Origin of the sequence: Martelella sp. HB161492 (genome assembly GCF_013184775.1) — a bacterium.
Taxonomy (GTDB): domain Bacteria; phylum Pseudomonadota; class Alphaproteobacteria; order Rhizobiales; family Rhizobiaceae; genus Martelella.
In genome coordinates this window covers 548,320-596,685 of record NZ_JAATVV010000002.1, presented here as the reverse complement: position 1 = coordinate 596,685, position 48,366 = coordinate 548,320, and the positions used below count along the sequence as shown (strand labels likewise).

Genomic DNA, 48,366 nt, shown 5'->3' with positions numbered 1-48,366 from the left:
TTCCGATCGCGATGGAAGAAAAGCTGCGCTTCGCTATCCGCGAAGGTGGCCGCACCGTCGGCGCCGGCATCGTCGCCTCGATCATCAAGTAATACGGCAGACCGTAAGGCGCCGTTTGAGAATGGTAGGGACATGGAATTCTCATGTCCCTACAGATTTTTGAAAATCGGCAGAGCCGGGTCGGAATAATAATCGAAGCGCCTTGTCCAGGAATGACAGGGCGCGAAAACAAACAAGGACGAGTCGCATGAAGGGCCAGAACATCCGCATCCGCCTTAAGGCGTTTGATCACCGGATCCTCGATGCCTCTACGCGTGAGATTGTATCGACGGCGAAGCGTACGGGCGCGAATGTTCGCGGACCGGTTCCGCTTCCTACCCGGATCGAGAAATTCACCGTGAACCGCGGTCCGCATATCGACAAGAAGAGCCGCGAGCAGTTTGAAATGCGCACCCACAAGCGCCTGCTTGACATTGTCGATCCGACCCCGCAGACGGTCGATGCGCTGATGAAGCTGGATCTTGCAGCCGGCGTTGATGTCGAAATCAGGCTCTGATTGATCGGGGCTTAAGCAATTCACGGGACCAATCTTCAGGCGCAGCAAGGCGGCGCGGATGATGTCCCAAAGAGAGGCAGGCGAGGGTTCACATCCCCGCCGAAACTCCAAAAGGAATGAACCGATGCGTTCAGGTGTTATAGCACGGAAGAAGGGGATGTCCCGCATCTACAATGATGCCGGAGACCATATCCCTGTTACAGTTTTGCTGATCGAAGACTGCCAGGTCGTTTCGACGCGGACCGAGGAAAAGGATGGCTACATCGCCGTTCAGCTCGGCGCCGGTCACGCCAAGCCGAAGAATACCTCCAAGGCTCTGCGCGGCCACTTCGCCAAGGCGTCGGTCGAGCCCAAGTCCGAGGTTCAGGAATTTCGCGTTTCTGAAGAGTTCCTGCTTGAGGTTGGTGCCGAGCTGACGGCCGATCACTTTGTTGTCGGTCAGCTGGTTGACGTCAGTGGCGTCACGGTCGGTAAGGGTTTTGCCGGTGCAATGAAGCGGCACAACTTCGGCGGCCTTCGTGCGACCCACGGCGTATCGGTTTCGCACCGCTCGCACGGTTCGACGGGTTCGAACCAGGATCCGGGCAAGGTGTTCAAGAACAAGAAGATGGCTGGTCACATGGGCCAGACGCGCGTCACCACGCAGAACCTTGAGGTTGTCCGTGTGGATGCAGAGCGCGGCATCATCATGGTCAAGGGTGCAGTTCCCGGTTCGAAGGGTTCCTGGATCCGCGTCCGCGACGCCGTCAAGTCCAGCATTCCGGAGAACGCACCGCGTCCGGCCGGCCTGCGCGTCGCTGAAACGAATGGAGCCGAATAATGGATCTCACTATCAAGACACTTGAAGGCAAGGACGCCGGTACGGTCAGCCTGAAGGACGAGATCTTCGGCCTGGAAGTGCGCGAAGACATTCTTGCCCGCATGGTTCGCTACCAGCTGGCCGCCAAGCGCCAGGGTACCCACCAGGCCAAGGGCCGCGCCGATATCGCCCGCACCGGTGCAAAGATGTACCGCCAGAAGGGCACGGGTAATGCACGTCACCATTCGGCACGTGCGCCGCAGTTCCGTGGCGGTGGTGCCGCGCATGGTCCGGTTTCGCGTGATCATTCCCATGATCTGCCGAAGAAGATCCGCGCTCTCGCCCTGAAGCACGCTTTGTCGTCCAAGGTAAAGTCGGAAAGCCTGATCGTCGTTGATGATCTGGTTGCGGCCGAAGCCAAGACCAAGCTGCTGTCCGGCAAGTTCGCCGCTCTCGGCCTCGACAACGCCCTGATCATCGGCGGCGCCGAACTCGATGGCAACTTCGCCCTCGCAGCGCGCAACATCCCGAATGTCGATGTGCTGCCGGTCCAGGGCATCAATGTTTACGACATCCTGCGCCGTGGCAAGCTCGTGCTTTCCAAGGCTGCGGTAGAAGCTCTGGAGGAGCGGTTCAAATGAGCGACATCCGCCATTACGACGTGATCGTTTCGCCGGTCATTACCGAGAAGTCGACCCTGGTTTCGGATAATAACCAGGTTGTCTTCAACGTCGCAAAGACGGCCAGCAAGCCGGAAATCAAAGCCGCTGTCGAAGCGCTCTTTGGTGTCAAGGTCAAGGCTGTGAACACTTTGCTGCGCAAAGGCAAGATCAAGCGCTTCCGGGGTTTCACCGGCAAGCAGAAGGACGTCAAGAAGGCGATCGTCACCCTGGCTGAAGGCCAGAGCATCGACGTATCGACCGGCGTTTGAACCAGGCCCGGTAGGGTAGAAACCCAATAGGGAATGAAAAGATGGCATTGAAACATTTCAATCCGACAACGCCGAGCCAGCGCCAGCTGGTCATTGTCGAGCGTTCGGAGCTTTACAAGGGCAAGCCGGTCAAGGCCCTGACGCATGGTCTGTCGTCCAAGGGTGGCCGTAACAACTACGGCCGCGTGACTGCCCGCTTCCAGGGCGGTGGTCACAAGCGGACCTATCGCATCATCGACTTCAAGCGTCGCAAGTTCGAAGTTGAAGGCACCGTAGAGCGTCTGGAATATGATCCGAATCGCTCGGCCTTCATCGCACTTGTCAGCTATGGCGACGGTGAGCTTTCCTACATTCTGGCGCCGCAGCGCCTCGCCGCCGGCGACAAGGTCATCGCGTCTGAAAGCGCTGTTGACGTCAAGCCGGGCAACGCGATGCCGCTGCAGTTCATCCCGGTCGGCTCGATCGTCCACAACGTGGAAATGAAGCCGGGCAAGGGTGGCCAGATCGCTCGTTCCGCAGGCACCTATGCCCAGCTGGTCGGTCGCGACCAGGGCATGGCGATCCTGCGCCTGAACTCGGGCGAACAGCGCCTGGTGCCGGGCTCTTGCCTTGCATCGATCGGTGCTGTATCGAACCCCGACCACTCGAACACGAATGACGGCAAGGCCGGCCGTTCGCGCTGGCGCGGCAAGCGCCCGCATGTTCGCGGCGTTGTCATGAACCCGATCGACCACCCGCACGGTGGTGGTGAAGGTCGTACTTCCGGTGGTCGCCATCCGGTTTCGCCGTGGGGCAAGCCAACCAAGGGCAAGCGGACCCGTTCGAACAAGTCTACCGACAAGTTCATCATGCGTTCGCGCCACCAGAAGAAGAAGTAAGAGAGGTAGTCTGAAATGGCTCGTTCAGTGTGGAAAGGACCGTTTGTCGACGGCTATCTTCTCAAGAAGGCTGAGAAGGTTCGCGAAGGCGGTCGCCATGAGGTCATCAAGATCTGGAGCCGTCGCTCCACGATCATGCCGCAGTTCGTCGGCCTGACCTTTGGTGTCTATAATGGCAGCAAGCATATTCCGGTATCCGTATCGGAAGAGATGGTCGGTCATAAGTTCGGCGAATTCGCGCCGACCCGGACCTATTACGGTCACGGCGCCGACAAAAAGGCGAAGAGGAAGTAATAATGGGCAAGGCAAAAGCCGAACGCCGGCTCAAGGAAAATGAAGCTCAGGCTGTTGCGCGCTCGATCCGCATCAGCCCCCAGAAGCTCAACCTCGTCGCCGCTTTGATTCGCGGTAAGAAGGTTGATCGGGCCCTGGCCGATCTGGAATTCTCGCGCAAGCGCATCGCAGAGACCGTCAAGAAGACTCTTGAGTCGGCCATTGCGAACGCTGAAAACAACCACGATCTCGACGTTGACCAGCTGGTCGTTGCCGAAGCCTATGTCGGCAAGTCGATGGTGATGAAGCGCTTCCACGCTCGCGGCCGCGGCCGTGCATCGCGTGTTGAGAAGCCTTTCTCGCATCTGACGATCGTTGTTCGTGAAGTCGAAGAGGAGGCCGCCTGATGGGTCAGAAGATTAATCCGATCGGTTTCCGTCTCGGCATCAACCGTACCTGGGACAGCCGTTGGTTCGCCGACAACCATGAATATGGCAAGCTGCTGCATGAGGACCTGAAGATCCGGGCATATCTGCTCAAGGAACTGAAGCAGGCCGGCATCGCCAAGGTGGTCATCGAGCGCCCGCACAAGAAGTGCCGCGTGACGATCCATTCGGCCCGTCCGGGTCTCATCATCGGCAAGAAGGGCGCAGATATCGAAAAGCTGCGTCGCAAGCTGTCGACGATGACGGATTCGGAAATGCACCTCAACATCGTTGAAGTGCGCAAGCCCGAAACTGACGCGACCCTGGTTGCTCAGTCGATCGCCCAGCAGCTGGAACGCCGTGTTGCTTTCCGCCGCGCCATGAAGCGCGCTGTGCAGTCGGCGATCCGTCTTGGCGCCGAAGGCATCAAGATCACCTGTGGCGGCCGTCTTGGCGGTGCAGAAATTGCCCGCACGGAGTGGTACCGCGAAGGTCGCGTTCCGCTTCACACGCTGCGCGCCGACATCGACTACGGTACGGCTGAAGCCGAAACCGCTTACGGTGTCTGCGGCATTAAGGTCTGGATCTTCAAGGGCGAAATCCTTGAGCATGATCCCATGGCCTCCGAGCGTCGCGCGCTGGAAGGCGACAACAAGGGTAACAGCGGCAACCAGCATCGCCGCCGCGAGAACGCCTGATTCATTTCAGGCGTCCGCCAAGTTCGGAGATAGATAAAAATGTTGCAGCCAAAGCGTACAAAGTTCCGCAAACAGTTCAAGGGACGCATCAAGGGCGTCGCCAAGGGCGGTGCGGAGCTGGCTTTCGGTGAGTATGGGCTGAAGGCGCAGGAACCGAATCGCGTCAATGCACGTGAGATTGAAGCGGCCCGCCGCGCGATCACGCGTCACATGAAGCGTGCCGGTCGTGTTTGGATCCGCATTTTCCCCGACGTTCCGGTCACCAAGAAGCCGACCGAAGTTCGTATGGGTAAAGGTAAGGGCGGCATCGAATACTGGGCCTGCAAGGTCAAGCCCGGCCGGATGATGTTCGAAATCGACGGCGTCAGCGAAGAAATCGCGCGTGAAGCTCTGCGTCTCGGCGCAGCCAAGCTTTCGGTAAAGACGCGTTTCGTTCAGCGCATCGCCGAATAAGGAGTGAATGAGATGAAGACCTCTGACGTTCACGCGATGACTGAAGACCAGCTCAAGGATGAGCTCGTAAAGCTGAAGAAAGAGCAGTTCAACCTGCGCTTCCAGAAGGCTACGGGTCAGCTGGAAAAGACGGCGCGCATCAAGGAAGTGCGTCGTGACATCGCGCGTGTGAAGACCATTGCCCGCCAGAAGGCGGGATCAGCCAAGGCCTAAAGGACCGACAAGAAAATGCCGAAACGCATTCTGCAAGGCGTTGTCGTTAGCGACAAGAACGATAAAACGGTTGTAGTCCGGGTTGAGCGTCGTTTTGCCCATCCGCTTCTCCAGAAGACGGTTCGCCGTTCGAAGAAGTACAAGGCCCACGACGCCGAGAACCAGTACAAGATTGGGGACACGGTATTCATCGAAGAATGCGCACCGATCTCCAAGGACAAGCGCTGGACGGTGGTTTCCGCCCAGGCTTAAGGCAAATTATGCGGGTATTTCGCCACGCGCTCTTGCGTTGTTGCGAAATATCTGTATGTAGCACGGACTAAAGTGCAAAGGGCGTCCAGCAATGGGCGGCCTTTTCCTTTGAGACATGTCCATAAGCTGGGCAAGGGGGCGTGAGGTGCCCAACCGGTCCGGTAACAACAAGAAGGCGACCTGATATGATTCAGATGCAAACAAACCTCGACGTCGCGGATAATTCCGGCGCACGTCGTGTCATGTGCATCAAGGTTCTGGGCGGCTCCAAGCGTAAGTATGCCTCGATCGGCGATATTATCGTCGTTTCGGTCAAGGAGGCTATTCCGCGCGGTCGCGTCAAGAAGGGCGATGTGATGAAGGCCGTAGTCGTGCGCACCGCGAAGGATATTCGCCGCGCTGACGGTTCCGTCATCCGTTTTGACAGCAATGCAGCTGTCCTGATCAACAATAACAAAGAGCCGATCGGTACGCGTATCTTCGGGCCAGTTCCGCGCGAGCTCCGCGCGAAGAGCCATATGAAGATCATCTCGCTCGCTCCTGAAGTTCTGTAAGGGAGCGCGGAACAATGCAGAAGATCAAGAAGGGCGACAAGGTCGTCGTTATCGCTGGCAAGGACAAGGGCCGTTCAGGTGAAGTTCTGTCGGTTTTCCCGAAGGAAGACCGCGCCGTCGTTTCTGGCATCAACATGGTGCGCCGTCATCAGCGTCAGACGCAGACCACTGAAGCCGGCATCATCACCAAGGAAGCTGCGATCCATCTTTCCAACCTCGCTGTTGCCGATCCCAAGGATGGCAAGCCGACCCGCGTCGGTATCAAGCTTGAGGGTGATAAGAAGGTTCGTTACGCAAAGCGCTCGGGAGATGTGATCGATGGCTGAGGTTAATTACGTACCGCGTTTCAAGGCGCTGTACCTCGAAAGCATCCGCAAGGAAATGCAGGAGGCGTTCAGCTACGCCAACGAGATGCAGATCCCGAAGATCGACAAGGTCGTCATCAACATGGGTGTCGGTGAAGCTACGGCTGACTCGAAGAAGCCCGCGACGGCTGCCGCTGATCTGAGTGCGATTGCCGGCCAGAAGGCCATCATCACGCATGCCCGCAACTCGATTGCTGGTTTCAAGGTGCGTGAGCACATGCCGATTGGCGCCAAGGTAACCCTGCGCGGCGTTCGCATGTATGAATTCCTTGATCGCCTGGTCACGATCGCGCTGCCGCGCGTCCGCGACTTCCGTGGTCTCAATCCGAAGAGCTTTGACGGCCGTGGCAACTTCGCCATGGGCATCAAGGAACACATCGTGTTCCCTGAAATCGACTACGACAAGGTCGATCAGATGTGGGGCATGGATATCATCGTTTGCACGACGGCTAAGACGGATGACGAAGCCCGGACGCTTCTGAAGGCGTTCAACTTCCCGTTCCGCCAGTAACCGTAACGACGAGCGTAGAAAAGGAAAACCGACATGGCGAAAGTAAGCGCAGTCGAAAAGAACAAGCGCCGCCGCAAGACGGTCGCCCGCGACGCCGACAAGCGCGCCGCGCTGAAGGCGATCATCATGAACCAGGAGCTCCCCATCGAGGACCGCTTCCGGGCTTCTCTGAAGCTTGCAAGCCTTTCCCGCGATGGTTCGAAGACCCGCATCCGCAATCGTTGCGAAGTATCTGGCCGTCCGCGCGGTTATTACCGCAAGCTGGGCATGTCCCGTATTGCGCTTCGTGATCTGGGCAACACCGGCAAGGTGCCGGGCGTCGTCAAGTCGAGCTGGTAAGGAGCTTCCCCATGGCAATGTCTGATCCCCTGGGTGATATGCTCACCCGTATCCGCAACGGTGCAGCGCGCCGCAAGAACTCCGTATCGACGCCGGCTTCCAAGCTGCGCGGCCGTGTTCTGGACGTTCTTCAGGCCGAAGGCTACATCCGCGGTTATACCCAGACCGAATTTGAAAACGGCAAGTCCGAGTTCGAAATCGAGCTGAAGTACTACGAAAACGCTTCGGTGATCCGCGAGATCGCCCGCGTTTCCAAGCCGGGCCGCCGGGTCTATGCCTCGGTCAAGTCCATTCCGCAGGTCGCAAACGGCCTTGGCATCACCATCCTTTCGACCCCGAAGGGCGTTATGGCTGATCACCAGGCTCGCGAACAGAATGTTGGTGGCGAGGTTCTCTGCTCGGTCTTCTAAGACTGATGCAGGTCCTCCCTAGCGAAACAGACAGGTAAAAAAAATGTCTCGTATCGGTAAAAAGCCCGTTCCGGTTCCGGCTGGTGTTACTGCGGCCGTAGATGGCCAGAAGGTTACCGCCAAGGGCCCGAAGGGTGAACTGAGCTTCGTTGCAAATGACGAAGTCAGCGTAGCACTGGAAGACAACGCCATCGTTGTTACTCCGGTTAACCAGACCAAGGACGCGCGCTCCAAGTGGGGCATGTCGCGCACCATGGTTGAGAACATCCTGAAGGGCGTCAAGGACGGTTACGAGCGCAAGCTCGAGATCAACGGCGTCGGCTATCGTGCGGCGATGCAGGGCAAGAACCTGCAGCTGTCGCTCGGCTTCAGCCACGAAGTGATCTACACCCCGCCGGAAGGCGTCTCGCTTGCTTGCCCGAAGCCGACGGAAATCGTCGTCTCCGGTATCGACAAGCAGGTTGTCGGTCAGGCCGCTGCAAACATTCGCGAATATCGCGGTCCCGAGCCCTACAAGGGCAAGGGCGTGAAATACGCGGAAGAACGCATCGTCCGCAAGGAAGGCAAGAAGAAGTAAGGAGTACGCGATATGGCTAGCAGGAAAGAAGCCCTTGGGCGCCGCGCCGCACGCGTGCGCCGTCAGCTCAAGAAGGTAGCGAATGGTCGCCCGCGTCTGTCGGTCCACCGTTCCTCGAAGAACATCTACGCTCAGGTTATCGATGATGCAGCCGGCCGCACGCTGGCCGCCGCTTCGACGCTCGACACCGGTCTGCGCACGTCTCTGAAGACTGGCGCCGACAAGGACGCAGCTGCCGCTGTTGGCAAGCTGATCGCTGAGCGCGCCGTCAAGGCTGGCGTCAATGAGGTCGTGTTCGACCGTGGCGCCTTCATCTTCCACGGTCGCATCAAGGCGCTTGCCGATGGTGCCCGTGAAGGCGGTCTGTCCTTCTGAGTTCAGTTTAGCCGGCGCTCTTTGCGGAGCGCCGGCTACAATGTCGGACTGAGGTCCGTTACATCGGCCGCTCAATCACGCAGAGATGCTGAGCGGCTTTTCGATATGCCGATTGCACCCGGAAAAGAAAAAGGAACAGGACAATGGCACAGGAAAGACGGGGATCGCGCGACGATCGCCAGAATAACAGGGAAGAGCGCGACAGCGAATTCGTTGACAAGCTCGTCGCTATCAACCGCGTCGCGAAGGTGGTCAAGGGCGGCCGTCGTTTCGGTTTTGCAGCGCTCGTCGTTGTTGGTGACCAGAAGGGCCGCGTAGGCTTTGGTCACGGCAAGGCGCGCGAAGTGCCGGAAGCGATCCGCAAGGCAACCGAAAGCGCCAAGCGCGACATGATTTTCGTACCGCTGCGCGATGGCCGTACGCTGCACCACGACGTCAATGGCCGTCACGGCGCCGGCAAGGTTCTCCTTCGCTCCGCCAAGGCCGGTACCGGTATCATCGCCGGTGGCCCGATGCGTGCTGTGTTCGAAACGCTCGGCGTTGCTGACGTTGTTTGTAAGTCGACCGGTTCGTCGAACCCTTACAACATGGTTCGCGCCACGTTTGACGCCCTGAAGCACCAGGTTCACCCCAAGGACATCGCTGCCCAGCGCGGTCTGAAATATGCAACGCTTCAGGCTCGCCGTCAGGCTGCCGGCGTCAGCGTAGACGATTGATGGGAGAGGCAAAGATGGCCAAGACCACTGAAAAGAAGACGGTCACCGTCGAGCAGATCGGCAGCCCGATCCGTCGCCCTGCCGTTCAGCGTCAGACGCTGATCGGCCTCGGTCTCAACAAGATGCATCGCGTTCGCACGCTGGAAGATACGCCAGCTGTGCGCGGCATGATCAACAAGGTATCCCATCTCGTACGCGTCGTCGACGAGAAGTGAGAGGGGAAAGAACGATGAAACTCAACGAAATCAAGGACCGCGAAGGCGCCACTTCGGCTCGCAAGCGCGTTGGCCGTGGCATCGGTTCGGGCCTCGGCAAGACCGGTGGCCGTGGTGTCAAGGGTCAGAAGTCGCGTTCGGGCGTTGCCATCAACGGCTTCGAAGGCGGTCAGATGCCGATCTATCGTCGTCTGCCGAAGCGCGGCTTCGTCAACATCTTCGCCAAGGAGTTTGCCGAGGTTTCGCTCGCCAAGCTGCAGACGGCTGTTGATGCGGGCAAGCTCGACGCCAAGACGACCGTCACCGCAGAAGTCCTCAAGGAAGCCGGCGTGATTCGCCGCGTCAAGGATGGCGTCCGCGTTCTCTCCGACGGCGAGCTGAAGGCGAAGCTTTCGCTCGAGGTTGCTGGTGCTTCCAAGGCTGCAATCGAGAAGATTGAGAAGGCCGGTGGCTCCATCAAGCTTCTGAACGCTGCCGAAAGCGCAGAATAAGTTCGAAATTGAACGAAATGATCGCCCGGAGTGCTTCACACCGGGCGATTTTTCGCCCATATGTTTGCCTCGAATGCCGTCAGGTCCAATCGAGGCCTTCCGGACGGCAATCGTCGGAACTGATCCACGTTTCTTGTGATGCGGCGTGTCAGCTGGCGGTATGGCAATTCAATGCACCGGCCGCTGTCGACCGCGACCGGACGGTGATGCGGAGATCAGCATGGCATCTGCAGCGGAACAACTCGCTTCCAATCTGAATTTTTCGACTTTCGCCAAGGCGACCGACCTCAAGAAGCGACTCTGGTTTACGCTTCTGGCGTTGATCGTGTATCGCCTCGGCACCCATATCCCGCTACCGGGCATCAATCTCGATGCCTATGCCCAGGTTTTCCAGGGCCAGGCAGGCGGCATCCTTGGCATGTTCAACATGTTTTCGGGCGGCGCCGTGCAGCGCATGGCAATCTTTGCGCTCGGCATCATGCCTTACATCTCCGCTTCGATCATTGTTCAGCTTCTGACCGCTGTGGTGCCTTCGCTTGAAGCACTCAAGAAGGAAGGTGAGCAGGGCCGCAAGATCATGAACCAGTATACGCGCTACGGCACGGTGGTTCTGGCAACGGCTCAGGCCTATGGCATTGCCATCGGACTTGAGGCTGGCAGCAATCTTGTTGCGGATCCGGGCTGGTTCTTCCGCATCTCGACCGTGATAACGCTTGTCGGCGGCACGATGTTCCTGATGTGGCTCGGCGAGCAGATCACCTCGCGCGGTATCGGCAACGGTATTTCACTGATCATCTTCTCCGGTATCGTCGCAGGTCTGCCGAATGCGATCGGCAACATGCTCGAGCTCGGCCGGACGGGTGCGCTTTCGGGCGGTCTCGTCGTCGCCGTACTGTTTGTGGCCATCGGTGTCATCGCGCTCATCGTCTTCGTTGAACGGGCGCAGCGGCGGCTTCTGATCCAGTATCCGAAGCGACAGGTCGGCAACCGCATGTTCCAGGGCGACACGTCGCATCTGCCGCTGAAGCTCAACACATCGGGTGTCATTCCGGCGATTTTCGCGTCATCGCTGCTGCTGCTGCCGGCAACGCTGGCCGGCTTCACCTCGAAGGACCTTCCTGGCTGGGCGACGGCGATCATTGCATCACTCGGACATGGCCAGCTGCTCTATATGGTCTTCTATGCCGGTCTGATCGCCTTCTTCGCATTCTTCTATACGGCGATCGTGTTCAATCCCAAGGAAACTGCGGATAATCTGAAGCGCCATGGTGGCTTCATTCCCGGTATCCGCCCTGGCGAGCGAACAGCCGAATATATCGATTACGTTCTGACCCGTATTACGGTCGTCGGCGCAATCTACCTGGTCTTCGTCTGCATTCTACCTGAGATCCTCGTATCGCGCACGGGCATTCCATTGTCCCTTGGTGGTACTTCGCTTTTGATTATCGTCAGCGTAACACTGGATACCGTATCGCAGGTTCAGGGGCACCTGATCGCCCAGCAATACGAAGGGCTGATGAAGAAATCGAAATTGAGGGGTGGAAAGAGGGGACGATGAGACTCATTCTTTTGGGACCGCCGGGCGCCGGCAAGGGTACGCAGGCGCAGCGGATTGTTGCCAAGCATGGAATTCCGCAGCTGTCCACCGGTGACATGCTTCGGGCAGCGGTTGCCGCAAAGACCGAAGTTGGCGTCAAGGCCAAGGCCGTGATGGATGCTGGTGGACTGGTTTCTGACGATATCGTTATCGCGATTGTGTCGGAACGTATCGATCAGGACGATTGTAATAACGGCTTCATCCTTGATGGCTTCCCGCGCACGCTGGTTCAGGCCGATGCGACCGAGAAGATGCTTTCGGCCAAGGGTATCGAGCTGGATACCGTCATCGAGATCAAGGTCGACGACAGTGTTCTGGCTGACCGGATCGCCGGGCGCTACACCTGCGCCAAGTGTGGCTCCGGTTACCACGATACGTTCCATAAGCCGAAGGTCGACGGTGTCTGTGACACATGCGGTTCTACGGCGTTCAAGCGTCGTCCCGATGACAATCGCGAGACGGTGGTGACCCGGCTGCAGGCTTACTACAAGGAGACAGCGCCGCTGCTCGGCTATTACTATGCCAAGGGCAAGCTGCAGTCTGTGGACGGTATGGCCGATATGGATACGGTGACGGCTTCGATCGAAGCGATCCTGGAAAAGATCTGATCTGTTGGCGTCCGGCTCCGCAATGAAGCCGGAAAGCTTGCAGGGCAGGGGCTTCTGCAAATGGCCCGCTGCCATTAATATTTCGGAAACGGTTGCATTTGCTGGCCGTTTCCGGTAAAGAGCGCTCCAACTCGTGGCATGGGGCTGATCGGTGCGATTCCTCTTCTCAAAGCGGAAGCGGAAGCGGAATGGTTGCGGTCGGTCCTTGTTGTCGCAGAAGGGCAATCGGCGTGGTGACGCGCTGGACGAAATCGGCAGTTTCTCTCTGAGATAAGACTGCCCAACCGATAATGCTAAGGAGAAACGGCGTGGCTCGTATTGCTGGCGTCAACATCCCGACTGCAAAGCGCGTCGTAATTGCGCTTCAGTATATTCACGGGATCGGACCGAAATTCGCTCAGGAAATCTGCGAGAAGGTTTCCATTCCGGCTGAACGCCGTGTTCACGAACTGACGGACGCTGAAGTCCTGCAGATCCGTGAAACCATCGACCGTGATTACGTCGTAGAAGGCGACCTGCGTCGCGAAAACTCGATGAACATCAAGCGTCTGATGGACCTCGGCTGCTACCGTGGCCTGCGTCATCGTCGTGGCCTTCCGGTCCGCGGCCAGCGCACGCACACCAATGCCCGCACCCGCAAGGGTCCGGCCAAGGCAATTGCCGGTAAGAAGAAGTAATTCCGGTTCCATCCGTGAACCGATCAAGCCGGCGGCGTCCGCCGGCTTTCTGCGTGATTGACTGGGCCAAGGCCCCGTCGGTGGAGCCGCTGGTATTACGGCGGTGAAGAGATCAACGAAAGGAATACCCATGGCCAAGGAAGCCACGCGCGTTCGCCGTCGCGAACGTAAAAACATTTCGTCGGGCGTTGCCCACGTCAACTCCACGTTCAACAACACGATGATCACCATCACGGATGCACAGGGCAATGCTATTGCCTGGTCGTCTGCCGGTGCCAAGGGCTTCAAGGGTTCGCGTAAGTCGACCCCGTTTGCTGCCCAGATCGCTGCCGAAGACTGCGCCAAGAAGGCTCAGGAACACGGCATGAAGTCGCTTGAAGTCGAAGTCTGCGGCCCCGGTTCGGGTCGTGAGTCGGCCCTGCGTGCCCTGCAGGCTGCCGGCTTCGTCATCACTTCGATTCGCGACGTGACGCCGATCCCGCACAATGGCTGCCGCCCGCGCAAGAAGCGCCGCGTCTGATCATCGCTGTCAATCGCTCCGGCGTTGTTCTCATTGAGCGCGCGCCGGTTCTACGAAATTCGGCCGTCACGATTGGATGGTGCGGCGAACGGAAGGTAGAAACATGATTCAGAAAAACTGGCAGGAACTGATCAAGCCCAGCAAGGTGGAGTTCACCTCCTCGAGCGCGAAGAAGGCGACCCTGGTCGCTGAACCGCTGGAGCGTGGCTTTGGTCTGACGCTTGGCAATGCGCTTCGTCGCATTCTGCTGTCGTCGCTTCGTGGTGCAGCTGTCACGGCTGTGCAGATCGACGGCGTGCTGCACGAATTCTCCTCGATCCCGGGTGTTCGCGAAGATGTTACCGACATCATCCTGAACATCAAGGAAATCGCCATCAAGATGGAAGGCGATGAGGCAAAGCGTATGGTCGTGCGCAAGCAGGGCCCGGGCGTTGTCACCGCTGGTGATATTCAGACGGTTGGCGATATCGAGATCCTCAATCCGGGTCTCGTACTCTGCACGCTGGATGAAGGCGCTGAAATCCGCATGGAATTCACCGTCAACAACGGCAAGGGCTATGTTCCGGCTGAACGGAACCGTTCGGAAGATGCTCCGATCGGTCTCATCCCGGTCGACAGCCTTTATTCGCCGATCCGCAAGGTGTCCTACAAGGTCGAAAACACCCGTGAGGGCCAGGTTCTCGACTATGACAAGCTGACCATGACCATCGAGACCGATGGTTCTGTCGGTGGTGAAGATGCAGTTGCTTTTGCAGCCCGCATTCTTCAGGACCAGCTTTCGGTTTTCGTCAACTTCGAGGAGCCGCAGAAGGAATCCGAAGAAGAAGATGTCACCGAGCTGGCTTTCAATCCGGCACTCTTGAAGAAGGTCGACGAACTGGAGCTTTCCGTCCGTTCGGCCAACTGCCTGAAGAACGACAATATCGTCTATATCGGCGATCTCATCCAGAAGACCGAAGCCGAAATGCTGCGTACGCCGAATTTTGGTCGCAAGTCGCTGAACGAGATCAAGGAAGTACTTGCTTCCATGGGCCTGCACCTGGGCATGGAAGTCCCGGCCTGGCCGCCGGAAAATATCGAGGACCTCGCAAAGCGTTACGAGGATCAGTACTAACGTCATACTGCGGGCGGCTCGCCTGCAAGTGAAGGAGAGAAGCAATGCGCCATCAGAAAGCAGGCCGCAAGCTCAACAGAACCGCAAGCCATCGCAAGGCAATGTTCGCAAACATGGCAGCCTCGCTCATCACCCATGAGCAGATTGTCACGACGCTGCCGAAGGCAAAGGAAATCCGCCCGATTGTCGAGAAGCTCATCACGCTCGGCAAGCGCGGCGACCTGCACGCCCGTCGTCAGGCCATCGCACAGATCAAGGACCTCGATGCTGTCCGCAAGCTGTTCGATGTCATTGGCCCGCGCTATGCAGAACGCCAGGGCGGCTATTGCCGCATCATGAAGGCCGGTTTCCGCTACGGCGACAATGCCGACCTCGCAGTCATCGAATTCGTTGATCGCGACGTCAACGCCAAGGGTGCAGCCGACAAGGCTCGCGTTGAGGCTGAAGCTGAGATGGAAGCTGCCTGAGGCAGCTTAGACATCGTCAGATCTTAAAAAGGACCGGGTGCTGTTTCAGCGCCCGGTCCTTTTCATTTGGCGATATGGATCGTTGCGCGGATATGTTTCAGCGAGGCGACGATGGTGAAGGTCATGATGACCATCAGTGTCCAGGAACTCCATTTTCCGAGATGGACGATCGACCAGATGCCAATCTGGTTGGGATAGCGCCAGACAGAGAAGAAGGTCGAGATATTCTCCGCCAGCCAGACGAAAAAACCGATCAGGATGAAGGAAAGGATGAACGGCATTTTCCGATCGCGGTCATAGGCACGAAACAGCACGGTGGCGCGTGCATAAAGGCCGATGGCAACGGCGGCGATATACCAGCGATAGTCGCCGATATAGTGGTGGGTGAAGAAGTTTGCATAGATGGCCAGTGCCAGCAGCGCCGCCATCCAGTAGGGTGGGTGGTGCTGGATGCGAATGTCCAGCAGGCGCCAGGCCTGGATGATATAGCTGCCGATCGCAGCATACATGAAGCCGGCAAACAGCGGCACGCCCATCAGCTTCGTCCAGGCAAAGTCCGGATAGGCCCAGGACTGGATGGATGCGGAGGTCTTGAACACTTCCAGGGCAAAACCGACGATGTGGAACAGGCAGATCGCCTTGAACTCGGTGACGGTTTCCAGCCGAAGCCCGATCATCGCCATCTGGATCGCCAGTGCGATGACCAGCAGCAGATCGTAACGCGGAATTCCCATCACCCCTGTTCTGGGCGTGATGAAGATCGCCAGAAAGAACAGGCCTGCAAACAGGCAGGCACGCGCCTGCTTCAGTCCGAAGAACAGAAATTCGACGAGGAAGCGGGGCACGCCGTGCAGATCCGCCTGCGGCGCTATATCGAGAAGCCAGCCGTCGAGCCGGGATAGATGTCGTGATGTCGTGGTCATGCTTTTGCCGGTCGTGAGGGTATTGTCGTCAGACTTCACGTCAAAGGCGTCAAAAACAAGGTCCGACGCACCGGCGCCGGCAGCAGTGAATTTGATCGATATCAGGTGGATGAGCAGGCGTGGCGGTGAAGCGTTGGGCGGAAGACGGCCGGTTTCATGGATAAGTCAAGCGTCAAAAGTTGAACAGACTGTTCATGTTATGCATATTCTATTCTTGATCTTGATCACATGTGATTGTGGATAGCAGCGTAACTTCGGGCCATCGAATTCCTTTTGGTTCCGGAGAAAAACAATGACCGACGACGTCTTTAAGAACGATCCACAAAGACTGTATCTGCCCTTCCTGGGCGGCTTTTATGATCGCATCGCTCAGCCCATGGCATGGGTGATCTTCCGTATTGCCATTGGCGGCTTTCTTGCTCTCGAAGGCTGGCCCAAGATTACCCATCCTTTCGCGCAGGTGGGATTTGTTGAAAGTCTGCACTTCTACCCCGGTGTATTCTGGTCGCCTCTGCTGGCTGCCTTGCAGTTCTTCGGTGGCATTCTGATCATGCTGGGTCTGTTCACGCGGGCTGCAGCGCTCGCCAATGGCATCATGCTGGCGATCACGCTTTATTTCCACTACACCCATCCCTATGGGGCCGCCTTTCTGACGCCGGCGGGTATTGAAGCGCTGAAGACCAATGCGGAGCTGTTCACGGCTGCAGCCCAGTACCGTCTGGCCGATGGCGGCGCGAATTTCCTGACCCAGGTGCAGGACAAGGCCGAACTGGCCTCGTGGTTCTGGACCGGTGGTACCTTCCTTTATGCCGCATTTGGTGGCGGTTACTGCTCGGTGGATCGCCTGCTGAAGAAGGTCTTCTGATCACAAGCCCAAAGATTTCCGTGCCAAACAGGCCGAGGCGCTAAACGCCCCGGCCTTTTTGCTGGTTACGGCTGGCGCGCTTTTGCTGCCGCCGGCGCTCCATCAGCCAGGGGCGGATGACACGGTAGCCGAGGAGCAGGACGGCAAGGGCGATATAGAGCATGATCTCCGGGCCGATGACCTTGCGCGCCATGGCAAAATGCAAGGTTCCAAGCGCGAGGATAAGATAGGAGAGCCGATGCAGCCAGGTCCATTTCCGGCCAAGCTTCCGGATCGACCAGTTGTTGGAGGTCAGTGCCAGCGGCACCAGCAGCGCCAGGGCGATCATGCCGAAGGTGATGAAGGGGCGCTTGATCACGTCATCGATCACGGTGTGCACGTCCATTTGCTGGTCGAGCACGAGATAGACGAGGAAGTGCATCAGCACGTAGTAGAAGCCCAGCAGACCGAGCGCCCGGCGGTAGCGCAGCAGGTTGATATTGGCGAGATCGCGGAGCGGGGTGACCGCGAGGGTCGCCAGGATGAACCGCAGCGCCCATATGCCAAGCAAGTGCTCGAAGGTCTTGATCGGGTAGACGCCGAGCTGGTTGGTGGCGCCAAGCCAGAAATAGATGGCGGCTGGCGTCAGGCCGAGCGCATAGAGCGCCCAGACCGAGGCCGAGCGCCAGCGGCCGGTGCGGCTGCGGGAAGGGGGCGTCACCGTTTTCATCGTTGCATCGGTCAATAGTTTGCCTTCAGGTCCATGCCGGCATAAAGGCTTGCAACCTCATCGCCGTAGCCGTTGAACATTTCTGTCGGAATGCGTTTGGCGCCGCCGAACAATCCGCCGCCTTCGCCGATGCGCTGTTCGGTCGCCTGGCTCCAGCGCGGGTGCGGCACATCCGGGTTCACATTGGCGTAGAAACCATATTCATGCGGGGCCAACAGGTTCCAGCTGTTTTGCGGCTGTTCTTCGGTCAGGGTGATCTTGGTGATCGATTTGATGCCCTTGAAACCATATTTCCACGGCACGACAAGGCGCATCGGCGCGCCAGACTGGTTCAGCAGTGTCTTGCCGTAAAGGCCCACGGCGATGATCGTCAGCGGGTGACGGGCTTCATCGATGCGCAGACCTTCAAGATAGGGCCATGGCATCGGCTGGGCAAAACCGCGCTGGCCTGGCATTTCCTTGGGCCGCACCACACCTTCAAAGGCCACATATTTGGCCGAGCCCTGCGGATCGGCGAGATCGATGATCGATGACAGCGGGATGCCGACCCAGGGGATGACCATGGACCAGGCCTCTACGCAGCGCATCCGGTAGATCCGGTCCTCCAGCGGGAATTTTGTCAGCAGGGTGTCGATGTCGACGGTCTGCGGCTTGTTGACCAGTCCGCCGATCTCAAAGGTCCAAGGGTAGGGCTTGAAGTCCTCGGAATATTTGAACGGGTCGCTCTTGCCCGTGCCAAATTCATAAAAATTATTGTAGTGCGTCACATCCTCGAAGCTGGTTTCCTTGTCGGACGGCGCCGGGATGGGGCCGGGGACTGTTTTCAGTTCCATGCCCTCGCTCAGGCCCGGCGCCGCCGCCTCAGCTTTCGGCAAGGCGGCAAAGGTCGCGCCGGCGGCAAGCCCTGCCATCAATGTGCGGCGCTTGAGCCAGGTCGTTTCCGGCGTGATCTCGGATGCAGGAATATGCGGTGGTTTGTAGGCGCTCATGAAAGGGCCTCCCTTTGCTCTCTGTTTCCATGCCGTCGGTCATGGTGGCATCCCATGGAATTTTTCCGCCCGTCGGGATACACTCCTTTACGCAGGAGGATTGCCGATAGATTGCGTTTCGACAAGAAACGTTTGAACCACGATTTCGTGTTTCTGGCGTGAGAAGGGTCAGGGGCGGTCCCGGCAAGGGGCGTACCGGAGAGTACCGTTTTGCCGCCAAGCGATAGTGACAGGTTCCGTGATTTGCGTTACCACCTGTCGCAAAAGGCGTTTTGGCCCTGTGGCCAACGGAATGCATCGGGCAGACCGAGCGGGTCTGCCGGCAAGAAAGGAAACACCAATGCCAGCCTATCGTTCCAGAACGACCACCCATGGACGCAACATGGCCGGCGCGCGCGGATTGTGGCGTGCAACCGGCATGAAAGAAGGCGATTTCGGCAAGCCCATCATTGCCGTGGTCAATTCCTTCACCCAGTTCGTGCCGGGCCATGTGCATCTGAAGGATCTCGGCCAGCTGGTCGCACGGGAAATTGAAGCCGCCGGCGGTGTTGCCAAGGAGTTCAACACCATCGCTGTTGATGACGGCATCGCCATGGGCCATGACGGCATGCTCTATTCGCTGCCCTCGCGCGAGGTCATTGCTGACAGCGTTGAATATATGGTCAATGCCCATTGTGCCGATGCCATGGTCTGCATTTCCAACTGCGACAAGATCACCCCCGGCATGCTGATGGCGGCGCTTCGCCTCAATATTCCGGCTATCTTCGTCTCCGGCGGTCCGATGGAAGCCGGCAAGGTGGTGCTGAACGGCAAGGAGCAGGCGCTTGATCTGGTTGATGCCATGGTCGCCGCCGCCGATGACAAGTACACTGATGCCGAGGTGGCAAGCATCGAGCGCTCAGCCTGCCCCACCTGTGGTTCCTGCTCGGGCATGTTTACCGCCAATTCGATGAACTGTCTGACGGAGGGGCTCGGCCTGTCGCTGCCGGGTAATGGCTCGACGCTCGCCACCCACGCCGATCGTCGCCGCCTGTTTGTCGAGGCCGGACATCAGATCGTCGATCTTGCCCGCCGCTATTACGAACAGGATGACGAGACAGCACTGCCGCGCACGATCGCCAGCAAGGCTGCCTTTGAGAACGCCATGTCGCTTGATATCGCCATGGGCGGTTCCACCAATACGGTGCTGCATATTCTGGCGGCCGCCTATGAGGCCGAGCTCGACTTCACCATGGAAGATATTGACCGGCTGTCGCGCAAGGTGCCGTGCCTGTGCAAGGTGGCGCCGGCCAAGAATGATGTGCATATGGAAGATGTTCACCGGGCTGGCGGCATCATGGCCATTCTCGGCGAGCTTGACCGCGCGGGTCTGATCCGTCGCGAAAGCCCGACCGTTCATGCCGCAACGCTGGGCGATGCGATTGACCAGTGGGATATCGTTCGCACCAATTCAGAGACGGTGCGCAATTTCTTCATGGCCGCACCCGGAGGCGTGCCGTCGCAGACTGCTTTCTCGCAGGAGCGCCGCTGGGCCGAGCTCGATACCGACCGTGTGTCCGGTGTTATCCGCTCTGCCGAACATCCTTTCTCCAAGGATGGCGGTCTGGCCGTCTTGAGGGGCAATATCGCGCTTGATGGCTGCATCGTGAAGACGGCAGGCGTCGATGAGAGCATCCTCAAATTCTCCGGCCCGGCAGTCGTGTTCGAGAGCCAGGACGCGGCGGTGAAGGGCATCCTGTCCAATGAGGTCAAGGCGGGCGACGTCGTTGTCATTCGCTATGAAGGCCCGAAGGGCGGTCCCGGCATGCAGGAGATGCTTTACCCGACCAGCTATCTGAAGTCGAAGGGGCTCGGAAAGGCCTGCGCGCTGATCACCGATGGACGTTTCTCCGGTGGCACATCGGGGCTTTCCATCGGCCATGTTTCGCCGGAAGCCGCCAAGGGTGGCGCCATCGGACTGGTCGAGAACGGTGATATGATCGATATCGACATTCCCGGCCGTACCATTTCGCTGCGGATCTCTCCGTCTGAACTGGAAGCGCGCCGCAAGGCTCAGGAGGAAAAAGGCTGGGCGCCGTCGTCTCCGCGCCGCCGTCAGGTCACCCGCGCGCTGAAGGCCTATGCCGCCTTCGCCTCCAGCGCCGACAAGGGCGCTGTGCGGATCCTGCCGGACGAAGAATAAGCCGTCCGGACATTCATCTGAAAAGGGCGCGGGAGATGATCCCGCGCCCTCAGTTTGTTGACAAACCTCACCCCCTTCACTGACGTCATGCCTGTGCTTGTCACAGGTATACAGCCGGTGCGCTTCTGCGCGGCGAAAGGCTCTGTCTATTCAATGCCTTATGTATCTGGATCCCCGTGACAAGCACGGGGATGACGACGGAGGGTGAGGCTATTCCACCTCAAACATGCAATATGAATGGCTTTGGCGGCAGTCTGAGCGCGGGATCATCTCCCGCGACCTTTCTGATAGGAGGAATGCGGCCGCTCAGATCGGCTTGTCGATGCCGTCATAGAGTTTCTGCAGGGCGTCGATACGCTCCTGATAGGCATCAGAGATGCAGGAGACATCGGTCCCGCAGGCTTCACGCTTGGCGAGCCAGGCCTTTTGTTCATCTGCCATGTCACCCGAAACGCCCATTGCAAAAAGGCCTTTCAGCATGGTGTACATGGTTGCCATCTTCACATCATCATCATTGAGCTGAAGATTGTCGCAGATGGTCTTTTCGTTGGCGCTGAGGCCGCTGGCATGGCAATCGAAGCTTGCTGCAGCAGCGGGCGTGGCCGAAAGCGTGAGCGGAGCGAAGCTTGCAAGCAGGGTCGCTGCTGAAAATGCGATGCCAGCTGTGGTCCGGGCGAGGCGGTTGCGATCATGGAATGGTTGCATTGTGGACTCCTTCTCTTTTCAATCACCGATATATGAAATGACTGAAGAGTTTGTGACCATTTTCGGGTATTTGCCACCGTCGTCCCGCCGTGAAGCCGGCGTGATGAGCGATGGTCTCCGCTCCGGCCGCGTGCCGGAAGCTTTAACTTGCGAGTATCAAGATGGGCTTGCAATATAAAGTTGAATATTGCGATAGTTTAATATCTGAACGACCACGTTTAACGCGTTGTTTCGCTGCTTTAACTTGTGAAACATTGTTCCGCCCATTTCTCTACCTAGATCTTGGGCGAGGGGTTAATTCGAATCCGTTGAAGAGACAGGGAACTGATGACCGCACCTTTCATCCGCCTTTCCGCCGCCGCTATGATATCCGGCCTCGTTTTAACGCTGCAGCCAGCCTTTGCCGATGATGCCCGCGCCGTGCCGTCCGGGCAGGGGCAGGTGATGCTGTCCTACGCACCGCTGGTCAAGCAGACCGCACCGGCTGTCGTCAATGTCTATGCTGAGCGTATGGTCGAGAAGCGCATGTCGCCGCTGTTCTCCGATCCTTTTTTCGGCCAGTTCTTTGGCCAGCAGATGCCGGGGCGCAGCGAGAAGCAGACGTCGCTTGGATCCGGCGTGATTGTCGGCTCTGATGGAACGATCATCACCAACAACCATGTGATTGCCGGTGCTGATCAGATCAAGGTGGCGCTGTCGGACGGGCGTGAGTTCCCCTGCACGGTTTTGCTGAAGGATGATCGCTACGATCTCGCCGTGCTGAAGATTGACGTCAAGGAAGCGCTGCCGACGATCGATATCGGCAATTCCGATGATGTCGAGGTTGGCGATATCGCGCTTGCCATTGGCGATCCCTTCGCCGTCGGTCAGACGGTGACCAGCGGCATCATTTCCGGTCTTGCGCGCAATTCCGTCAATGATGGCGAATTCGGCTTCTTCCTGCAGACCGATGCGGCGATCAATCCGGGCAATTCCGGTGGCGCGCTGTTGAACATGAAGGGGCAGCTGATCGGCATCAATACGGCGATCTTCTCCAAGGGCGGCGGATCGAATGGTATCGGCTTTGCCATCCCTGCCAATATGGTCAAGGTATTTCTGGCGGCGGCGGAAAGCGGCGAGAAAAGCTTTGAGCGCCCCTATGTCGGTGCAAGCTTCGGCCCGGTTTCCTCCGATATCGCCGAGGCTGTTGGCCTGACTACGCCGCGCGGCGCCATTGTCTCAAGCGTCGTGCCGGACGGCCCGGCGGACAAGGCCGGTCTCAAATCCGGCTCGGTCGTCATCGCTGTGGACGATGTGCCGGTGCAGCATCCCGATGCGCTGCTCTATCGCCTCACCGTGCTCGGGCTTGGCAAGACGGCTGATCTCAGTGTCGAGCGGGACGGCAAGGTCGAACATGTGGCGCTGCCGCTGGCCGTCGCCCCTGAGACACCGGCCAGAGACAGCCGGACCATTGATGGCGACAGCCCGTTTGCCGGACTGACAGTGGAAAATGTGTCGCCGCGCGTATCGGAGGAGTTGCGTCTGCCGCAAGACTCTGCTGGTGTCGTTGTGGCCGATATTGCTGACGGATCGACCGCGAACCAGCTTGGCTTTGCCAAGGGAGACATTATCGTTTCCGTCAACGATACCGATATCAAGACGACCAAGGCGCTGGAAAAGGCAGCAGCCGACAAGCCCCGCTACTGGAAGCTGACGGTGAACCGTGGCGGTAGGATGATAACGCAAATGTTTCGATGAGTGATCTGTTCGCCCCCAAGATACCCGAAGAACTTGAGAAGCGCCGGCCGCTGGCCGATCGTCTGCGCCCGCAGCACCTGAATGAGGTCACCGGTCAGGATCATCTGACCGGTCCTGACGGTGCGCTGACCCGGATGATCGCGTCCGGCTCGCTTGGCTCGATGATCTTCTGGGGGCCGCCGGGGACGGGCAAGACAACGGTCGCCCGGCTTCTGTCGGGCGAGGCCGATCTCGCCTTCGAGCAGATTTCGGCGATCTTTTCCGGCGTGGCCGACCTGAAGAAGGTGTTCGAGGCTGCCCGCGCCCGGCGGATGAACGGGCGCCAGACACTGCTTTTCGTCGACGAGATCCATCGCTTCAACCGGGCGCAGCAGGACAGTTTCCTGCCTGTGATGGAAGATGGCACCATTGTGCTGGTGGGCGCGACCACGGAAAACCCATCCTTCGAGCTCAATGCCGCGCTTTTGTCGCGCGCCCGGGTTCTGACCTTCCGCGCCCATGATCATGACAGTCTTTCGGAACTTCTGACCCGTGCCGAAGCCGCTGAGGGCAGGGCGCTGCCGCTTGACGAGGATGCCCGCGAAACGCTGATCGGCATGGCCGATGGTGACGGGCGGGCGATCCTGACCCTGTCGGAGGAGATCTGGCGCGCCGCCCGGGAGGGCGAGGTGCTTGACCCGAAGGGGCTCGCCGGCGTTGTCCAGCGCCGCGCGCCGATCTATGACAAGGGGCAGGACGGGCATTACAATCTGATCTCGGCGCTGCACAAATCCGTACGCGGTTCCGATCCCGATGCCGCGCTTTACTATCTCGCGCGGATGATCGATGCGGGGGAGGACCCGCTTTATATCGGCCGCCGGCTGGTGCGCATGGCAACCGAGGATATCGGCCTTGCCGATCCGCAGGCCGTGCTGATCGCCACCGCCGCCAAGGATGCCTATGATTTTCTCGGTTCTCCCGAGGGCGAGCTGGCGCTGGCTGAGGCCTGTATCTATCTGGCGACCGCGCCCAAATCCAATTCCGTCGAGGTCGCCTGGCATGCCGCCCTTGCCGCCGCAAAGCGGCATGGCTCGCTGATGCCGCCGAAACATATCCTCAATGCCCCGACCAGGCTGATGAAGGAAGAGGGCTATAATCAGGGCTATCGTTATGATCACGATGAGCCTGATGCGTTTTCGGGCCAGAATTATTTCCCGACGGAAATGGGCCGGCAGAAATTCTACCAGCCGCCCGAGCGCGGATTTGAGCGCGAGATCAACAAGCGGCTTGCCTGGTGGGACAAGCTCAGGCGCGAGCGCAACAGCTGATTTCAATAAATTGCGGAACAACGCGTCTCATCGGGCGTTAACCATGCACGAACCCGATGGAGGACGATATGCAGGAAGTTCCCCCTTATGCACGCGTGATCGCGCTGATGATCGAAGGCGCGGGTTTTCTCCTCGCGGCCACGGTGATCACCGCTTTTCCGGTGCTGGATGACGCCAAGGTGTTTCTGCTGCCGGCGATGTTGCTCGTGGCATGGGTGGCCCTTCCCATGCTGACCCGCCTGTTTACCCCCGGCATCAAACCACTCCCCCGCCGGCGCTAGCTCCCCCTCGGCAGCGCTGAAGAAAGCCGCCCGGTCTTCTTGATGGGAAGACCGGGCGGTTTTGCATGAAGGGACGCTAGAGGAGCCAGTGTGAGATATCTGCCCATTCCGGATTTGTGGCTTCGATGAGATTTATTTTCCAGGCTCGGCGCCATTTCTTGATCGTCTTTTCTCGGACGATGGCACGCGAGATTTCCTCAAATTGCTCAAACCAGACGAGTGTCTTGACCCCATACCTGCTGGTGAAACTCTGGTGGATTTCCAGCTGATGCTCCTGAAGTCGGCGCGCGAGATCGCTGGTCACCCCGACATAGAGTGTACCGTTTTTGCGGGAAGCGAGAATATAGACATAGCCGCCACGCACACATTGCCCCGAAAACTGCTTGTTGCCCTTGGCGCAATCTAGCATGGCCCGACTGAAGGTGCCATTTCCTGCTCCACCGCAATGCTCTCCGCGTCATGCCTGTGCTTGTCACAGGCATCCAGCTGGAGCGAAACGCAAGAGCCGGGACCCGCGGCTGAGAACGTTGGATCCCCGCGACAGGCGCGGGGATGACGACGGAGAGGGCGGAATGAAGGAGAAGCTTAGCAGGCTGCGCAGAGAGACCTACTTCTCTTTTCCTGCATCTTTGAACGGTTTTCCGTCCTGCTTCCCCCTCAGCTGCAGCCGCTTGTCGCGCCGCAGGTGTCGCATTTCTCGCAGGTACCGTTTCTCACCATGGTGAAGTTCTGGCATTCGGAGCACATATTGCCGGTATAGCCCTGAACGATCGCGCGGGCGCGGCGTTCATGTTCCAGCTTCTTGGCCTCGGCCTTGGCGGTCGCGGCATCGGCGGCGGCTTTGTCGGAGAAGAGTTCGGTGGCCTCAGAATCGGCTTCCTCGGCGATTTCTTCTGCCAGTTCCTCGGCACGCTCCTCGTAATCGCGGCGGAAGGAGACGATCTCAGAGGGCTCGACCTTCTTCAGCGCCGAGCCGACAGCGGCAATCGGCGTCGGCCGGCCGGCTTCGCCCGCCATGCCCTTGGCATCGGATGCCTTGAACCGGGCGGTTGCCAGTTCCTTGCCATGGCCGCGGGTCCAGCCGGTGGACAGAAGGTTGGTCTTGCCTTCGCTGATGCCCTTGCCGAGCGCGGTGTTGGAAAAGTCCGACGTGTCGACATGGGCGAGATCGTTGCGGCCGAGATAGGAGACGGCCAGTTCGCGGAACACATAATCGAGGATCGAGGTTGCGTTCTTGATTGCGTCATTGCCCTGCACCATGCCGGCGGGTTCGAATTTGGTGAAGGTGAAGGCCTCGACATATTCTTCCAGCGGCACGCCATATTGCAGGCCGAGTGAAATCGCGATGGCGAAATTGTTCATCATCGCCCGGAAGGCGGCACCTTCCTTGTGCATGTCGATGAAGATTTCGCCGAGGCGGCCGTCACCATATTCGCCGGTCCTGAGATAGACCTTGTGACCGCCGATCGCCGCCTTCTGGGTATAGCCCTGACGCCGGTTCGGCAGCTTCTCGCGCTCGCGGACGATCTTTTCGACCACGCGCTCGATGATCTTCTCGGTCACCTTCACCGCCTGCGTCGTTGCCGGTGCGAGCACCAGCTCCTCGACCTGATCCTCCTCGTCGTCCTCATCTTCAATGAGGGCGGAGTTGAGCGGCTGGGAGAGTTTCGAACCGTCGCGATAAAGCGCATTGGCCTTCAGTCCGAGTTTCCACGACAGCATATAGGCGTTCTTGCAATCCTCGACCGTCGCATCATTCGGCATGTTGATGGTCTTGGAGATCGCACCGGAAATGAAGGGCTGGGCAGCAGCCATCATGCGGATATGGCTTTCAGCGGAGAGATAGCGTTTGCCGAGCCGGCCGCAGGGATTGGCGCAGTCGAACACCGGCAGGTGTTCGGCCTTCAGATGCGGTGCACCTTCCAGCGTCATGGCACCGCAGATATGGGTGTTGGCGGCCTCGATCTCCTTCCTGCTGAAGCCCATATGCTCCAGCAGGCTGAAGCTCATATCATTGAGATCGGCGTCGGAGACCTGCAGCACGTCCTTGAGGAAGTCGGCGCCGAGCGTCCACTGGTTGAAGGCGAACTTGATGTCGAAGGCGCTTTTGAGCGCCGCGTTGACGGCCTCGACCTTCTCATCGGTGAAGCCCTTGGCCTTCAGCCGCGACGGGTTGATCGCCGGCGCCTGGTTGAGATTGCCATGGCCGACAGCATAGGCCTCGATCTCGGCAATCTGGCTTTCGCTGTAGCCGAGCGTTCTGAGCGCCTCGGGCACGGCGCGGTTGATGATCTTGAAATAGCCGCCACCGGCGAGCTTCTTGAACTTCACCAGCGCGAAATCAGGCTCGATGCCGGTCGTGTCACAATCCATGACGAGGCCGATCGTGCCGGTCGGCGCGATGACCGAGACCTGAGCATTGCGATAGCCATGGGCCTCGCCCAGTTCCAGCGCCTTGTCCCAGGCGGACGTGGCATGCGCCACAAGATCGTCATCCGGGCAATCGCCATGGATCAGCGCCACCGGTGGCGTCGTCAGGCCTTCATAGCCTGTGGCCTCGCCATGGGCGGCCCGGCGGTGATTGCGGATCACCCGCAGCATGTTGTCGGCATTGTCATCATAGCCGGCAAAGGCACCGAGTTCTGCGGCCATCTCTGCCGATGTGGCATAGGAAATACCGGTCATGATCGCCGTCAGACTGCCGGCAAGCGCGCGGGCGGCGTCTGAATCGTAAGGGATGCCCGACGACATCAGCAGCCCGCCAATATTGGCGTAGCCGAGGCCGAGTGTGCGGTATTTGTAGGAGCGTTCGGCGATGCGCTCGGATGGGAACTGCGCCATCATCACCGAGATTTCCAGAACCACGGTCCACAGCCGAACGGCGTGTTCGTAAGCCTTGATGTCGATGCGACCGGTTTTCGGATCCTTGAACTGCATCAGGTTCAGCGAAGCCAGATTGCAGGCGGTGTCATCGAGAAACATATATTCCGAGCACGGATTGGAGCCGGTGATGCGGCCTTCAGCCGGGCAGGTGTGCCAGGCATTCATCGTGGTGTTGAAATGCAGGCCCGGATCGGCAGATGCCCATGCGGCATGCGAAATCTGTTCCCACAGATCCGCAGCCTTCAGTGTTTTCATCACCCGGCCATCAATGCGTGCCGTCAGGTTCCAGTCGGCATCCTCTTCCACGGCCTTGAAGAAATCATCGGTGATCGACACCGAATTATTGGAATTCTGGCCGGAAACGGTGAGATAGGCTTCCGAATCCCAGTCGGTGTCATAGGTGGTGAAGGTGATGTCCTTGTAGCCCTGGCGCGCGAACTGGATCACCCGCTTGATGTAGTTCTCCGGAACCTGATCCTTCTTGGCGGCGCGGATCTCGCGCTTCAGGGCCGGGTTTTCATGCGGGTCGAAGCAGGCGTCATTATCGGCCGTGCAGTTGACGCAGGCCTTCATGATGGCGGTCAGATGCCTGGCAACGATCTTCGAACCGGTAACGAGGGCGGCAACCTTCTGCTCTTCCTTGACCTTCCAGTTGATATAGGCCTCGATATCCGGGTGGTCGATGTCGACGACGACCATCTTGGCGGCACGGCGCGTGGTGCCGCCGGATTTGATCGCGCCGGCTGCCCGGTCGCCGATCTTGAGAAAGCTCATCAGGCCGGAAGACTTGCCGCCGCCCGACAGCCGCTCGCCTTCGGCACGGACATTCGAGAAATTGGAGCCGGTGCCGGAGCCATATTTGAACAGGCGCGCTTCACGCACCCACAAATCCATGATGCCGCCTTCATTGACGAGATCATCGCCAACCGACTGGATGAAGCAGGCATGCGGCTGCGGGTGCTCATAGGCCGATTTCGAGCGCGTCAGCTTGCCGGTGAAGGGATCGACATAGAAATGCCCCTGGCCGGGGCCATCAATGCCATAGGCCCAGTTGAGGCCGGTATTGAACCATTGCGGCGAGTTCGGTGCGGCGCGCTGGGTGGCCAGCATATAGGCAAGCTCGTCACGGAAGGCAGATGCATCGTCTTCCGAGGAGAAATAGCCGCCCTTCCAGCCCCAGTAGGTCCAGGCACCGGCGAGCCGGTCGAAGACCTGACGGGCATCGGTTTCCGACCCGAACCGCTCGTCTTCGGAAAGTTTGGCGAGCGCTTTTTCATCCGGCACGGAACGCCACAGGAAGGAGGGGACGCTGGTTTCCTCAACCTTCTTCAGTCTGGCCGGAACGCCGGCCTTGCGGAAATATTTCTGCGCCAGAATATCGGCTGCGACCTGGCTGAACTGTTCGGGCACATCAATGTTGTCGAGCAGGAATACGATCGAGCCATCGGGGTTGCGGATCTCACTCTTGGCCTTGCGAAAAGCAACCTCGGCATAAGCCGACTGTCCAGCCGTGGTGAAATGACGTTCGATGCGCATCTTGTCGTCCTCGTTAAAAAATGTGCGCCCGTATTCAGGCATTGATCTTGTTCGGTGATCAGCGTCTTCCGCCTGACCGCCGCCGGCCGGTTCATGTGCCGTTTCGGAACATCTTGTGCGTAACATATTCAGAGCCACTAAATATAGTGTTAATGACGCTGTAATTCAATTCCGCATCGGTGTCGCGCCCGCCGTTTCGAGACGCACGAAAATCTGCTTCGGCAATGTCCGTCAGGACACCGCCAAAGTGGGATTGCACATCAAAACAGTGGGGGCGGGCGCGTTACAAAACCGCTCCGGTCACGGCTGCGACCGCCGTCGAATATCGGTCGAATCGACCCTCGCGGTCAAGCGACCCGTGCCGCATCAAGGCGGCAACAGGCCTCTTGACGATCGTCATGCGTGTTATGAGAGGGCCTTGCAGATCAGTGACTTGTGACAAAAAGCTGACATCGTGTCGGACATCCGACGACCGTCATCTAGCGTTTCGGTAGTCTGAAAAATGCAGTGTTATTAAGGCGCTATAATTTTCTACGAGAATCGGTGGCAGTGCGGGACTGAATTGTGGAAAAGTCCGGGCCGGCAAATGGGTGCAACTGCAAAAGAAAACCCCGCCGGATGGGGCGGGGCTGGCAAGGCAGGTCGGTTTTGGCTTCAGGCCTTCGGGGCCTTGGCGATCGGCTCCTGATAGGCAAAACCCATATCCCACGGGAAGTAGATCCAGGTATCCTGCGACACTTCGGTGACGAAGGTATCGACGCAAGGGACGCCCTGCGGCTTGGCGTAAACACAGGCCAGATGCGCCTTGGGCAGCATGTCGCGGACCTCGCGGGCAGTGTTGCCGGTGTCGGTGAGATCGTCGACGATCAGCACGCCTTCGCCGCCATCCTTGAGCAGATCGGCGGTTATGCCCTTCAGCAGCGAGGTTTCGCCCTGGGTCGTGTAGTCATGATAGGAGGCGATGCAGACGGTTTCGATCAGGCGGATATTCAGTTCGCGCGAGATGATGGCGGTCGGAACAAGGCCGCCGCGGGTGACGCAGACAATGGCATGGAAGCTCTTGTCGAGGCCGGCAAGGCGCCAGGCAAGTGCACGGGCATCGCGGTGGAACTGATCCCAGGAAACGGGAAAGGCTTTTTCGGGTAAGGTAGACATGGGACGGGCTCCGAAGGCAGTGGTCAACATTCTGGTCATTCGCGCCGTGAGCTGATCTCAGCGGCATCGACGCGCAACCTTCGGGATCGGCCAAAGGGCCAATCAAAATTCCGTCGCAAGCAACTTGCGGCGAAAAATCTCTCTGCCCCCGACAGGTGGTGTCGTTGGCCATCGCTATTAGCCGCATTCACGCGAATATGGCAAGTCCCGCCGGACGAATGAGCCGGTACCGGCAGGTTTTTCTCAGGTTTTCTTCAGTACTTCGTCAGCAGACAGTGGCTAGCGGGCCATCAGCGTTGCCGCCGTCATCGATTCCAGCAATGTCCGGGTGACGCCACCGAACAGCAGCTGCCACAGGCGGGAATGGGTGTAGGCGCCCATGACCAGCAGATCGACGGAACTGTCCGACATGCGGTTTTCGATCAGGGTAGCCGCCCGTGCCTTGTCGGCATGGGCATTCACCGCCGTGACATTGATGCCGTGGCGAGCAAGCGTCGTGGCGATCTCGCCGCCCGTCATCTCGCTGGAAACCGTCGTCGTGTCCGGCGGGTTGACGGAGAAGATCTCGACCTCTTCGGCGCGCTTCAGGAAGGGCAGGGCATCAAAGGTGGCGCGCGCCGCCTCGCGTGAACCGTTCCAGGCAACGAGCACCTTCTTGAACGGCATCGCCGATTTCGCCGTATGCGGGATCAACAGAACCGGTCGGCCGCTCTCAAACAGGAAGCTTTCGAAATCCGCCTTGGCATCGGCGGAGACATCGGGGCTCGCCTGCGGGGCGATGATCAGATCGGAGCAGCGCGCGCTATCGATCACCGAAGCGCCGGCATAGCCGACCGAGGTGATGATCTTGCGCCATTCATAGGAAATCGCTTCCTTGCGCGCGCGTTCCTCAAACAGGGCGCCAAGGGCTTCGCTGCGTTTCTCGGCGGCATCCTGCAGGGCCTGGATCGACACCGGGTCCGGGATTTCCATTGGCGCGACAATCGGCGTCGCGGTGACCGATTCGGCATGGAGACCAATGACATGGGCTTCGAAAAGATGAGCCAGATGCATTGTATGATCCAGGAAGCCGGCCGACTGGCTGGTGGTCTCCATGACGGACAGGATTGTTTTATAGCTCATTTTATTCTCCTCTCGCGCAGATTTCATTGCCAGCGCAGGGCGTGAGGCATCCGTTCGCATGTCTTGGCGCCACAGGCACCATCGCATTTTTGTCCCAAATGGCAGCCATGGCAAGGTCGCCTTTCGCCCTACTAGACATGGGGTTAAGCCTTCGCCGCCGCAAGGGCGTCCAGCATGGCGGTAATGTCGGCGGCGGCCTTTTCGACCTCGCTCTCACGGCGCCCGCGCACCACCAGCTGGGTGGAAAAACCGGAGCCGGCAAAGTGCGGATAGGAGCCGATCGAGGTGTCGGGATGGGCTTTTTGTATGTCTGCGAGCGGTGTCGCGATATCGCCTTCACCGAAGCTGCATTCGATCGCACGGGAGATCACCGGCGTTCCGCCTTCAAGCGTCGGCAGAACATTGCCGACCATGGCCTCGAACACCTTTGGCACGCCAGCCATGACATAGACATTCTCGACGATGAAGCCCGGTGCCGTCGAAACCGGATTGTCGATCAGGGCGGCGCCCTCCGGCATGCGGGCCATGCGCTGGCGTGCCGCGGTAAATTCGATGCCGCGGCGCTCGTACATGGCGGCAAGCCGTGCCATGGCCTCATCATTGTGGATGCATGTGCGTCCGAATGCTTTGGAGATCGCGTCGGCAGTGATGTCGTCATGAGTCGGGCCAATACCGCCCGAGGTGAAGACATGGGTGTAGCGCGCGCGCAGAGCATTGAGCGCCGTCACGATTTCCTCTTCCTCGTCCGGCACGATGCGGACTTCTTTCAGGTCAATGCCGGCCAGGGTGAGGTTTTCGGCCAGAAAGCCGATATTCTTGTCCTTGGTACGCCCGGATAAGAGTTCGTCGCCAATGGCGAGCATGGCGGCGGTGACAGTCTTGGTCTCGGTCATGATGAGTCGCCTTCAATGTTGCCGGGCTAAACTAGTGCGCTTCAGGCCGGACGGTAAACCGAATTTGACCTTTGGCACCTTTTGCCGGCTAATCCCGCGAAGTGATGCAGGCTGATGCCGGCAAACCATTGGCCTGCGTGCCGGGACATGCGACATTTTGACATTCATATGAACGCATTAACGATGAGTGTTCAGAAATAGTGAACGCTGCGTCGCGATCTATCGGTCTGGACGTGCTCTCAAAATCGCCGATATTGGGTCCCAACAAATTACATCTCAAACCCCGGAGATCCCGAAATGGCAAAAGTACTCGTTCTCTACTATTCGTCCTACGGACACATCGAAACCATGGCTAAGGCTGTTGCCGAAGGCGCCAAGTCTGCCGGTGCAGACGTGACCATCAAGCGCGTGCCTGAACTGGTTCCCGAAGATGTGGCCAAGGCATCCTATTTCAAGATGGATCAGGAAGCCCCGATCGCGACCCCGGCCGAGCTGGAAGAATATGATGCCATCATCGTCGGCGCCGGCACCCGTTTCGGCACCATGGCGTCGCAGATGCGCAATTTCTGGGATCAGACCGGCGGTCTGTGGGCCCAGGGCAAGCTGGTTGGCAAGGTTGGCTCGGCCTTCACCTCTTCGGCGACCCAGCATGGCGGCCAGGAATCGACCATTCTCGGCTTCATCCCGACCCTGCTGCATCACGGCATGGCCGTTGTCGGTCTGCCCTATGCCTTTGCCGGCCAGATGGGCGTTGACGCTGTCAAGGGCGGCTCGCCCTACGGCGCTTCCACGATCACCGAAGGTGACGGCTCGCGTCAGCCGTCCGAGGTCGAGCTCGAAGGTGCACGCTTCCAGGGCGCACATGTTGCCAAGATCGCGGCCAAGCTGACCGCCTGATCTGCAGACCATTCTGGTTACGATGAACGCCGGTGGTGCATTCCACCGGCGTTTTTTCATCCCCGCTGATCCCCGTCACATCACTTCGGAATAGGATTAAATTCCTTATTTCAGCTGAAGGAGTGATCAAGATGGAGATCAGCAACCATAAAATGCCGGCGATCTGGTATCGCCAGAGCAGCAATATCGGTGCCGTGCGGGAGAAGCTGCCGGTTGTCATCGTGCTGCATTACACCACGGGCTGGAACGGCAAGGCCAGCCGCGACTGGCTGATGGGCACCGCGGGCGGCAGCGAGAACCGCAGTTCCAGTGCCCATGTGGTGATTGATCGTGACGGCACGGCCTGGCAGATCGCGGCGTTCAATCGCACGGCCTGGCATGCGGGCCCATCACGCTACGGCGAGATCGAGGGGCTGAACCATGTCTCGATCGGGATTGAATTCGTCAATCCTGGCTGGCTCAGGCCGAACGGACTGGGTGATTTTATCGATCCCTACGGACGCCGGATGACCGAAAAGGCGCTGGAGGCGGCGGGCGGCTATATGCTCAGCCCGCATCCGCGTGTTGGCGGCGAGACCTATGCCTGGCCGCTGTTTCCCGAAGCGCAGATCGACATGGGGCTTTCGATTGTCCAGTCGCTGGTTGCCGCCTATCCGGTCAGGGCCATCGTATCCCATGAAGAAATCGACACGCGCGGCTGGAAGACCGATCCGGGGCCTGCCTTTCCCTTTGACCGCTTCCGGGCAATGCTGGGGGAGGTGAACGACCGGGAGGAGAGCCAGGTGGTGACGGCCGGGCGGCTCAATCTGCGCGGCGGACCGGGCACCGCTTACGAGAAGATCGTGCCGCCCGGCACGCTGCTGAAGGGAACCCGGGTGAAGATCCTGAAGCGCGACAGCGGTTGGGCCTATGTGGCGCCGGAAGACGGCAACGGCCGGGAAGGGGATTTGCGCGGCTGGGTGAACGGGGCCTATATCGCCCCGGCAGTAACGGCCTGATCATGCAATGCGGCGCGTCCGGTCCGGGCAAGGGGAAAACGTGCGGCAAGTACAACGCCCGGGGTCGCGCGATGGCTGTTCCGGTTCGGGCCGCAGGCTCAGCTTTTTTTCCGGTCCCTGTCGCCCGCCGGCCGGAATGTATAGCCGGTTTCCACGGCCGATGTGCCGAACTTTGCCCTGAGGCTGTCAATCGCGCTTTCGGCAGCGGCCCTTCGTGTCGCTGCCGGATCGATGAGGTCCGGCGGATCGGCCGTTGCCGGGTCGCAGAGATCGGAAATGCCGATGCCGATCAGCCGGTATTTGCTACCGTCAATCTCCCGTTCCAGCAGCGACAGGCCGGTGCGAAAGATCCGATCGGCAAGCTGAGTCGGATCTTCTAGCCGCCGGTTTCGCGTCTTGATCCTGAAATCGGCAGTTTTCAGCTTCAGCACGACGGTCTGGCCGGCAAGCCCTGCCTTCTTTGCCCGCGCCGCCGTCTTCTCGCTCAGGCGGCGCAAATGCGCACTCAACGTCTCCAGATCGGAAAAGTCCGCCATGAAGGTTGTCTCGTTGGAAATGCTCTTGGCTTCACCGGACGGTGAAACCTTCCGGTTATCCTCGCCGCGGGCCAGATGAAAGAGCCGCTGACCGATCACGCCGTATCGCCGCATCAGTTCGGCCTGTTCCATGGTCTGAAGCTGGCCGATCGTGGTGATGCCGTCGCGGGCAAGCGTCGCCTCGAAGGCCTTGCCCACACCCCAGATCATGCCGACCCGTTTGTCGGCCAGGAAACGTGTCGCCTCCGCTTGCCCGATCACCGAAAAGCCTTTGGGCTTGTTCAGATCAGAGGCGATCTTGGCGAGGAACTTGCAATAGGACAGGCCCACGGAAACGGTGATGCCGACCTCCTGTTGCACCTGCCGGGCGAAACTGGCGAGAATGCGGGCGGGCGCTGCCTTGTGCAGCCGTTCGGTGCCGGAAAGATCAAGAAAGGCCTCGTCGATCGAGAGTGGTTCGACGAGCGGTGTGAGCGCCAGCATCATTTCACGGACCTGACGGCCGACGGCGGCATATTTTTCCATATTGGGCCTGATGACCACGGCCTCGGGACAGGCTTCCAGTGCCTTGAACATCGGCATCGCCGAGCGCACGCCGTGAATGCGCGCAATATAGCAGGCGGTCGAAACGACGCCCCGCTTGCCCCCGCCAATGATGACCGGTCGGTCGGCCAGCGACGGGTTGTCACGCTTCTCGATTGAGGCGTAGAAGGCATCACAGTCGATATGGGCGATGGCCAGGGAATAGAGTTCGTCATGGGCGAGCAGGCGCGGGCTGCCGCAATGCGCGCAGCGCGCCGGCCGGCGCGAGAAGCCGGTAAGACAGTCCCGGCAAAAGCCGGTTTCAAGCTGCTGGTCGATCATTGATGCCTGGAACAAAAATTGAACAGCCTACAATAGCGGTGCTGCTGGTTCCCGGCAATATCCCACCCTGGCGGCGCTGCCGTTCTGCCGGGAGCGGCCGTCAGGCGAGGTGACGCCGAAAAGGCGCCTGGCTGTCTCACAGCCTCGCTAATGGACTGATGCGCCGGCGGTTACTGCGCCGACAGGCGGTGGCGCACAAGACGTTCCGCGTCCGGCCATCCGGCGGCCAGAACCGCCGGTTCTTCTGTTTTCGGGGCAATCGCGCGATAATCGCCGTCGATCAGAAGATTTATTGCGAGCGCTTCCGGCACCGCGGCACTGACGGAGCGGCAGTTGTATAGCATGTCATCAATGAAGATGATGTCGGGCACTCCCGTCTCTGCAAGCCGGCTGACCACCTGTCCCTTGGATTTCTCCGTTGCGATCATCGGCAGGGAAAAACCGAAGCGTTCAAGCAACTGACGGCGCCTCTCGGCATGACAGGGCGGCATGGCCGTCAGCAGCACCACATCGGCAAAAGTCTTCAGCCGGTCCAGTGTGTCGCGCGCGTCATCGAAGGGCACCTGCCAGTCTTCCTGGTGGTCGTAGAAGCCGGTGAGCAGGCGATCAACAGTCACGTCAGCTACCTTTTCACCCGTGGAAAGGCAGGTGACATTGCCATTGAGACTGAAGCTTTCGAGCCGCAACTCGTGGTCATGGGCAAGAAGATAGGCCTTGAACGGCAGAACAAAGCGCAGCACGACCTCGTCGACATCGCAGACAATCAGCGGCCGCGCGCCGATCTCCGCACAAAAGGAATCAAGACCGGCTTCCGCGTCGATCACGGTGATACTCATGCCTGCGATCCGCCATCCAGGCGCTCGAGATCCTGCCAGCAGCCCAGCACAGCTTCGGGATCGGTGCCGGTTGCCTGACAGAAGGCGATCAGCGTTGGTTCATGCCCGGCGAGAAAGCCGATCATGGCGCGGGCAAAACCCGGCTCTGTGCTGAAGGCGCGCAATTGCTGCGGCATAACGCCGGTCAGACCGGAAAACCGTGACAGCAGCTCCGGCTCGGAAGCGAGATAGAGCAGGATTTCCACAGCCAGATCCTCCGGCGCGGGGTGATGTTTGCGCGTCTTTTGTGACGCTTTCAGAAAATCTGCCAAGTGAATTTCCGTTTCTTAACCAAATCGGCCTAGAGTGGGTATTCTATATGCCGCGTGGCGGCTCGTTCAGGGATTTTAGCGTCTGGCCAGCGGGTTTCAAGTCGGCCGAGAGGGGCGGCAGTCTATGCCAAAGCGAGTCTTGGTGGTCGAGGATAACGATTTGAACCTGAAGCTTTTTCGGGACCTGATCGAATCGTGCGGCTATGAGGTTGTCGAATCGCGCACGGGCGGGGATGCGGTGACGCTGGCGCGTGCCTTTCGGCCGTCGCTGATTCTCATGGATATCCAGTTGCCCGAGCTTTCCGGCATTGATATTGCCCGCGCGCTGAAGGCTGATGCCGAGCTTGCGGCGATCCCGATTGTCGCGGTGACGGCCTTTGCCATGCGCGGCGATGAGGAACGCATTCGCGAAGCGGGTTGTGATGCCTATATGTCCAAGCCGATCTCGGTGCCCAAATTCATTGCAACCGTAAAATCCTATCTGGGTGATGGTTAAGAGGAACTGGCAAGGCGTGAGCGCAACGGCACTGAACAGAGTGGTTCTGATTGGCGGCAGCGAGCAGGATGGTCTCGCTTTGTCGGCTATTCTTGATGGCTGGGCCGAAGAGTTCGAGCAGTTCTCGTCTGAGGACTGGCTGGCGGCGACTGTGTTTCCTGAAACGGTCGGCGCCATACTGATCGCCGTCGATGACAGCGCCGAATCAGCACTCGCCTGCTGCGCAACGCTGAAGGACGGTCCCTCGACGGCCGGCCTGCCGGTTGCCATTCTTTCCAGAGGCACGCCGGATCGCGCGCTGCGGCTGCTGTCGCTGCGCGCCGGGGCTGATGATGTGTTCTCGCTTGACGATGACGATGCGGTCATCGGTGCGCGCACGGCCGCGCTGCTGCGGCTCAAGACCCTGCAGGACGAAGTGGCGCCGAACCAGCTCGAGGCGACCGGCGCGGACGAGGCCCTGCATGTGCTGATCTTCGCCGAAGAGGCAAATGCGCGAAAGAGCCTGATGAAGATCCTGCAGACGGTCGCCACGGCAACGGCGACGGATAATCCCCAGGACATTCTGTTCCGGGCAGCGCGCAGCGATTACGATCTGATCATCGTTCATGGCGGTGCCAATGCCGATGCGGCCTTCAGGCTGTGCGGCCAGTTGCGCTGCGTCCCGGCCAACCGTTTCGTGCCACTGCTGGCCCTGTTCGAGCGGGAAGCCTGGCTGCCCAGCGAGCGTCTCAGCTGCCGAACGGCGGATGATTGCCTGATCTGGCCGGCCAGCAGCGAGGAGCTGACATTGAGGGTGCTGCTGCAGGCGCGCCGCAAGCGTTTTCTCACCGCACTTGAGCGTTCGCTCGGCGATGTCGTGCCGAGCGGGCAGGCGCTCGATCCCGAAACCGGCCTGTCGGACAAGGTTGCCTTTGCCGCGCTGCTGCAACGGGCCCAGCGCTATGTTCAGCGTGTTGAAGAGCCGCTCCATCTCGGTCTGTTTCAGCTTTCCGGCATGTTCGACCATGCCGGTGTCGAACGAACGGTTACGGCGATCAGGGCGCATCTTGCCGGGCGCGATGTCGCCAGCCGTCTGGATGACGGTATTTTTGCCGTGCTGATGCCGGACCGCAAGCCGCAGGAAGCACAGGCACTTGTGGAGGCAATGAGACAGGACATGCTCCAGGGTTTCCAGTCGCTGAGAGGCCGCTATTTCGCCGGGCAGGCCGCCTCCCGGCGCCATGACATGCCGATGCTTGATGTTCGGGTTGTCGTTAAAGATATCGCACAGCACAAATTCACGGGCTGAGGCCGGCCGGCCTGTCGCCAGATACGGCGAAGAACCACGTTACTTATGGTTTTGCTGAAATAAGGGCTGCGCCGATGTTCGAATGCTTGGCGCTGTAAGATTCTGGTATCCAGGTTAACCATAAAATCGACAGAATCGGTCTTATTCTCTGTTAAACAGTTGATTATTGTGGCCTTGTGCTTCAATTGTAGAGACAACATATAATAGTTTGCCCCATGATGTTCAGGTCCGCCGCATCTCCTGGATCGTGGGGTTGGCCGGCCGGCAGATCGCAGGGGTCCTCGTGCCTTACGATCCTGCTGGTCGGCCCCTCTCAATGAAATCAAAACAGCCTGTTCATGCCGCTTTTGCCGGCTGCTGCCGCAGACGCAGCATTACTTGTGATACGTAGCTCAGCCTCTGGTTTCGCGCGGCACGAAATGCATGGCGTGACCATTCATGCAATAGCGCAGTCCCGTCGGCGGCGGACCATCAGGAAAGACATGGCCGAGATGGCCACCACAGGTCGCACAACGGATCTCGGTGCGCAGCATGCCGTGGGATCTGTCTTCGATCTCGGTAACGGCATCCGGGCTCACGGCCTTGAAGAAGGATGGCCAGCCACAGCCGGCGTCAAACTTGGTATCTGATTCGAACAGGGGCGTATCGCAGCCCGCGCAGTGATAAATTCCGGTTTCGAAACGGTTCCAGTGCGGACCGGTGAAGGGGCGTTCTGTGCCGTGCTCGCGCAGGATATGGAACTGTTCCGGGGTCAGTTCATCACGCCATTGTGCGTCGCTCAGCATTTTTTTTTGCTTGTTATCGTCTGTCAAAGTCGCTCTCCTTGGCGAAAGGGGAAGGAAACGGTTACATCTCAGCGCATAGATGCGTGTTCAAATGACAAATTACAATGTGTCCGCAGGCTGTATTGCCGCCGGGCAAGGGCTGGCTTTCGCATTTGCGCAAAAAGCGCCTTGCAAGACTTGAGAGGGTCGTTTCTTTGCCGTAATTGGGTAACGAGCGGACAGTCGATCCGTGCTGAATCAGTGAATTTGTGGAGACGTCATGACCGCAAGTCAAACGGCCTTAACTTTCCTGGCCCTGTGTTTACCCTTTCTGGGGGCGGTTCTTTCACCGACGGTCTATCGTCTCCTCAAGCACAATGCGGCTTGGTTGCTGGCGATTCTGCCTCTGGCTGCCTTTCTCAATTTTCTGCGGTTCCTGCCGCAGATCTCTTCCGGGAAGGTGCTGACGGGCGGCTATGACTGGATTCCGTCACTTGGGCTGCGTTTCTCCTTCATGCTGGATGGCTTGTCGCTGACCTTCGCGCTGCTGATCTCCGGTATCGGCACGATGATCGTGCTTTACGCTGGCGGCTATATGAAAGGGCATCCGCTTCAGGCGCGTTTCATGAGCTTCATTTTCCTGTTCATGGGATCAATGCTCGGCGTGGTGATTTCCGACAGCCTGCTGATGCTGTTCGTGTTCTGGGAACTTACCTCGATCACCTCCTTCCTGCTGATCGGCTTCGACAATGAGCGTGAAGCCTCGCGGCGTGCGGCCTTGCAGGCGCTGGTGGTGACGGGTGGTGGTGGACTGGCGCTTCTGGCCGGTTTGCTGATGATCATGAACATCACCGGCATGACCAGCCTTTCGGCCTTGATCCACGGCGGGGACGTGCTGCGTGACAATCCGCTCTATACGGTGGTTCTGGTTCTGGTTCTGCTGGGCGCCTTCACCAAGTCGGCGCAGTTTCCGTTCCATTTCTGGCTTCCAAATGCCATGGAGGCACCAACGCCAGTCTCCGCATTTCTGCATTCGGCCACCATGGTCAAGGCGGGTGTCTATCTCCTGATGCGGCTGAACCCGGTTATGGGGGATACTGCTCTGTGGGAGACGGTTTTGCCGCTTTTCGGTGGTTTGACCCTGGTCGTCGGTTCGTTCCTTGCCATCAAGCAGACCGATCTGAAGCAGATGCTGGCCTATACGACGGTTTCCTCGCTTGGCCTGATGGTGATGATGACCGGCTTTGGCGTTGACCACGCCGTCGAAGCTGCCGTGCTCTATCTGGTGGCGCATGCGCTGTTCAAGGGCGGCCTCTTCATGGTGGCCGGCATTATTGACCACGAGACGGGCACACGTGACATTACCCGTCTTGGCGGGCTGGCGAAGGCGATGCCGATCACCTTTGCCGCGGGGCTTGCCGGGGCGATCTCCATGGGCGGGCTGCCGCCCTTCCTTGGCTTCATGTCTAAGGAGGAGATCTATGATTCGCTGGCGCATATGGATACACGATCGCTGATCTTTCTGGCCTTCACCGTTATCTGCAATGCGCTGATGTTTGTCATTGGCTTTGCCGTCGGTCTCAAGCCCTTTATCGGGGCAAAGACGGAGACCCCCAAGCATGCCCATGAGGCACCGGCGCTGATGTGGCTCGGGCCGATCGTGCTTGGCGCCACCGCGCTCATCTCTGCGCTGTTTTCACCGGTGTTCAACAGCCTGATCTCCAGCCCGATGGCGAGCGCCATCGAAGGCGAGGCGGTTGCGGTTCACATCTCGCTCATTCCCCATATCTCCGTGCCGCTGGCGCTGTCGGTGCTCACCATCGTTCTGGCGCTCGTGTTCTACTGGCGCCTGGATACCGAGCGTGCGCTGATGAGCCGGTTGCTTGGCATTCTTGGTCCTGGTCCCGATTCGTGGTTCGACAGCCTGATGCGTGGACTTGTGCGCCTGTCGCACCGCGTCAGCGTCATCATCCAGCCCGGGCGTCTGGAATTCTATCTGACTGCAACCTTCATCGCGATTGCGATTGCGCTTCTCGTGCCGCTGATTGCCTTTGGCGAATGGCCGCATATCCCTGATCTGCCGCATATTTACCGCCTGCGTGACTGGGCGATCTTCCTGATCGCCGTCGTCGGTCTCGGCGCCGTCATTCTTGCCCACAACCGGCTGACAGCGATCGTTTCGCTGGGCATTCAGGGCTTCTCGCTGGCGGTTATGTTCCTGCTGTTCGGCGCGCCGGATCTGTCCTTCACCCAGTTCATGGTTGAAACCCTTTCGGTGGTCATCCTGACGCTGGTGATGACCCGGCTCAACCTGACGCCGTCCGATCACCGTCCGCTGAAACAGGTGCTGATGGATGGCACGATTGCCGCGGCCTGCGGGCTTGGCTTTGCCGCGCTGCTGGTCAAGGCGACGCAGGTGCCGTTCAACACATCGCTGACCGATTTCTTCAATCAGTATTCCAAGGTCATTGCGCACGGGCACAATGTCGTCAACGTGATCATCGTCGACTTCCGCGGAACGGATACGCTTGGCGAGATCTCGGTGGTCATGATCACCGGTCTTGCCATCCTGGCGCTGATCCGCATCCGCGCTGGCAATGGCAATGGCCCGGCTGACAACAATCCCGACATGCACAACGGAGGCAAAAGATGAACACGCTGATCTTTCGCGTGGCTGCGCCGTTCCTGACAGCATTGATGCTGCTGTTTTCGATTTTTGTCCTTCTGCGCGGGCATAATGCGCCGGGCGGCGGCTTTATCGGCGGATTGATCGCGGCTTCGGCGCTGGCGATATTCGGTATCGCCTGGGGTGTCAGCGCGGTTCGCCGGGCGATCTATTTCCATCCCATGTCGATTGCCGGGGCAGGGCTGCTGCTCTCGGCGCTGTCCGGCATGGTGTCGATCTTCACGCATGTGCCCTTCATGACGGCCCACTGGATCTATCCGACGATCTTCGGCGTCGAGGTGCCGCTCTCCACGGTGACCAGCTTCGACACGGGCGTTTATCTCGTCGTTGTCGGGGCGATATCCTCGATCTTCCTGGCGCTTGAAGAAAAGGATCACGACTGATGGAATTCGTTCTCTCCGTTCTTGTCGGCCTGTTCTTCACGGCTGCGATCTATCTGATGCTGTCGCGTCATAGTGTTCGCATCATGCTGGGGATTTCGATCCTCGGAAATGCCGTCAATCTGCTGATCTTCACCACCGGCCGGATCACCGGAATCGTGCCGCCGATCATCCCCGATACGATGGAAACGCTGCCTGGCGGGACCGCCAATCCACTGCCGCAGGCGCTGATCCTGACGGCCATCGTGATCTCGTTCTCCTTCTTCGCCTTCCTGCTGGTGCTGACCTACCGGTCGTATCAGGATCTCAATACCGACGATACGGATGACATGCGGGCCGCCGAGCCCAAGGATCAGCCTGTGCCGCCTCTCGGCTACTAAAAGGATAAGAAGAAAAGATCATGGCCGCTTCGCCCGCTCATTCCGTCGACTTCTCGCTTGCCTGGACCATGGAGCCGACAAGCCTTGCCCAATGGCTTGGCATCCTGCCGATCGCGCTGTGCATCATTGCCGGCGCGGTGCTGATGCTGTTCCGCAAACGGGTTGATCTGCACCCCTATATTGCCATTCCGGCGCTTGGATTGCTTGTTCTTCTCGATCTCCTGCTATTGCGCCAGGTGCTGGTGAACGGCCCGATGACCATGGTCGCCGGGCGCTGGCTGCCGCCCTTCGGCATTGCCTTCACCTCTGATGTGCTTGGCGCGCTATTTGCTCTGGCGGCGGCTATCGTTGCGCTTGCCGGTGCGATCTTCGCCCTTGGCGATGTCAATAACAGCGAGCGACGATACGGGTTCTATCCGTTCCTGATGCTGTTGCTTGCCGGTGTCTCCGGCGCGTTCCTGACCGGCGATATCTTCAACCTCTATGTCTGGTTCGAAGTTCTGCTGATTTCATCCTTCGGTCTTTTGATCCTGGGATCGAAGCATGAGCAGCTTGACGGGGCGATGAAATATGCGGTGCTGAACCTGATCGGCACCACGCTGTTCCTGATTGCCGTTGCCTATCTCTATGCGATTTTCGGCACGCTCAACATGGCCGATATCGCCATGATGGCGCGGGCAAAGCCGGATCTGCCGACCAAGACGCTGGCCGTTCTGTTCATTCTTGCTTTCGGCATGAAGGCGGCGGCTTTTCCGGTCAATTTCTGGCTGCCGGCCTCCTACCACACGCCGCGAACGGTGGTGTCGGGCCTGTTTGGCGGCTTGTTGACCAAGGTCGGCGTCTATGCGCTGATCCGCGTGATGGTGATGATCCTGCCGGCCGATCTTGCCGATACGAGCATGATTGTTGCGATCAGTGCCGCCTTTACCATGGTGCTGGCCGCCATGGGGGCGATTGCCCAGGACGATATCCGCCGTATGGTCGGCTATGTGGTGATCATCGGCATCGGCAACATGCTGGCCGGTGTCGCGATCGGAACGCCGATGGGACTTGAAGGCGCGGTGTTCTACGCGCTGCATTCCATCATCACCATGACGGCGCTCTATTTCGTGACCGGTCTGGCCGGAAAGCTTGCCGGCGGTTTCTCGCTGCGCCAGATCGGCGGTCTCTACCGCACGGCGCCGGCCTTTGCCGGTGTCAGTCTGGCCCTGTTCTTCGCTGCGGCCGGCCTGCCGCCTTTCTCAGGCTTCTGGCCAAAGGCGATGCTGGTCAAGGCGTCGCTGGCGTCAGGCTATGGCTGGCTGGCGGCTTCGATCCTTGTTGCCGGTTTCTTCTCCACCATTGCGCTTGGCCGTGTGTTCCTTCTGGCCTATTGGCGCCCTGCCGGCAGCGAGGCGCCGCCGGCCAAGGTGAAGATCAGCCTGGCCGAATGGTTGCCCGTGGTGGCGCTTCTGGCGCTCGTGGTTTTCTTCGGCCTGTTTCCTGAACATCTGATCCAGTTTGTTTCTGCTGCGGTTTCAGGCATCCTGTCGCCGGAGGGGTACATTCATTCGGTCTTTCCCAAGGGAGGACTTTAGGTGAGTCTCTACGTGCTGAACCTTATTCTCGCCATCGCCTGGGTTGCCGTTACCGGCAGCGCCTCGCTTCACAATCTCATCTTCGGCTTCATTGTCGGGGCACTGTGCGTCGCGCTGGTGCGCGAACAGCTCGGACATGAAAGCTATTTCGGCCGCTTCATGAAGATCACGGCGCTGTTCCTGCTGTTTCTGTGGGAACTGATGGCGTCGGCATGGAAGGTTGCCGTTCTGGTCTGCAGGCCGAAGCTGGATATTCAGCCCGGTATTTTCAGCTTCGAGCTGTCGCTGGAGCGTGACTTCGAGATCGCGCTTCTGGCCAACATGATCACACTGACGCCGGGAACGCTGTCTGTCGATGTGTCCGACGACAAGAAGACGCTCTTCATCCACGCCATTGACTGTGCCGACCCGGAAGCCAACCGGGCGGATATTGCCAACGGCTTTGAGAAGAAGATCAGGGAGGCATTCGCCTGATGGACCCGCAAACGATTGTTCACACTGCCGCCGATATCACCATCGCAATCCTGTCGCTGTCGCTGATCCTGACCGTGATACGGGTGATAAAGGGGCCAACCCTGCCGGATCGGGTTCTCTCCCTGGATATGCTGGTTTCCATTGCCATGGGTTTTATTGTGGCAATTGCGATCCGTACCGGTTTCACGCTTTATATCGATATCGCCATTGCCCTTGGCCTGGTCGGCTTTCTGGCGACCGTCGCCTTCGCGCGCTTCATCCGCTCCAGCGGGATGCGGGAGGAAACGCAGGCCGGCTTCAAAGTCAAGCCGCACCCGATGGCGCACGATCATTCGCAAGAGCCGCATGATGTGCCGGTCGTAGATGTCAATGGCGAGATCAAAGGATAGGATCAATGGACTATATCGGAGCGATCTTTGTTTCCTTTCTTTTGCTTGCAGGAGCAGCTTTTACATTGACTGCGGCAATCGGTATCAATCGGCTGCCTGATCTCTACACGCGCATGCATGCAGCTTCGAAGGCCGGTACCGTCGGTTCCGGGTTGATCTTTCTGGCGATCGGATTCCATTCAGGAGACATTTCGATTTTCGTGCGCGCGATCGCCGGCATCCTGTTCTTCATCCTTACAGCCCCTGTCTCTGCTCATCTTCTGGCGCGTGCGGCCCATCAGATTGGCTATCCCATGTATGATGAAAGCCTGCAGGATGACCTCAAGGGACGTGACAATAACGATTAAACTGCAAAGTTGCATTTCGCTATTTGTCAACCTGAGTATTAATGATATCTAAAATACGTGAATTAAAGGTGTATCGGCGTTTTTCGCTGAATAAATCTTTTAATTTGCTAATTATAGCTGGACTTTTTCGTTCTTGGTGATATCTCACTCGTTATGAGTAGTTTATGACACTCTTGCTTGGAACATTAATATAGACCTGTCCGCCAACATTTGAGTTGTAATCACGGACGAAGAGACAGCTATTAGGCCATGTTGTCGAGCTCCGAACTTCGGAACTCTGGAAACTAGGGGGTAAGTTTCGCCGATACGCGGGGTCAAGCGTGGAGGCCGGCTTATGATCTGCCGCTTCAATGCTCAAAGAATGCTTGGATTATGTGGGCAGAGCAAAAGAACAGGAGCGAAGCATGACTGAGACTGCGGTCGAAACCGAGACCCAGAATTTGGTAGAATTGACGGCTGACATTGTCGCCGCTTATGTCAGCAATCACGTGGTGCCCACGGCGGATTTGCCTGGACTGATTTCAGAGGTCCACAACGCTCTCAGCAATACGTCGAAACCGGCTGGTCCGGTGGTGGTTGCCGAAAAGCCGAAGCCGGCTGTTTCCGTTCGCAAGTCGATCAGCGGCGACCATCTGGTCTGCCTGGAATGCGGCGGCAGCTTCAAGTCGCTGAAGCGCCATCTGATGACCCATCACGACCTGTCACCTGACGCCTATCGTGAGAAGTGGGATCTGCCTGCTGATTATCCGATGGTTGCGCCCTCCTATGCAGAGGCACGCTCGCGGCTTGCCAAGGAAATGGGGCTTGGTCAGCGCCGCAAGCGCTGATTGGCATATCCCTGGAAAGATTGGAGCCGGTTCCGTCTATAACAGACGGAACCGGCTTTTATTTTGTCTATAGGGCTGGTTTTCATATGTATATCCAGTTTTAAATTTCGTATGTATGCCAATAGATCTTAAATCTAGTTTATGAATATGTATTGAAGCATTGTATATTGTTAGAGATATTTCATGCTCGATTAATATATATATTGGGTGCTTCCATTCTGTCGCGGGTGACGTCGCTGTGTTTGAGCTGTAACTTTGTAACTGCGATCGCTGAAGACTATCGACAAGTGTAGGATAACAATCCTATCTATAACTTAAAAAAGTTAACCATAACAACAGGAAGTGGTAGGGAGCTCCACTTTTCAATCCCCGTTTTCTTGTGATGTGTAAGAATAAAATCCTAAATTTAAGAAAATGAACTCACCATAATTCGGGATTGGAATATCATGGGGACCTTAGCAGATATCACGGACCGTTCAGGGACGGTCGCAGATTCACTGAAGTTGAATGGTGATACGCTTTCGATTTGCCGTGTCGTCAGGTTGTTGACCTTCGAGCTGGGGCAGATGGGCTGTCTGCCTGCTGGCAAGGAGCGACTTCAGCGCCGCGGCGGCGCCCATCTCAGGCAGATGGCGATGTATGTCTGCCATGTGGCGCTCGGCCTTTCTCTGAATGAGATCGGGCAGGGGTTCGGGCGGGATCGCACCACAGTCGCCTATGCCTGCCGCAAGGTGGAGGACTGGCGCGACGATAGCGATTATGATGCCTTCGTGACCCGCATCGAGCGTCTGGCCATTGAGATTGTCGTTGCGCTGGGGCTCGGCAATCATGGCTGAGCCGAAGCACGGGGACGAGCGCCGGCCCGTCAGGCGCAGAAGCGGAGCGAGCCCCCTCGAACTGCTGGCAAAGCAGAAGGCAGCCGATGGCTCGCTTTTTCTGCCGGGCGAGGCGGCGGCGGCGGGCGAACGGCTCTTTGCCGACTTTATGCATGGACAGATGCAGGCACGTGTGACGTCTTCGCTGTCGCCGCGGCTGGAGACGCGCGCAGCCGGTCATCAGAGCGACCGGCTTGCCGATTGTGCTCTGGACGCGCGACAGCGCGTTCGCGATGCGCTGAAAGCCATCGGTCCGGAACTTGCCGACGTGGCGCTTGATTTCTGTTGTTTTCTGAAAGGTCTGGAACTGATCGAGCGCGAGCGGCAATGGCCTGTTCGTTCTGCCAAGCTGATGGTTCGCACCGCCCTTCTGGCACTGGCGAGGCACTATGCACCGGCGGTTCAGAGAAAGACATCATTGCGTCAGTGGGGAGATCAGGACTTCCGGCCACCGGCCCGGGCCTTCGGGAGGACGTCGGGCGGAGCTGCCTGACTGATGGTCTCAGCTGGAATGGCCGGCAAGCAGCAGCGCGGCCATTTCGCGTATCCGCGTCACCATCGCATTGAGTCCGTTTGCGCGCTGGGCCGACAGGTTCTCGACCAGACCGATCCGTCGCAGAATATCGATGGCATCGGTCTTGGCGATTTCCGAGGCCTTGTGCCCCGAATAGACGGCGAGAACGATCGCCACCAGTCCTCGGACGATAAAGGCATCCGAATCGCCGCGCAGATGCATGACCGGATCATCACCCGCCTCGTTCTCCATCACCAGCCAGACCTGACTTGCGCAGCCATGCACCTTGTTGGCTTCAATCTTCTCGTCCTCGGGCAGATCTGGCAATGCCTTGCCGAGCTCGATCACATAGCGATAGCGATCTTCCCAGTCGTCGAGAAAGGAAAAGTCTTCAAGAATGCTGTCAAGCTCTGCGCTCATGGTTCGTATCCGTCTGTTGGTCTGCTCTCGCCTGGTTGCAACCGCCGGTCCAGCCGCTGCACCCCGGCGGAAAGGTCTCGCACCGGACCGGCGGAAAGGCAATCTGGCCACCGCCGCGTGATGCGAGGCTCTTCCTCGGTATAACGGGTGTTGGTCTTGTTTGGAACCATTCCATGCTGACCGCTGTCACCTTTGCCGCTTTCCCG

At 58.8% G+C, this 48,366-nt stretch carries 60 protein-coding genes and 1 pseudogene; 47 read left to right on the top strand and 14 right to left on the bottom strand.

Annotation, left to right across the window (positions count from 1 at the left end; genetic code table 11):
* From HCK86_RS05725 to rplQ, 28 genes and pseudogenes are all read left to right on the top strand, one after another.
* Positions 1–92 (top strand): annotated as a pseudogene (locus tag HCK86_RS05725) (elongation factor Tu); the annotation flags it as partial.
* A gap of 155 nt (positions 93–247) precedes the next feature.
* Positions 248–556, top strand: a complete 309-nt coding sequence (rpsJ, locus tag HCK86_RS05720) for a 30S ribosomal protein S10 (RefSeq protein ID WP_141149714.1) — start codon at positions 248–250, stop codon at positions 554–556.
* Positions 557–680: 124 nt separating this feature from the next.
* A complete protein-coding gene (rplC, locus tag HCK86_RS05715) occupies positions 681–1,376 on the top strand; it encodes a 50S ribosomal protein L3 (protein WP_176083477.1) in 696 nt (231 codons plus the stop codon).
* Positions 1,376–1,996 carry a 50S ribosomal protein L4 gene (rplD, locus tag HCK86_RS05710; protein ID WP_176083476.1) on the top strand — a complete coding sequence of 207 codons (621 nt, stop codon included), beginning with the start codon at positions 1,376–1,378 and terminating at the stop codon, positions 1,994–1,996. Before rplC ends, rplD begins: the two co-directional genes overlap by 1 nt.
* Positions 1,993–2,286, top strand: a complete 294-nt coding sequence (locus tag HCK86_RS05705; protein ID WP_141149711.1) for a 50S ribosomal protein L23 — start codon at positions 1,993–1,995, stop codon at positions 2,284–2,286. The genes rplD and HCK86_RS05705 overlap by 4 nt, the downstream gene beginning before the upstream one ends.
* A gap of 41 nt (positions 2,287–2,327) precedes the next feature.
* A complete protein-coding gene (rplB, locus tag HCK86_RS05700; protein WP_176083475.1) occupies positions 2,328–3,164 on the top strand; it encodes a 50S ribosomal protein L2 in 837 nt (278 codons plus the stop codon).
* A gap of 15 nt (positions 3,165–3,179) precedes the next feature.
* Positions 3,180–3,458 (top strand): 30S ribosomal protein S19, encoded by a 279-nt coding sequence (rpsS, locus tag HCK86_RS05695; protein ID WP_024708105.1) that lies wholly within the window; start codon positions 3,180–3,182, stop codon positions 3,456–3,458.
* Positions 3,459–3,460: 2 nt separating this feature from the next.
* On the top strand, positions 3,461–3,844 hold the full coding sequence (gene rplV, locus HCK86_RS05690; protein ID WP_141149709.1) for a 50S ribosomal protein L22: 384 nt from the start codon (positions 3,461–3,463) through the stop codon (positions 3,842–3,844).
* Entirely contained in the window at positions 3,844–4,560 is a 717-nt protein-coding gene (gene rpsC, locus HCK86_RS05685) for a 30S ribosomal protein S3 (RefSeq protein ID WP_176083474.1), read from the top strand. Before rplV ends, rpsC begins: the two co-directional genes overlap by 1 nt.
* A gap of 39 nt (positions 4,561–4,599) precedes the next feature.
* A complete protein-coding gene (gene rplP / locus HCK86_RS05680) occupies positions 4,600–5,013 on the top strand; it encodes a 50S ribosomal protein L16 (RefSeq protein ID WP_141149707.1) in 414 nt (137 codons plus the stop codon).
* A gap of 12 nt (positions 5,014–5,025) precedes the next feature.
* Positions 5,026–5,226: a 50S ribosomal protein L29 gene (gene rpmC / locus HCK86_RS05675; RefSeq protein WP_141149706.1), complete on the top strand. Its 201-nt coding sequence runs from the start codon at positions 5,026–5,028 to the stop codon at positions 5,224–5,226.
* A gap of 15 nt (positions 5,227–5,241) precedes the next feature.
* The gene (gene rpsQ / locus HCK86_RS05670) at positions 5,242–5,478 is read left to right on the top strand and encodes a 30S ribosomal protein S17 (protein WP_045683794.1); all 237 of its coding nucleotides are present in this window, start codon (positions 5,242–5,244) and stop codon (positions 5,476–5,478) included.
* 185 nt (positions 5,479–5,663) lie between these two features.
* A complete protein-coding gene (rplN, locus tag HCK86_RS05665) occupies positions 5,664–6,032 on the top strand; it encodes a 50S ribosomal protein L14 (protein ID WP_141149705.1) in 369 nt (122 codons plus the stop codon).
* Positions 6,033–6,046: 14 nt separating this feature from the next.
* The gene (rplX, locus tag HCK86_RS05660) at positions 6,047–6,358 is read left to right on the top strand and encodes a 50S ribosomal protein L24 (protein ID WP_141149704.1); all 312 of its coding nucleotides are present in this window, start codon (positions 6,047–6,049) and stop codon (positions 6,356–6,358) included.
* Positions 6,351–6,908 carry a 50S ribosomal protein L5 gene (gene rplE, locus HCK86_RS05655; protein WP_176083473.1) on the top strand — a complete coding sequence of 186 codons (558 nt, stop codon included), beginning with the start codon at positions 6,351–6,353 and terminating at the stop codon, positions 6,906–6,908. The genes rplX and rplE overlap by 8 nt, the downstream gene beginning before the upstream one ends.
* 33 nt (positions 6,909–6,941) lie before the next feature.
* Positions 6,942–7,247, top strand: a complete 306-nt coding sequence (rpsN, locus tag HCK86_RS05650) for a 30S ribosomal protein S14 (protein ID WP_141149702.1) — start codon at positions 6,942–6,944, stop codon at positions 7,245–7,247.
* 11 nt (positions 7,248–7,258) lie between these two features.
* Positions 7,259–7,657 (top strand): 30S ribosomal protein S8, encoded by a 399-nt coding sequence (gene rpsH, locus HCK86_RS05645; RefSeq protein WP_141149701.1) that lies wholly within the window; start codon positions 7,259–7,261, stop codon positions 7,655–7,657.
* A 43-nt stretch (positions 7,658–7,700) separates the two neighbouring features.
* Entirely contained in the window at positions 7,701–8,234 is a 534-nt protein-coding gene (rplF, locus tag HCK86_RS05640; protein ID WP_176083472.1) for a 50S ribosomal protein L6, read from the top strand.
* Between the two features lie 12 nt (positions 8,235–8,246).
* Positions 8,247–8,609: a 50S ribosomal protein L18 gene (rplR, locus tag HCK86_RS05635; RefSeq protein ID WP_176083471.1), complete on the top strand. Its 363-nt coding sequence runs from the start codon at positions 8,247–8,249 to the stop codon at positions 8,607–8,609.
* A gap of 143 nt (positions 8,610–8,752) precedes the next feature.
* Positions 8,753–9,325 (top strand): 30S ribosomal protein S5, encoded by a 573-nt coding sequence (rpsE, locus tag HCK86_RS05630; RefSeq protein ID WP_141149698.1) that lies wholly within the window; start codon positions 8,753–8,755, stop codon positions 9,323–9,325.
* Positions 9,326–9,339: 14 nt separating this feature from the next.
* Positions 9,340–9,540, top strand: a complete 201-nt coding sequence (rpmD, locus tag HCK86_RS05625) for a 50S ribosomal protein L30 (protein ID WP_141149697.1) — start codon at positions 9,340–9,342, stop codon at positions 9,538–9,540.
* Between the two features lie 14 nt (positions 9,541–9,554).
* Positions 9,555–10,031: a 50S ribosomal protein L15 gene (gene rplO, locus HCK86_RS05620; RefSeq protein ID WP_176083470.1), complete on the top strand. Its 477-nt coding sequence runs from the start codon at positions 9,555–9,557 to the stop codon at positions 10,029–10,031.
* Between the two features lie 220 nt (positions 10,032–10,251).
* The gene (secY, locus tag HCK86_RS05615) at positions 10,252–11,589 is read left to right on the top strand and encodes a preprotein translocase subunit SecY (protein ID WP_176083469.1); all 1,338 of its coding nucleotides are present in this window, start codon (positions 10,252–10,254) and stop codon (positions 11,587–11,589) included.
* The gene (locus tag HCK86_RS05610) at positions 11,586–12,236 is read left to right on the top strand and encodes an adenylate kinase (RefSeq protein ID WP_176083468.1); all 651 of its coding nucleotides are present in this window, start codon (positions 11,586–11,588) and stop codon (positions 12,234–12,236) included. The genes secY and HCK86_RS05610 overlap by 4 nt, the downstream gene beginning before the upstream one ends.
* Positions 12,237–12,544: 308 nt before the next feature.
* Entirely contained in the window at positions 12,545–12,913 is a 369-nt protein-coding gene (rpsM, locus tag HCK86_RS05605; RefSeq protein WP_176083467.1) for a 30S ribosomal protein S13, read from the top strand.
* A gap of 130 nt (positions 12,914–13,043) precedes the next feature.
* Positions 13,044–13,433 (top strand): 30S ribosomal protein S11, encoded by a 390-nt coding sequence (rpsK, locus tag HCK86_RS05600; RefSeq protein ID WP_141149692.1) that lies wholly within the window; start codon positions 13,044–13,046, stop codon positions 13,431–13,433.
* A 103-nt stretch (positions 13,434–13,536) separates the two neighbouring features.
* A complete protein-coding gene (locus HCK86_RS05595; RefSeq protein ID WP_141149691.1) occupies positions 13,537–14,547 on the top strand; it encodes a DNA-directed RNA polymerase subunit alpha in 1,011 nt (336 codons plus the stop codon).
* Between the two features lie 44 nt (positions 14,548–14,591).
* Positions 14,592–15,014 carry a 50S ribosomal protein L17 gene (gene rplQ / locus HCK86_RS05590; protein WP_176083466.1) on the top strand — a complete coding sequence of 141 codons (423 nt, stop codon included), beginning with the start codon at positions 14,592–14,594 and terminating at the stop codon, positions 15,012–15,014.
* Between the two features lie 62 nt (positions 15,015–15,076).
* Here rplQ and HCK86_RS05585 read toward each other — a convergent pair whose 3' ends face one another.
* Entirely contained in the window at positions 15,077–15,937 is an 861-nt protein-coding gene (locus tag HCK86_RS05585; protein ID WP_176083465.1) for a DUF817 domain-containing protein, read from the bottom strand.
* Positions 15,938–16,229: 292 nt separating this feature from the next.
* Between HCK86_RS05585 and HCK86_RS05580 the strand changes: the two genes are divergently transcribed.
* The gene (locus tag HCK86_RS05580; RefSeq protein WP_176083464.1) at positions 16,230–16,802 is read left to right on the top strand and encodes a DoxX family protein; all 573 of its coding nucleotides are present in this window, start codon (positions 16,230–16,232) and stop codon (positions 16,800–16,802) included.
* A 40-nt stretch (positions 16,803–16,842) separates the two neighbouring features.
* Here HCK86_RS05580 and msrQ read toward each other — a convergent pair whose 3' ends face one another.
* Together msrQ and msrP are read right to left on the bottom strand one after the other, a co-directional pair.
* The gene (gene msrQ / locus HCK86_RS05575) at positions 16,843–17,511 is read right to left on the bottom strand and encodes a protein-methionine-sulfoxide reductase heme-binding subunit MsrQ (protein WP_176083518.1); all 669 of its coding nucleotides are present in this window, start codon (positions 17,509–17,511) and stop codon (positions 16,843–16,845) included.
* Positions 17,512–17,522: 11 nt separating this feature from the next.
* Positions 17,523–18,500, bottom strand: a complete 978-nt coding sequence (msrP, locus tag HCK86_RS05570) for a protein-methionine-sulfoxide reductase catalytic subunit MsrP (protein WP_176083463.1) — start codon at positions 18,498–18,500, stop codon at positions 17,523–17,525.
* Between the two features lie 340 nt (positions 18,501–18,840).
* Here msrP and ilvD point away from each other — a divergent pair, with 340 nt between their 5' ends.
* On the top strand, positions 18,841–20,682 hold the full coding sequence (ilvD, locus tag HCK86_RS05565; protein ID WP_176083462.1) for a dihydroxy-acid dehydratase: 1,842 nt from the start codon (positions 18,841–18,843) through the stop codon (positions 20,680–20,682).
* A gap of 306 nt (positions 20,683–20,988) precedes the next feature.
* Here the strand turns inward: ilvD and HCK86_RS05560 are convergent, their stop codons facing one another.
* The gene (locus HCK86_RS05560) at positions 20,989–21,387 is read right to left on the bottom strand and encodes a hypothetical protein (RefSeq protein ID WP_246739459.1); all 399 of its coding nucleotides are present in this window, start codon (positions 21,385–21,387) and stop codon (positions 20,989–20,991) included.
* A gap of 327 nt (positions 21,388–21,714) precedes the next feature.
* Between HCK86_RS05560 and HCK86_RS05555 the strand changes: the two genes are divergently transcribed.
* The 3 genes from HCK86_RS05555 to HCK86_RS05545 all read left to right on the top strand — a co-directional run bounded on the left by HCK86_RS05555 (position 21,715) and on the right by HCK86_RS05545 (position 24,712).
* On the top strand, positions 21,715–23,124 hold the full coding sequence (locus HCK86_RS05555) for a DegQ family serine endoprotease (protein WP_176083461.1): 1,410 nt from the start codon (positions 21,715–21,717) through the stop codon (positions 23,122–23,124).
* Entirely contained in the window at positions 23,121–24,431 is a 1,311-nt protein-coding gene (locus tag HCK86_RS05550) for a replication-associated recombination protein A (RefSeq protein ID WP_176083460.1), read from the top strand. The genes HCK86_RS05555 and HCK86_RS05550 overlap by 4 nt, the downstream gene beginning before the upstream one ends.
* A gap of 68 nt (positions 24,432–24,499) precedes the next feature.
* The gene (locus HCK86_RS05545) at positions 24,500–24,712 is read left to right on the top strand and encodes a hypothetical protein (RefSeq protein WP_176083459.1); all 213 of its coding nucleotides are present in this window, start codon (positions 24,500–24,502) and stop codon (positions 24,710–24,712) included.
* 76 nt (positions 24,713–24,788) lie between these two features.
* Here HCK86_RS05545 and HCK86_RS05540 read toward each other — a convergent pair whose 3' ends face one another.
* The 5 genes from HCK86_RS05540 to HCK86_RS05520 form a co-directional block, all read right to left on the bottom strand.
* On the bottom strand, positions 24,789–25,121 hold the full coding sequence (locus HCK86_RS05540) for a GIY-YIG nuclease family protein (RefSeq protein ID WP_176083458.1): 333 nt from the start codon (positions 25,119–25,121) through the stop codon (positions 24,789–24,791).
* 248 nt (positions 25,122–25,369) lie between these two features.
* Entirely contained in the window at positions 25,370–29,131 is a 3,762-nt protein-coding gene (locus HCK86_RS05535) for a vitamin B12-dependent ribonucleotide reductase (RefSeq protein WP_176083457.1), read from the bottom strand.
* A 654-nt stretch (positions 29,132–29,785) separates the two neighbouring features.
* On the bottom strand, positions 29,786–30,286 hold the full coding sequence (gpt, locus tag HCK86_RS05530; protein ID WP_176083456.1) for a xanthine phosphoribosyltransferase: 501 nt from the start codon (positions 30,284–30,286) through the stop codon (positions 29,786–29,788).
* 279 nt (positions 30,287–30,565) lie between these two features.
* The gene (locus HCK86_RS05525) at positions 30,566–31,408 is read right to left on the bottom strand and encodes a universal stress protein (protein WP_176083455.1); all 843 of its coding nucleotides are present in this window, start codon (positions 31,406–31,408) and stop codon (positions 30,566–30,568) included.
* A gap of 143 nt (positions 31,409–31,551) precedes the next feature.
* Complete coding sequence (locus HCK86_RS05520; protein ID WP_176083454.1) at positions 31,552–32,301, bottom strand: competence/damage-inducible protein A; 750 nt, start codon at positions 32,299–32,301, stop codon at positions 31,552–31,554.
* A 297-nt stretch (positions 32,302–32,598) separates the two neighbouring features.
* Here HCK86_RS05520 and wrbA point away from each other — a divergent pair, with 297 nt between their 5' ends.
* Together wrbA and HCK86_RS05510 are read left to right on the top strand one after the other, a co-directional pair.
* A complete protein-coding gene (gene wrbA / locus HCK86_RS05515; protein WP_176083453.1) occupies positions 32,599–33,198 on the top strand; it encodes an NAD(P)H:quinone oxidoreductase type IV in 600 nt (199 codons plus the stop codon).
* Between the two features lie 131 nt (positions 33,199–33,329).
* Positions 33,330–34,196 carry an N-acetylmuramoyl-L-alanine amidase gene (locus HCK86_RS05510; protein ID WP_176083452.1) on the top strand — a complete coding sequence of 289 codons (867 nt, stop codon included), beginning with the start codon at positions 33,330–33,332 and terminating at the stop codon, positions 34,194–34,196.
* 98 nt (positions 34,197–34,294) lie between these two features.
* Here HCK86_RS05510 and HCK86_RS05505 read toward each other — a convergent pair whose 3' ends face one another.
* The 3 genes from HCK86_RS05505 to HCK86_RS05495 all read right to left on the bottom strand — a co-directional run bounded on the left by HCK86_RS05505 (position 34,295) and on the right by HCK86_RS05495 (position 36,743).
* Entirely contained in the window at positions 34,295–35,596 is a 1,302-nt protein-coding gene (locus HCK86_RS05505; protein WP_176083451.1) for a DNA polymerase IV, read from the bottom strand.
* A gap of 170 nt (positions 35,597–35,766) precedes the next feature.
* Complete coding sequence (locus HCK86_RS05500) at positions 35,767–36,432, bottom strand: hypothetical protein (RefSeq protein WP_176083450.1); 666 nt, start codon at positions 36,430–36,432, stop codon at positions 35,767–35,769.
* Positions 36,429–36,743: a DUF3572 domain-containing protein gene (locus tag HCK86_RS05495; RefSeq protein WP_246739458.1), complete on the bottom strand. Its 315-nt coding sequence runs from the start codon at positions 36,741–36,743 to the stop codon at positions 36,429–36,431. Before HCK86_RS05495 ends, HCK86_RS05500 begins: the two co-directional genes overlap by 4 nt.
* Positions 36,744–36,867: 124 nt before the next feature.
* On the opposite strand from HCK86_RS05495, the gene HCK86_RS05490 reads away from it, so the two are divergent.
* The gene (locus tag HCK86_RS05490; RefSeq protein WP_176083449.1) at positions 36,868–37,239 is read left to right on the top strand and encodes a response regulator; all 372 of its coding nucleotides are present in this window, start codon (positions 36,868–36,870) and stop codon (positions 37,237–37,239) included.
* Between the two features lie 16 nt (positions 37,240–37,255).
* On the top strand, positions 37,256–38,527 hold the full coding sequence (locus HCK86_RS05485; protein WP_176083448.1) for a hypothetical protein: 1,272 nt from the start codon (positions 37,256–37,258) through the stop codon (positions 38,525–38,527).
* A 392-nt stretch (positions 38,528–38,919) separates the two neighbouring features.
* On the opposite strand, the gene msrB is transcribed toward HCK86_RS05485, so the two are convergent.
* The gene (gene msrB / locus HCK86_RS05480) at positions 38,920–39,312 is read right to left on the bottom strand and encodes a peptide-methionine (R)-S-oxide reductase MsrB (RefSeq protein WP_176083447.1); all 393 of its coding nucleotides are present in this window, start codon (positions 39,310–39,312) and stop codon (positions 38,920–38,922) included.
* A 259-nt stretch (positions 39,313–39,571) separates the two neighbouring features.
* On the opposite strand from msrB, the gene HCK86_RS05475 reads away from it, so the two are divergent.
* From HCK86_RS05475 to HCK86_RS05430, 10 genes are all read left to right on the top strand, one after another.
* A complete protein-coding gene (locus HCK86_RS05475; RefSeq protein WP_176083446.1) occupies positions 39,572–41,944 on the top strand; it encodes a putative monovalent cation/H+ antiporter subunit A in 2,373 nt (790 codons plus the stop codon).
* Entirely contained in the window at positions 41,941–42,360 is a 420-nt protein-coding gene (locus tag HCK86_RS05470; protein ID WP_176083445.1) for a Na(+)/H(+) antiporter subunit B, read from the top strand. Before HCK86_RS05475 ends, HCK86_RS05470 begins: the two co-directional genes overlap by 4 nt.
* Positions 42,360–42,737, top strand: a complete 378-nt coding sequence (locus HCK86_RS05465; RefSeq protein WP_176083444.1) for a Na+/H+ antiporter subunit C — start codon at positions 42,360–42,362, stop codon at positions 42,735–42,737. The genes HCK86_RS05470 and HCK86_RS05465 overlap by 1 nt, the downstream gene beginning before the upstream one ends.
* Before the next feature lie 20 nt (positions 42,738–42,757).
* The gene (locus HCK86_RS05460) at positions 42,758–44,314 is read left to right on the top strand and encodes a Na+/H+ antiporter subunit D (RefSeq protein ID WP_176083443.1); all 1,557 of its coding nucleotides are present in this window, start codon (positions 42,758–42,760) and stop codon (positions 44,312–44,314) included.
* Entirely contained in the window at positions 44,315–44,788 is a 474-nt protein-coding gene (locus tag HCK86_RS05455; RefSeq protein WP_176083442.1) for a Na+/H+ antiporter subunit E, read from the top strand.
* Entirely contained in the window at positions 44,788–45,177 is a 390-nt protein-coding gene (locus HCK86_RS05450) for a cation:proton antiporter (protein WP_176083441.1), read from the top strand. The genes HCK86_RS05455 and HCK86_RS05450 overlap by 1 nt, the downstream gene beginning before the upstream one ends.
* A gap of 5 nt (positions 45,178–45,182) precedes the next feature.
* Positions 45,183–45,524 (top strand): monovalent cation/H(+) antiporter subunit G, encoded by a 342-nt coding sequence (gene mnhG / locus HCK86_RS05445; protein WP_176083440.1) that lies wholly within the window; start codon positions 45,183–45,185, stop codon positions 45,522–45,524.
* A 404-nt stretch (positions 45,525–45,928) separates the two neighbouring features.
* Positions 45,929–46,351, top strand: a complete 423-nt coding sequence (locus HCK86_RS05440; RefSeq protein ID WP_176083439.1) for a MucR family transcriptional regulator — start codon at positions 45,929–45,931, stop codon at positions 46,349–46,351.
* 446 nt (positions 46,352–46,797) lie between these two features.
* A complete protein-coding gene (locus HCK86_RS05435; protein ID WP_176083438.1) occupies positions 46,798–47,187 on the top strand; it encodes a helix-turn-helix domain-containing protein in 390 nt (129 codons plus the stop codon).
* A complete protein-coding gene (locus HCK86_RS05430; RefSeq protein WP_176083437.1) occupies positions 47,180–47,719 on the top strand; it encodes a DUF6456 domain-containing protein in 540 nt (179 codons plus the stop codon). Before HCK86_RS05435 ends, HCK86_RS05430 begins: the two co-directional genes overlap by 8 nt.
* Positions 47,720–47,728: 9 nt before the next feature.
* On the opposite strand, the gene HCK86_RS05425 is transcribed toward HCK86_RS05430, so the two are convergent.
* A complete protein-coding gene (locus HCK86_RS05425) occupies positions 47,729–48,160 on the bottom strand; it encodes a SufE family protein (RefSeq protein WP_176083436.1) in 432 nt (143 codons plus the stop codon).
* Positions 48,161–48,366: the final 206 nt, after the last annotated feature.

Coding starts and splice junctions, on each gene's coding strand:
- rpsJ (WP_141149714.1), top strand. CDS start 248: ATGAAGGGCCAGAACATCCGCATCCGCCTTAAGGCGTTTGATCACCGG.
- rplC (WP_176083477.1), top strand. CDS start 681: ATGCGTTCAGGTGTTATAGCACGGAAGAAGGGGATGTCCCGCATCTAC.
- rplD (WP_176083476.1), top strand. CDS start 1,376: ATGGATCTCACTATCAAGACACTTGAAGGCAAGGACGCCGGTACGGTC.
- HCK86_RS05705 (WP_141149711.1), top strand. CDS start 1,993: ATGAGCGACATCCGCCATTACGACGTGATCGTTTCGCCGGTCATTACC.
- rplB (WP_176083475.1), top strand. CDS start 2,328: ATGGCATTGAAACATTTCAATCCGACAACGCCGAGCCAGCGCCAGCTG.
- rpsS (WP_024708105.1), top strand. CDS start 3,180: ATGGCTCGTTCAGTGTGGAAAGGACCGTTTGTCGACGGCTATCTTCTC.
- rplV (WP_141149709.1), top strand. CDS start 3,461: ATGGGCAAGGCAAAAGCCGAACGCCGGCTCAAGGAAAATGAAGCTCAG.
- rpsC (WP_176083474.1), top strand. CDS start 3,844: ATGGGTCAGAAGATTAATCCGATCGGTTTCCGTCTCGGCATCAACCGT.
- rplP (WP_141149707.1), top strand. CDS start 4,600: ATGTTGCAGCCAAAGCGTACAAAGTTCCGCAAACAGTTCAAGGGACGC.
- rpmC (WP_141149706.1), top strand. CDS start 5,026: ATGAAGACCTCTGACGTTCACGCGATGACTGAAGACCAGCTCAAGGAT.
- rpsQ (WP_045683794.1), top strand. CDS start 5,242: ATGCCGAAACGCATTCTGCAAGGCGTTGTCGTTAGCGACAAGAACGAT.
- rplN (WP_141149705.1), top strand. CDS start 5,664: ATGATTCAGATGCAAACAAACCTCGACGTCGCGGATAATTCCGGCGCA.
- rplX (WP_141149704.1), top strand. CDS start 6,047: ATGCAGAAGATCAAGAAGGGCGACAAGGTCGTCGTTATCGCTGGCAAG.
- rplE (WP_176083473.1), top strand. CDS start 6,351: ATGGCTGAGGTTAATTACGTACCGCGTTTCAAGGCGCTGTACCTCGAA.
- rpsN (WP_141149702.1), top strand. CDS start 6,942: ATGGCGAAAGTAAGCGCAGTCGAAAAGAACAAGCGCCGCCGCAAGACG.
- rpsH (WP_141149701.1), top strand. CDS start 7,259: ATGGCAATGTCTGATCCCCTGGGTGATATGCTCACCCGTATCCGCAAC.
- rplF (WP_176083472.1), top strand. CDS start 7,701: ATGTCTCGTATCGGTAAAAAGCCCGTTCCGGTTCCGGCTGGTGTTACT.
- rplR (WP_176083471.1), top strand. CDS start 8,247: ATGGCTAGCAGGAAAGAAGCCCTTGGGCGCCGCGCCGCACGCGTGCGC.
- rpsE (WP_141149698.1), top strand. CDS start 8,753: ATGGCACAGGAAAGACGGGGATCGCGCGACGATCGCCAGAATAACAGG.
- rpmD (WP_141149697.1), top strand. CDS start 9,340: ATGGCCAAGACCACTGAAAAGAAGACGGTCACCGTCGAGCAGATCGGC.
- rplO (WP_176083470.1), top strand. CDS start 9,555: ATGAAACTCAACGAAATCAAGGACCGCGAAGGCGCCACTTCGGCTCGC.
- secY (WP_176083469.1), top strand. CDS start 10,252: ATGGCATCTGCAGCGGAACAACTCGCTTCCAATCTGAATTTTTCGACT.
- HCK86_RS05610 (WP_176083468.1), top strand. CDS start 11,586: ATGAGACTCATTCTTTTGGGACCGCCGGGCGCCGGCAAGGGTACGCAG.
- rpsK (WP_141149692.1), top strand. CDS start 13,044: ATGGCCAAGGAAGCCACGCGCGTTCGCCGTCGCGAACGTAAAAACATT.
- HCK86_RS05595 (WP_141149691.1), top strand. CDS start 13,537: ATGATTCAGAAAAACTGGCAGGAACTGATCAAGCCCAGCAAGGTGGAG.
- rplQ (WP_176083466.1), top strand. CDS start 14,592: ATGCGCCATCAGAAAGCAGGCCGCAAGCTCAACAGAACCGCAAGCCAT.
- HCK86_RS05585 (WP_176083465.1), bottom strand. CDS start 15,937: ATGACCACGACATCACGACATCTATCCCGGCTCGACGGCTGGCTTCTC.
- HCK86_RS05580 (WP_176083464.1), top strand. CDS start 16,230: ATGACCGACGACGTCTTTAAGAACGATCCACAAAGACTGTATCTGCCC.
- msrQ (WP_176083518.1), bottom strand. CDS start 17,511: ATGAAAACGGTGACGCCCCCTTCCCGCAGCCGCACCGGCCGCTGGCGC.
- msrP (WP_176083463.1), bottom strand. CDS start 18,500: ATGAGCGCCTACAAACCACCGCATATTCCTGCATCCGAGATCACGCCG.
- ilvD (WP_176083462.1), top strand. CDS start 18,841: ATGCCAGCCTATCGTTCCAGAACGACCACCCATGGACGCAACATGGCC.
- HCK86_RS05560 (WP_246739459.1), bottom strand. CDS start 21,387: ATGCAACCATTCCATGATCGCAACCGCCTCGCCCGGACCACAGCTGGC.
- HCK86_RS05555 (WP_176083461.1), top strand. CDS start 21,715: ATGACCGCACCTTTCATCCGCCTTTCCGCCGCCGCTATGATATCCGGC.
- HCK86_RS05550 (WP_176083460.1), top strand. CDS start 23,121: ATGAGTGATCTGTTCGCCCCCAAGATACCCGAAGAACTTGAGAAGCGC.
- HCK86_RS05545 (WP_176083459.1), top strand. CDS start 24,500: ATGCAGGAAGTTCCCCCTTATGCACGCGTGATCGCGCTGATGATCGAA.
- HCK86_RS05540 (WP_176083458.1), bottom strand. CDS start 25,121: ATGCTAGATTGCGCCAAGGGCAACAAGCAGTTTTCGGGGCAATGTGTG.
- HCK86_RS05535 (WP_176083457.1), bottom strand. CDS start 29,131: ATGCGCATCGAACGTCATTTCACCACGGCTGGACAGTCGGCTTATGCC.
- gpt (WP_176083456.1), bottom strand. CDS start 30,286: ATGTCTACCTTACCCGAAAAAGCCTTTCCCGTTTCCTGGGATCAGTTC.
- HCK86_RS05525 (WP_176083455.1), bottom strand. CDS start 31,408: ATGAGCTATAAAACAATCCTGTCCGTCATGGAGACCACCAGCCAGTCG.
- HCK86_RS05520 (WP_176083454.1), bottom strand. CDS start 32,301: ATGACCGAGACCAAGACTGTCACCGCCGCCATGCTCGCCATTGGCGAC.
- wrbA (WP_176083453.1), top strand. CDS start 32,599: ATGGCAAAAGTACTCGTTCTCTACTATTCGTCCTACGGACACATCGAA.
- HCK86_RS05510 (WP_176083452.1), top strand. CDS start 33,330: ATGGAGATCAGCAACCATAAAATGCCGGCGATCTGGTATCGCCAGAGC.
- HCK86_RS05505 (WP_176083451.1), bottom strand. CDS start 35,596: ATGATCGACCAGCAGCTTGAAACCGGCTTTTGCCGGGACTGTCTTACC.
- HCK86_RS05500 (WP_176083450.1), bottom strand. CDS start 36,432: ATGAGTATCACCGTGATCGACGCGGAAGCCGGTCTTGATTCCTTTTGT.
- HCK86_RS05490 (WP_176083449.1), top strand. CDS start 36,868: ATGCCAAAGCGAGTCTTGGTGGTCGAGGATAACGATTTGAACCTGAAG.
- msrB (WP_176083447.1), bottom strand. CDS start 39,312: ATGCTGAGCGACGCACAATGGCGTGATGAACTGACCCCGGAACAGTTC.
- HCK86_RS05475 (WP_176083446.1), top strand. CDS start 39,572: ATGACCGCAAGTCAAACGGCCTTAACTTTCCTGGCCCTGTGTTTACCC.
- HCK86_RS05470 (WP_176083445.1), top strand. CDS start 41,941: ATGAACACGCTGATCTTTCGCGTGGCTGCGCCGTTCCTGACAGCATTG.
- HCK86_RS05465 (WP_176083444.1), top strand. CDS start 42,360: ATGGAATTCGTTCTCTCCGTTCTTGTCGGCCTGTTCTTCACGGCTGCG.
- HCK86_RS05460 (WP_176083443.1), top strand. CDS start 42,758: ATGGCCGCTTCGCCCGCTCATTCCGTCGACTTCTCGCTTGCCTGGACC.
- HCK86_RS05450 (WP_176083441.1), top strand. CDS start 44,788: ATGGACCCGCAAACGATTGTTCACACTGCCGCCGATATCACCATCGCA.
- mnhG (WP_176083440.1), top strand. CDS start 45,183: ATGGACTATATCGGAGCGATCTTTGTTTCCTTTCTTTTGCTTGCAGGA.
- HCK86_RS05440 (WP_176083439.1), top strand. CDS start 45,929: ATGACTGAGACTGCGGTCGAAACCGAGACCCAGAATTTGGTAGAATTG.
- HCK86_RS05435 (WP_176083438.1), top strand. CDS start 46,798: ATGGGGACCTTAGCAGATATCACGGACCGTTCAGGGACGGTCGCAGAT.
- HCK86_RS05430 (WP_176083437.1), top strand. CDS start 47,180: ATGGCTGAGCCGAAGCACGGGGACGAGCGCCGGCCCGTCAGGCGCAGA.
- HCK86_RS05425 (WP_176083436.1), bottom strand. CDS start 48,160: ATGAGCGCAGAGCTTGACAGCATTCTTGAAGACTTTTCCTTTCTCGAC.